The sequence below is a fragment of the Mycobacterium haemophilum DSM 44634 genome (genome assembly GCF_000340435.2).
Lineage (GTDB): Bacteria > Actinomycetota > Actinomycetes > Mycobacteriales > Mycobacteriaceae > Mycobacterium > Mycobacterium haemophilum.
Genome location: NZ_CP011883.2, coordinates 115,019 through 172,689, shown reverse-complemented (window position 1 = coordinate 172,689; position 57,671 = coordinate 115,019). Strand labels below are relative to the sequence as shown.

Below are 57,671 nucleotides of genomic sequence, written 5' to 3'. Positions count from 1 at the left end.
CGATCGCCGAGTTTTAACCGGATCTGCCGGCTCGAGTCCAAGCCGAGAAGAAGGTTGACGACCTCGACACTGCAGCTACCGTGACGACACGCCGAGAAGGTCCACGCCACTTACAGTTTCGATGCTTGAAAGATCGCCATGGCCCACGTGCGACCATTGCTTCGCAGGAGCCCTGCAGCAGTGACTTCGGTTTAAATCTCGCGACGATAACGGCGGCTACGAAATGTAGCGAACGATGCTTTCGGCCACACACGCCGGCTTGACCGACCCGGCGATCTCGACGGTGGTCGACACGATCGCCTGCACGATGCCGTTGCCGAGGTCTTCGACTCCGACCAACGAACTCTGGCCACGCACCTGAGAGCCGACCGGCACCGGTGCTGGGAAGCGGACTTTGTTGAGGCCGTAGTTGATTGCAAGCTTGACACCGTTGACGGTGTACATCTGGTGCTGCAGCCGCGGCAGCAGCGCCAGGGTCAGGTAGCCATGGGCGATAGTGCCACCGAACGGACCTGCTGCCGCCCGTTCCGGGTCGACGTGGATCCATTGGTGATCGCCGGTCGCATCGGCAAACCGGTCGACATCATCCTGAGTGATGGTCACCCAGTCGCTCTGTCCGACCGCCTCACCCACAGCGGCAGTAAGGTCGGCAACTGACTCGAAGATCCGCATGGGTCTCTCCTCTGCTCGGGTAAGCATAGAACTCGTGAGGCTGCTGCTGATTGCCGATACCCATGTTCCGCAACGCGCACTCGACCTGCCCGCGCAGGTATGGGACGAGGTCGCAGCGGCCGATGTCGTCGTTCACGCCGGCGACTGGGTAGCGCCCGAATTACTCGACAAGCTGGAATCCAAGGCCGCTCGGCTGGCCGCGTGCTGGGGAAATAACGATGGTCCCGAACTGCGGTCACGGCTGCCGGAACGAGCGGACGTGACGTTGGCGGGCGTGCATTTCACGGTTGTGCACGAGACCGGTCCTGCGGCCGGCCGCGATGCCCGGATGTCGCGACTGTATCCGGACAGCCAGGTCTTGGTGTTCGGGCATAGTCACATCCCGTGGGATACCACGACGACGACCGGTCTGCGGCTGCTGAATCCGGGCTCGCCAACAGATCGTCGCCGGCAGCCGTTTTGCAGCTACATGACCGCGACCGTCGACAACGGGGCATTGACGGACGTAGTTGTCCACCCCCTGGAAAGGTAGCTCGCGTAGGGTTCGTTGCGGCGCGGCTCACCGAATCACAGTCTGAGCTATACCACTTTTGACGTCACCAACATCGTTCTGATAGCCAATCGTGACGTGAACGTAACGAGGCCGGGCTGACTCTTGATCGTTAGCCAACCGCGACAATCAGCTCCGGCCGCGACAGCCGAATTCGGCCGTGTCCCTATGTTTCACTCGCCCAGAACAGATTCGACCGCATCACGCGGCAGATGGAAGTTGGGATGAGTAGAAGCCATGAAGTTCTTGCAGCAGATACGAAAGTTGCTTGGCCCAGCGGCAAAGTTGCCGCGCCGGCTGACTATCGCAGCTTTAGGGACTGCCTTGTTGTCCGGTCTTGTCGGTGCCGTCGGCGGCACGGCGACCGCGGGAGCGTTCTCTAAGCCGGGTCTTCCAGTGGAATATCTGCAGGTGCCATCACCGTCGATGGGCCGCGACATCAAGGTCCAGTTCCAAGGCGGCGGCCAGCACGCGGTCTACCTGCTCGATGGGCTCCGGGCCCAAGATGACTACAGCGGTTGGGACATCAACACCCCGGCCTTCGAGGAGTACTACCAGTCCGGCTTATCGGTGATCATGCCGGTCGGCGGCCAGTCCAGCTTCTACAGCAACTGGTACCAACCGTCGCAGGGCAACGGTCAGAACTACACCTACAAATGGGAAACGTTCTTAACCCAGGAGATGCCTTCCTGGCTGCAAGCCAACAAGAACGTGTCACCGACCGGTAATGCGGCGGTTGGCCTGTCGATGTCGGGCAGCTCCGCACTGATCCTGGCCGCGTACTACCCGCAGCAGTTCCCCTACGCCGCCTCATTGTCGGGCTTCCTCAACCCGTCCGAGGGCTGGTGGCCGACAATGATCGGCTTGGCGATGAACGACTCGGGCGGCTACAACGCCAACAGCATGTGGGGCCCGTCCACTGACCCGGCATGGAAGCGCAACGACCCGATGGTGCAGATTCCACGGCTGGTCGCCAACAACACTCGGATCTGGGTGTACTGCGGTAACGGCGCACCAGGTGACCTCGGCGGCGACAGCATACCGGCGAAGTTCTTGGAAGGCCTCACGCTGCGCACCAACGAAACCTTCCAGAACACCTACGCGGCCTCGGGCGGACGCAACGGGGTGTTCAACTTCCCGCCCAATGGGACACACTCATGGCCGTACTGGGATCAACAGCTGGTTGCCATGAAGCCCGACATCCAGCAGGTGCTCAACGGCAGCAACAACAATGCCTGACACCGCCTAACCCGCAAGAGCCAGCATCGGCAGCAGCGCAACGGCCAGCGCTGCTGCCGATGCTGTGTGGTTTGCAGGGCTGATTCAGCAACCAGGACGCTCAGGACAACAGAGCGCGGCGATCAGAGTGGAAGTAGGTATAGCCGGTCGTCAACGCGCACACGACAGCCGCGACCGCCAACATTTGGGTTCCGCTGACGAGCACACTGATAGCGCCGCCCAACGCGGCGCCCAACACAAAGCTGGCGAACAACAGAAAATAGCCGAGCCAGTCCGTCACTTTCCCGCCGGCGATGTGGCGTTCGATGCCCTGGCCCATCTTGACCAGCGTGCCGGTCACATAGCTAATCGGGATCGACACCTCGCCATCTTTGACATATGACGTGTTCAGCGCGCCAATACCGAAAACCACCAGCAGAATTGGCGTGAAATCGAGTTGGCTTTGATTCCATCGGCCCACCAGGATGTCACACCCGGTGGCGGCCATCAGGCTGAAAGTAGTCAGCACGGTCGGGCCGTGCGGATGCGCCACCCAGAAGTAGCGCCTACACAGTGACGCAGTTATCACGCCGGCGACGAAGCACAGCAACAGCAGCGCCGCGGTGACCGACAGCACCATGTCGCCCCGGAAGCATCCCAGCACCGCGCGTTGGGCATTCCCGGTCATAAAGGTCACAAAGTATCCTGCTGAGTGCGTAAATGCAGTCGCACCGAGTATGCCGGCCAACCCTGCTAGCACCCACGACAACCGTGCCTCGCTGTCGAAAACCTCACGATCCACACGTACATGGTTTCAGATGCGCGCGGTGCTCGCAGCGCGCAACCACCCCAGTAAAGCGCAACGAAGAGGCCCAGCGAACACCCTAGGCAGCGGTGAGACGGGCGATGGATCGCAGTGGGATTGGCAGCCATCCGGGCCGGTGACGGGCTTCATACCCGGCTTCATAGACCGCCTTGTCGAGCTCGTAGGCGACCAGCAGCTGCGCCGAATCTCGGGGATCAATCCCCGACGCGGCGGCGTAGCCGTCGCAGAACGCGGTGCGATTGCGTTCGACCCATTCCCGAGCGCGGGCGGCCCGCTGCTTATCGTCGGCGTTGTCCACGAGTGGCCCGTAGGCAGCGTACTCGAAGGAACGCAACATGCCGGCCACGTCGCGTAACGGCGAATCCGGCGCCCGCCGCTCGTCTAATGGCTGGCCCGGCTCACCCTCAAAGTCAATCAGCAGCCAGGTCTCCGGGGTACGCAGCACCTGCCCTAAGTGCAGATCACCGTGCACCCGTTGCACGGTGATCGTCTCATTCGCGAGCTTTTGGAATCGCTCTTCGATCGGTGCCGCGTACTGCCCGAGTTCAGGAACCGCCGCCACAGTCGACGACAACCGTGCCAATACGTTGTCTACTGGGAAGGTGACCTGCGCCGTCCCCAAGCATTCGGCCAGGGTGGCGTGCACGGATGCAACGGCCTCTCCCAGTCGGTAGGACTCGCCGGCGAAGTCGCCGCCGACCTCGTAGGCATACAAGTCGCCCTCCGCGAACAAGTCGCGAACGCTGGCGGTAGCCATTGCCCAGCCATCGGCGGCGTTGGCCTCATACTCGGTCACCATGCCCAACGGGCAGGCCGTAGCAGCGGCGCCCTTTGGCGCGGCAATCTCGTAGGTGCCGAGCAGTCGGGCCACGTGCGGGTTGCCGGCGCGGCCCAACACCCGGTTTAGTTCAATGTCGGGGTTGACACCGCTGCTGACCCGACGGAACACCTTGAAGATGGCGCCCCGATCGAAGATCACGCTGGTGTTGGATTGCTCGGCATCTGAAATTCGAGGTGATGCGTCCAGCGGTAGCTCAACGTCGGGTTCTCTGGCAAACGTCACTTCGGCATCCGACGAGCTGCGGGCGGCGGACGAGGCGATCAGCGACAGCAGAAATTGGGGGGCGGCAAGGTCATACAGCGCGTCAAAGCCCGTGCGATCGTCGGCGGCGCCGATAGTTGCTACGGTGCTGTACTCGGTGACCGGCGCGGAATCCCACTCCACGATCACCTGATAGCGCTCTGACGAACCGTCACTGTAGTCGGCGTCCACCAACACCAAGTCGAGGTCGTCTCGAAGCGAGACGATTACCGCAGGCTCAGCGGCGGAAAGCTCGCGACTGCGTCCGGCGTACCAACGTTGCTGTGGCAGCCACTCAAACCAAGGCAGCTTGGCTGGCAGAGTCATTGGCGCCGCTCTCCCCCTCGCCGCTTCGCGGCTGGGAGGTACCCCCACCTCATCGCTTCGCTCTGCATCGTCGCTGGCGGTATTCATTGGCGCCGCTCTCCCCCTCGCCGCTTCGCGGCTGGGAGGTACCCCCACCTCATCGCTTCGCTCTGCATCGTCGCTGGCGCGGGTCATGCGTTCTCCTCATGTTCGGACAACTGGAACCAATAGAATCCGTGTCCCGGCAGCGTCAGCAGATACGGCAGGTGGCCGATGCGCGGAAACTCCACCTGCCCGGTCAGCTCGACCGGCGTGTAGCCGTTCCAATACTGCAGGTTCAGTTCGATGGGCTGTGGGAACCGCGATAAGTTGTTGACGCATAGCACCGTGTCGCCATGACCAGCTGTTTGGCGTATGAAAGCCAATACTGACGGGTTCGAGCCACCTAACTCCTGGAAAGTCCCAATGGCAAAGGCGTCGTGCCGTCGGCGAACCGCCAGCATGGTGCGAGTGAAGTTGAGCAGCGACGTGGAGGTGTCGCGTTGCGCCTCTACGTTGACAGCCTGGTAGCCGTAGACCGGATCCTGGCTGGGCGGCAGATACAGCCGGCCCGGGTTAGCCGTAGAGAAACCGGCATTGCGGTCCGGTGTCCACTGCATCGGGATACGCACCCCGTCGCGATCTCCCAACCAGATCACGTCGCCCATACCGATCTCATCGCCGTAGTACAGGACCGGGGAGCCGGGCAACGACAGCAGTAACGCGGTGAACAGCTCGATTTGGTTACGGTCGTTGTCCAGCAGTGGCGCCAGCCGGCGCCGGATTCCGACATTCGCCTTCATCCGTGGATCCTTGGCGTACTCGGCATACATATAGTCGCGTTCTTCATCGGTGACCATTTCCAGCGTCAACTCGTCGTGGTTGCGCAGGAAAATCCCCCACTGAGCCATCTCCGGGATCGGCGGTGTCTGGGCAATGATCTCCGAGATCGGGAACCGCGACTCCCGGCGCACCGCCATGAAGATGCGCGGCATCAGCGGGAAGTGAAACGCCATGTGGCATTCGTCGCCCCCGGTGCTGGCGTCGCCGAAGTACGCGACCACGTCTCCTGGCCACTGATTGGCTTCGGCTAGCAACACCCGTCCCGGAAATTCGTCGTCGATCACTTTGCGGACGCGCTTGAGGAAAGCGTGCGTCTCAGGCAAGTTCTCGCAATTGGTGCCCTCACGCTCGAAGAGGTAGGGCACCGCGTCTAGCCGAAACCCGTCGATACCCAGGCCAAGCCAAAAGCGGAGAACGTCGATCATCGCCTCTTGCACGCCCACGTTGTCGTAGTTCAGATCCGGCTGGTGGGAGAAGAACCGATGCCAATAGAACTGGCGGCGGACCGGGTCGAACGTCCAGTTCGACTCTTCGCTGTCGACGAAGATGACTCGGGCTTCAGTGTATTTCTCGCTGGTGTCGCTCCACACGTAGTAGTCGCCGTATGGCCCGTCAGGATCGCGGCGAGACTCCTGAAACCATGGATGCGATTCAGAGGTGTGGTTCATCACCAGATCGGTGATGACCCGGATACCCCGCCGGTGCGCGGCGTCCACCAACGCGACGAAATCGTCGACGGTCCCGAACTCGGGCAGCACCTTGTAGAAGTCTCGGATGTCATAGCCGCCATCACGCAGCGGCGAGTCGTAGAACGGCGGCAGCCAGATGCAGTCGATGCCGAGCCATTGCAGGTAATCCAGGCGGTCTATGAGTCCCCGCAGATCTCCACAACCGTCGGCACTAGCGTCGTAGAACGCCCGGACCAACACCTCGTAGAAGACAGCGTGCTTGAACCAGGTCGGGTCGGCGGGCAGTACGGCGGCGTTACCGAAGTCCTCGACACTCGGATGCTCGACCACACCCCCTTCGACGTGACTGCCCCCCGCGGGATCGTGCTCACCAGCCTCAACGGGATGGACTGCGTCGTTCATCAAACCCACGATGCCACGGGTACCCGAGGCGGTACACCGGGAATCAGGCCTGAGATCAGATACCACTCCACACGAATTGGCTGGCCGGCGGCCAACATCCGACCGGATATCAGGCTGGAGGTCCTTCCGCCAACGTCACATTCGCGGTGCGGTCACCGCCTCCCGCAGCGCGATAGTTCACCGCGACGGTGTCGCCGGGGTGATGCGGCACGAGGACATCCGACATCGCGGTGGCCCCGTTGACGGGGACGCCGTCGACCGAGGTGATGACGTCACCCACGGAGATCCCGGCCGCTCCGGCGGGACCGGTTTCGACCACACGCGCAACCCGTGCCCCGTCGCCGTTGTTGTCGACAACGCCCAAGCCGAGGAAGGCCGTCGGGCCGATGTGCACGGTATTCGACCCGGCCCCGGACCGGATGGCGCCGACGACCGCCATCGCCCGACCGATCGGAATGGCGAAGCCCTGCCCGCCCGACATCTTGTAGTTGTCGGTAGCAGCAGTGTTCATGCCGACCACCTGACCGCCACTGTTGACGACGGGCCCACCCGAGTCGCCGGGCTTGATCGGGGCGTCGACCTGGATCAGCCCGGACAACGTCTCTTGGGCGCCGGTCAGAGCCTCAGACGCTTGGACGGTCTGGTTAAGTGCGACGACACGACCCGGCAGCACGCTGGGTGCTCCACCCTGGCCACCCGTGTTGCCCAGCGCCACGATCGGTTCGCCGATCACCACATCGCCACCGATAACGGCGGTGGGCAGGTTGCTCGCGCCACGAAGCTGCAGCACCGCCACGTCCTCGGTGCGGTCGTAGCCGACCACGTTGACGCCGTAGGTTTTGCCGTTCCCGACATCGAACGCCTTGATATCGGTAGCACCCGCGATCACGTGATTATTGGTCAGCACGGCACCGTTGGGGTCGATAACGATTCCCGTTCCGGCTCCCACCGCGCTGTTGTACCCGAATTTGGTGCTGATGTTGACCACCTGCGGCGCAACCATCGCGCCGGGATCGAGCGGCAGGGGTGGCCGGTCGCTGAACCGGTCGAGCGCCAGAGTGGACGGCCCAGACGACGGTGTGGCGGACGCCGGCGCCGCGGCCAGGCCCAGGCCCAGCGCCAGCGCGGCCAGCACGCTGACCAACCTTGACCACCAGAGTGAACGGTGGGACCGTTTGCTCATCCCGTAACCTCCTGCATCCAGCTAAGAACCAGAATTGTCCCAGCCTTTGGGTCTGGGCGGCACGACTTTGTGTACATCAAGCTAATGCAGATTGCTATCAGCGACACATTTGGGATATTGCTCCGGCCGCCGAGGGGACGCTTCCGGACCGCCAAGGTCGCTGTCAGACGACTAGCGCGGCCCTAAGCTGACACGGTGCGGGAATTCGACCCGAAGGTCCGGCTCACACAGTCCCCGGTAGCACGACTGGCCACCGTCACACCCGAGGGCATGCCGCATCTGGTGCCAGTCGTCTTCGCAGTCAGCCAGGACGTCATATATACCGCCGTCGATGCGAAGCCGAAGACAACACCGCGGCTGCGGCGCCTGACCAACATCGAGAACAATCCACAAGTCAGCCTGCTCGTCGACCACTACACCGACGATTGGACGCAGTTGTGGTGGGTCCGCGTCGACGGTGTCGCCACGATCCACCCAGACGGCACGGTGATGCATACCGCATACCGGCTGCTTCGCGCCAAATACGCTCAGTACCAATCGATTCCGTTGAACGGGCCGGTAATTGCGGTTGTCGCGCGCCGCTGGTCCAGCTGGCACGCCTAAGCAGACCCGATTCGACACGGGCGGCCGGTGTCATGACCCAACCCATTTGCACCCGACTGTCGGCCTTGTGTTGCGCGGCCGTTGGGGGAAAAGTTGCTTACTGCGTCGTGTGAGCCGGGACACACCCCGCTCGTGGGGCGCTAGCGACCCAGGAGAACCGGAGGGAAATCATGGCGGAAAGAGTGAATGCGTCCCGGGGCGTAGGAGCCGCTCCCACCGCAGACAGCCCCGGCAACGTTCGCAATGTGGTTCTGGTCGGGCCGTCCGGAGCAGGTAAGACCACCCTGGTCGAGGCCCTCCTGGTCGCGGCCGGCGTGTTGTCCAGACCGGGCACCGTGGTGGACGGCAGCACGGTCTGCGACTACGACGAAGCCGAGATCCGGCAGCAACGGTCAGTGGGCGTTGCCCTGGCCTCTCTGCTATACGACGGCATCAAGGTCAACCTCGTCGACACTCCCGGATACGCCGATTTTGTGGGCGAGCTGCGGGCCGGGTTACGAGCCGCGGACTGCGCGCTGTTCGTCATCGCGGCAAACGAGGGCGTCGACGAACCGACCAAGTCGCTCTGGGCAGAATGCAGCCAGGTCGGGATGCCCCGCGCCGTGGCAATCACCAAGCTCGACCACGCCCGGGCGAATTACTCCGAGGCACTGTCCGCCGCACAAAACGCATTCGGCGACAAGGTTTTACCGCTTTACCTGCCGACCGGGGACGGCCTGATCGGATTGTTGTCACAGACCCGCTATCAGTACACCGGCGGCAGCCGAACAACGCACGTCCCCGACCGGTCGGACGCCGATCGGATCGAGCAAGCGCGCGGCACCTTGATTGAAGGAATCATCGAGGAATCCGAGGATGAGTCGCTGATGGAACGCTATCTCGGCGGCGAGACGATTGACGAGTCGGTGCTCATCGACGACCTCGAAAGAGCCGTTGCCCGAGGTTCGTTCTTCCCGGTGATCCCGGTGTGTAGTAACACCGGTGTCGGCACGTGCGAATTGCTCGAAATCGCCACCCGCGGATTCCCATCTCCGATGGAACATCGGATACCAGAAGTCTTCACGCCGCAGGGCGCTCCACACGCCGAGCTGGCCTGTGACGCTAATGCGCCGTTGCTTGCAGAGGTGGTGAAGACGACGTCAGACCCCTACGTCGGCAGGGTCAGCCTGGTCCGGGTGTTCTCCGGGACCATCAGGCCCGACACGACGGTTCATGTGTCGGGCCATTTTGCGTCGTTTTTCTCCGGACCCAACGGCGCGACTACCACGCACCCCGACCATGACGAGGATGAACGTGTCGGGGTCCTGTCATTTCCACTCGGCAAGCAGCAGCGCCCCGCATCCGCGGTGGTGGCGGGCGACATCTGCGCGATCGGCAAACTGAGCCGAGCCGAAACCGGCGACACGCTCTCCGACAAGTCCGAGCCCTTGGTGCTGAAACCCTGGACAATGCCTGAACCACTGCTGCCGGTCGCCATTGCCGCGCACGCCAAGACCGACGAAGACAAGCTGTCGGTCGGGCTGGGGCGGTTGGCCGCCGAAGATCCGACACTGCGGATCGAACAGAATCAGGAGACGCACCAGGTCGTGCTGTGGTGCATGGGCGAAGCACACGCCGGGGTCGTACTCGACGCGCTAGCCAACCGCTACGGCGTCACCGTGGACACGGTGGAACTCCGGGTGCCGCTGCGGGAAACCTTCAGCGGCAAAGCGAAAGGCCATGGCCGCCACATCAAGCAATCCGGCGGCCACGGCCAGTACGGGGTGTGCGATATCGAAGTAGAGCCGCTGCCGGAAGGCGCCGGGTTTGAGTTCCTCGACAAAGTGGTAGGCGGGACGGTGCCACGACAATTCATCCCCAGCGTGGAAAAGGGTATCCGCGCTCAGATGGAAAAAGGAGTGCAGGCCGGCTATCCGGTGGTCGATGTCCGGGTCACTCTGCTCGACGGCAAGGCCCACAGCGTCGACTCTTCGGACTTCGCGTTCCAGATGGCGGGAGCGTTGGCATTACGTGAGGCGGCAGCTGCGACGAAGGTGACCTTGCTCGAACCGATCGACGAGATCTCGGTGCTGGTACCCGATGATTTCGTCGGCGCGGTGATGGGTGACCTGTCGAGTCGTCGCGGCCGGGTGCTCGGCACCGATACCGCCGGTCAGGAACGCACGGTAGTAAAAGCCGAGGTCCCTCAGATCGAGCTGACCCGGTACGCAATCGATTTACGCTCACTCGCGCACGGCGCTGCGTCATTCACCCGCTCGTTTGCCCGCTATGAACCTATGCCCGAATCCGCGGCAGCCCGGGTGAAGACCACGGAGTAGCCGCTAGTTTAGAAGCCTTATGTCGACGGTTAACGGACTTCCCGCCCACATACTGCTCAACCATTTCGTCGTCGTCTTGGGTCCGCTGACAGCGATTTTGGCGATCCTCTGCGCGCTGTGGCCCGCAGCGCGGCGGCGACTGATCTGGCTGGTTCTGGTACTTGCCGTGGGCACCCTTATCTTGACCCCGCTGACCACCGGCGCGGGTCTGTGGTTAGAACCCCGGGTCGGGCCGTCCGTCACGCTGCGGATACACAAAGAACTCGGCGAAACCTTGATCTACGTCCTCGCGGCGCTGGCGGCCGCCGTCGCTTTGCTAGCCGCTGTCCATATTCGCCAGACGAGCGGACGAACAGTGAAATTCGCCCTGCACGGCGCGATCGGAGTGCTGGTGATCGCCGCCGCGGTGGCCACGCTGGTCCAGACCTACCGCATCGGCGATTCGGGTGCGCGGGCCGCATGGGGAAACGTGGCTTCGAACGTGACTGGGTCCGCGCAATCTCACCCCCGATGGGCGAACTGTTCGGCCACAGCGCGGCGGTCGAGCGAACCTTTGGCCGTATGCGGCAGCGCACTGGCCTCCTGAAAGCTGGTGGGCACTTCGAAGGCCGCCAACCGATCACGGCAGAACACCGCAAGCTCGGCCGGGGTCGGCGCAATGGACTCACGAGGAACGATCACTGCGGCCACTGTCTCCCCGTACATCTTGTCCGGATCACCAAAGACCGCCACCTCCAAAACGTTGGGATGACTGGCCAACACTCCCTCGACGCGCTCCGGTGAGATCTTCTCGCCGCCGCGGTTTATGAGTTCCTTGATCCGGCCCCGGATCCTCAGGTCACCGGTCGCCGACAGTGACCCCAGATCACCGGTACGCAGCCATCCGCGGGTGAAGTTCGCGGCGGTTATCGCCGGGTCACCCAGATACCCACGCACCACGGTAGGACCACGCAACCAGACCTCCCCGACGGCATCTGGAGGGAGGGGTTGGCCGTCGGACCCGACGATGCGGATCTGGGCGCCAGTCGACTGACCGACGAGACCGTCTGTTGCAGCAGAGTTTTCGCCTTGGCCGAGCAGCTCGATACCCGTAGTGGTCACCTGGTGGGTGGCCTCGGTCATGCCGAAAGCACATACCACCGGCACTGAGAACTCTTCACGCAGTGCTTGCGCCGTTTCCGCAGTAAGGGGCGCGCTGCAACTGCGAATAAAGCGGAGTGTGGCTCGTTTGCTCCGGGAAGATTGAGTAGCGGCGAGCTCCAACAGGATCCGGTGGATCGTCGGCACCGCCGTGTACCACGTGGCCGCAACGGCGTCGATGTCGTCCCAGAATGTGTGCGCCGAGAACCGCCCGCGAGCAGGCAGCAACACCGCACCTCCAGATGTCAGGGTCGACAGCAAGGCAGCAATTAGCCCGTGACCGTGGTAAAGCGGCATCACCGCGACGGTCGCATCCTGCGGACCGAGCTGGTATGCGGCGATGATGGCACGAACTGAACTGGCGATATTTCCGTCGGTCCACGGGACCATTTTCGGCAGACCCGTTGTTCCGCCGGTGAACATGATCATGGCGTCGTCATGCCGGAGTCCGTCGGGCGTCGAAGTGACCGGATTCGGTGTCACAGCGGCGTCCAAGTGGACCGACAGGCTGCCTTCTGGAGCGCCTGTGGCGCGGCCGTCGGAAACCGCGATCGGCCAGCAGCGCATCGTCGCTTCTCGTTGGTCGCCAACGCCCTCAGGGTCAAGACTGTCCACCAGTGCCACTCGCACGCCCGCTACTTGGCTCCGGATGCACTGCTCGTGGATGGGTAGAGACGGATCTAACGGCACCACGATCAAGCCGGCTCGCGACGCCGCCAGTAGGCCGACAACGAATTCGGTGTTGCTAGCCGCGCGCAGCGCGACCCGATCGCCAGGCAGCAGACCACCCTGCGTCAGCTGACCGGCCAAATCATCGACCAGTCCGAGCAAGTCTCGATAGCTCACCGCTATGCGATCGGCGGTCACGACAAGCGCCGGCGCGTCCGGATTCCGGATTGCCGCCGCCTGGACCAAGTCGGCGATGCGCGGGCTCGCGAATTGGCCAGTCAGCCCCGCATCGATCTGTTCAACCGGAGCTCCGCTGCTGGTAATCGACTCTGATTTCATCGCTGCGCTCCTTCCGCCTTCTCCCGATATGAACAGCGCTCCTCTGCAAACCATGCCGCGCGGCTCATCACGCGTCCAATAACCATCCGCTAACGCTTGATAATGAGCACCTATTGAAGCGGCATAATACGCCCACGACCAGGGAGGATGATCTGCCGATAGACAGCATGAATCGCCGCATAGCGGCTTGGTCTTGGACAGCGGCGAGGCGTCGGATCATTGTGATTACAAGAGTTCGCCGCGGAGCGCCTACCGCCCGCCCAGACGCACACGATGGAGTCGGCACATGACCACACTTTCGGCAGCTGGCAGCGAAGCGGCGGCAAGATCAGAAAGCGCGCGGTTGACCGACGGCTTCCACCTCGTTGTGGAGGCGCTCAAGGTCAATGACATCGAGACGATCTACGGGGTGGTCGGTATCCCGATCACCGACCTCGCGCGCATCGCGCAAGCGTCCGGAATCCGCTACATCGGCTTCCGGCAGGAGACCTCCGCCGGCAACGCCGCTGCCGCCGCTGGATTCCTTACCCGACGTCCCGGCGTGTGTCTAACGGTGTCGGCACCCGGCTTCCTCAACGGCCTAGTCGCACTGGCAAACGCCACGACGAATTGCTTTCCGATGATCCAGATCTCGGGTTCAAGCAATCGAACGCTGGTGGATCTGCAGCAAGGAGACTACGGTGAGCTCGACCAGCTCAACGCTGCAAGGCCTTTCGCGAAGGCGGCGTACCGGATCAACCGGGTGCAGGACATTGGACGCGGCGTGGCACGCGCCATTCGCACCGCAGTCTCCGGCCGTCCGGGCGGCGTCTACCTCGATATCCCCGGTGATGTGCTGGGCCAGGCCATGGAGGCCGCGGCCGCAGCCGACACAATTTGGCGGGTCGTCGACCCCGCGCCCCGCCAGCTGCCGGCGCCGGAGGCAGTCGACCGCGCTCTGGACCTACTCGCGCAGGCGCAGCGGCCGCTGATCGTGCTCGGCAAAGGCGCAGCATACGCACAGGCAGACAACGTGATTCGGGACTTTGTCGAGACCACCAGAATTCCGTTCCTACCGATGTCGATGGCCAAAGGACTACTGCCCGACTCGCACCCACAGTCCGCTGCCGCCGCGCGCTCGCTGGCCATCGCGCGCGCAGATACGGTCTTGTTGGTCGGCGCCCGGCTGAACTGGCTTCTCGGCCATGGCGAGTCGCCGCAATGGTCAGCCGATGCCAAATTTGTTCAGGTCGATATCGCGGCGTCGGAGTTCGACAGCAACCGGCCGATCGCGGCGCCGCTGGCCGGCGATGTTGGTTCGGTGATGTCGGCGCTACTCAACGGTGCGGCCACGCGTCGGATCGTCGCACCCGCGGACTGGACCAACGAGCTGGCCGATCGCAAAGCAACCAACGACGCCGCGATGCGCCGGCGACTGGCCGACAATCCGCATCCAATGCGCTTCTACAACGCGCTCGGCGCCATTCGCTCTGTGCTGCAGGATAACCCGGATGTCTATGTGGTCAACGAGGGCGCCAATACGCTCGACCTGGCCCGCAACGTCATCGAGATGGATGCGCCCCGGCACCGGCTCGACACAGGGACCTGGGGCGTGATGGGCATCGGTATGGGCTACGCCATCGCCGCCGCGGTCGAGACCGGCAAGCCGGTTGTCGCTATCGAAGGCGACAGCGCATTTGGCTTTTCCGGCATGGAAATCGAGACCATCTGCCGCTACCGATTGCCGGTCACCGTAGTCATCCTCAACAATGGTGGCGTCTACCGCGGCGACGAGGTCTCCTCGGCCTGTGGTACCGATCCCGCACCCACCGTGCTCAACGCCCGCGCACGGCACGAATTAATCGCAGAAGCCTTTGGCGGCAAGGGATATCACGTCGTAACACCCGCCGAGCTGCGGTCGGCACTCACCGCAGCGATCGCATCGAACGCGCCATCGATCATTGACTGCGAGCTCGACCCAGCCGCGGGGGTGGAAAGCGGACACCTGGCAAGCCTCAACCCCACGAGTGCCGCAACACCGGTCAGCGCCGACGCGTGATTCCCGCTAACTGAGCTTCAAAGAACTCGTTCAACGCAAGCTGCTTCGCAGATGCGGCGAGCGCGCGGGCTACCGGGGAACCTGGCCCGGCGGAGTTGGTGGCGAGCGCGACGTCGGCTTTCAGGACAGGGTCGACCATTTCGACCGCGCGGATCTCTGCGCCCATCGGCGTCGTCCACAGCCAGGTGTGCGGAACGATGCACGCCCAGTTGCCGGTGGCCACCTGGGCGAATAACGAAGCGACAGAGTCGGTCTCGACTTGCGGGGTGACGGTGATGGCGTGGCCCGCAAAGGCCCGATCAATCAGCTGGCGGTCTCGCATGTCGGGTGTGAGTAACGCCAGCGGCAGCTGCGAGGCATCCGGCCACGTCAACGTCGCCGCCCCAGGCGGCAACATATCCGCCGGCGATACCAACACGTAGTGCTCATGGTAAAGCGGCACCAGGTCCACCTCGTGGGTGTCGTCGGGCGCGGAGTGCACGATGACGGCATCAAGCTCAAAGTCGCCCAGCCGTCGGTGCAGCTCGGTGACAGGCAGTCGGGAACGGATCTGCACTTTTACCAATGGGTGCTCCGAACAAAAGGCCGACAGCACCAGGGACGCCGTCGTCGAGGCGGTGGGCACCGTGCCTAGTCGAAGCGTCCCAGTGATCCCGGACCGCACCGCGTCCACCTCGGCCTTGAATGCATCGTGCTCGGCGAGAATCCGCTTGGCCCACACGACCAGGCGCTCCCCCTCGGGCGTTAGGCCCTCAAAGCTGTGTCCCCGGTTGATCAGCGTGACGTTCAACTCACGTTCGAGTTTGGCGATCGCGGATGATAGCGCGGGTTGCGAAACGTAGCACCTCTCGGCCGCTCTGGCGAAGTGCCGCTCCTGGGCGACCGCGACGAAGTACTCCAGTTGACGGAAGAGCACCCGCACCTCCTCCCTTTTGGATACCGATCCCGCTGAGGCTAGCGCGTCGCTACCGGCCCAGCCAATCTACCCACTCGAAGCAACCGCAAACGGGTCTGCTGACAACTAGGCGGTAGCTCGATGTCGGCGGACAGTTGGCGACGTTGAAACTACGAATACTGATGTGTTGCCGCTACTTTCACCATACGGACGGTGAAGGTCGGCCAAGTTCGGAGTTCCGCGACCTGTCGCAGGCCACTGACCAGAAGCAATTTGTGGCCCAGTTCAACAACATTGGGCAATGACTCGGCGGCAAGCCATGAGCCGGTATTGTCCGGCGCGCCGATCCACGCAATGTGCGCATCAACCGCACCTCATGCCGGGACCGCGCGCAAGCGGCTACCGGGCAAATTCGTCAGCATTTGCTAAAACCCGTATTGGGTAGACGGCAATTAGAATACCGTTGTGTGGATCGCACCATCTCGAAGGGCGGACGCCATGCGCCGAGCGGTTCGTTATCTATTTGTTATGGCCGTGATCACCCTGATGGCCGTGGCAGGATCGGGCAGCCCCAGCGTGGCCGCGGTCCCTACACCAAAGCCGACTCCTGAGGTTGCTTTGGTGCTGCCGGCTAATGGCGCGGTGGTGGGTGTGGCGCACCCGGTGGTGGTGGCATTCACCGCGCCGGTGACCGACCGCGCCGCCACCGAGCGGTCAATTCGCGTCTCATCGCCGAGCAACATGGCCGGCCACTTCGAGTGGCTCGATGGCAATGTCGTGCAGTGGGTTCCAACCAAGTATTGGCCCGCCCACACTCATGTATCGGTCGGTGTTCAGGCGCTGACGACGGGCTTCGAAACCGGTGACGCGTTGCTCGGCGTTGCCAGCCTGTCCGCGCACACCTTCACTGTCAGTAGAAACGGAGAGGTCCTCCGCACCATGCCGGCGTCTATGGGTAAGCCCACCCGGCCGACGCCGATCGGTAAGTTCACCGCATTGTCGAAGGAGCGCACCGTCGTGATGGACTCGCGGACCATCGGTATCCCGCTCAGTTCGCCCGAAGGGTATTTGATCACCGCCCAGTACGCGGTTCGCGTTACCTGGAGCGGCGTCTATGTGCACTCAGCCCCATGGTCGGTGAACTCGCAGGGCTACGCCAACGTCAGTCATGGATGTATAAACCTAAGCCCGGACAACGCCGCGTGGTACTTCAACACCGTTAACGTTGGCGACCCCATCGAAGTGGTGGGATAGCGGGCAGTTACGAAGCCAAAATTGCTGTGGAAAAAAGATATTTCACATCTATCGCCGTCTTTGATCGACAAGTACGTTTACGGATCTGCGGCTACCTGGCCTGGTTAGCCCGCGACCATGCGCACCGCGCGGCGTTCACCTCTGGCCTGCCGGCGAGAACCGGACACTCGGACCTAGAACTCGCCGCAGTTGGGTGTGGTGGGTAGGCCGTTGAATCGGTCGGCGATCCACTGCATAGCACGCTCGCCGTCCACCCAGGCAGTAAGCACGTGGTTGATTGAGGTCTTGTTGAGAAACGGCGGCTCCTCGTTGGTCCAGAACTGGACATCCGCACCCTGAGCGCACCAATCACGTCCAAGTTGGTTGGCTGGCGTCCACGGCACCAGCGGGTCGTAGCGATTGCTGTCGATGAATACCGGTGCGTTTGGCTTATAGCGCCCGATCCGCTGCATGTCGAACAGGGTCTTGAACGGCTCCTCATCGATAAGTTTGTCGATATCGCCGTTGAAGTAGCCGGCAAGATGCCGGAACTGGAACTTGAACAGCGTTTCACCGACGCACTGGTGGCGGGTCTTGGCCAGTAGGTCTTCCCCGCGCGGCGTCAACTGAGCGTGAATCGCGTCCGCCCACTCCGGGTAGGCATAAATCGCTCCGTTGAGCAAATAGCCGGTCACGCCGACCAGGGCGTTGCCGTCTATATAGGGCAACATTTCGGCCAGGTTGGCGGGCGGAGCACCAGAATAGGTGCCCACCACGTTCAGATCCGGGGCGTAGACCGACGCGAGTTCGGCCGCGGAGGCCGCGGCACCGCCGCCTTGTGAATACCCCCAAAACCCGACGGGGCCGTGCGGGTCCAGCGACGTCCCAGGTAGCCGCTGGGCGGCGCGAGCGGCATCGAGCATCGCCTGCCCTTCGGCCAGCCGGTTCACATAGGTATGCACACCCGGGGTCCCCAGCCCGTCATAGTCGGTCATGACGATGGCGAAACCGCGGGCCACCATCGTCGCGACGAACGTCTCTTCGTAGTTGACCATGAAGTCCAGCCCGGACGACCAATGGATGCCCTGGCTGAACATCCGCGACGGTGCGCACTGGTCGCCCTGACCCTGGGTGCCCGGGCCGTAGCTGAGCAGCGGGCGTGGCCCCTTCCCGGGCCGGGGGCTATCCGGCTCCAAGTACGTGCCGGTTACCGCGACCGGCCGGCCGCGGGCGTCGGTGCTGCGGTACATGATGCGGGTAGCGGTAGCCAGGATGGCACCCAGCTGTCCGGACGGCTCGAGCACGAGCCGCATTGGCTCGGTTCGGATCAAATCGCCGGGCTGACCGGGTGGCAGCGGGTCGGGCGGAGTGTAGAACTCCTCGAATTGACTTTGGTCACCCTCGGAATCGAAATTGCCTTCGGCGTGTGCCGGCGGCGAATATCTCACGAAAATTGTTGTAGCACAAATTAAGCTGAGTACAACTGCAACAATCTGACGTGAGGACACCCGAAGCATGGTCGGGAGACTATCAAGGCCGTCACCGCTTAGCGAATTGAGCCGGACAGGAAAGCCCCCCGTTGACTGGGCAACTTACGTGCTGCCGAATTCCAGATTAACCCGCAATAACTGACAACACCGTCACCGCTTGCGAATTGCTGACGCAGTATCGGAAATCATACGTCACCACCTATGCTGTTGTGCGCCAAGGCATAAGCGTCGATTCACCGGTAATGGGTCGCGATGACCCGGCGAAGCCGCCATCCGCGTTGGCGCGGTGCATGAGATATTTCCCGCCACGTTTCCGTCCGGCGAGGGCAGCGACCTTACCGGCGTAGTGACCGCCGTGAGGCCCGACGTCACCGAGTTCGCCGTCGGCGACGAGGTCCTGGGGTTCGCCGTCCGCCGCTCCAGCCACGCCACTCACACCGCTGTTCCGGTGGGGCAGTTGATTCGCAAACTTCCCCAATTGAGTTGGGAGGTAGCGGGTTCGCTGTACGTTGTCGGTGCGACGGCGTATACGGCCGTCCGTGCGGTCGTGCCCCAACCGGGTGAGGCGGTCGCTGTTTCGGCGGCTGCGGGAGGCGGCGCCGAACGGAATCGACGCATTCATCGACTTGTTCGGCCCCGACTATGTTCAGTTCGCCGTGGATCTCGGTGTAGCTTCGGAACGGATCGATACCATCATCGCTTTCCAGAAGGCCGGCGAAGTTGGCGCCAAGACCGAGGGCAGTGCCGAGGCGTCGACACCTGAAGTGCTCGCCGAAATCGCCTACCTGGTCGCCACCGGCGCGATCGAGTTCGACATCGCCGCGACCTTTCCGCTCGACCAGATCGTCGATGCGTTCGAGGAACTCGAGCGGCGACACACGCACGGCAAAATCGTGTTGCTGCCACAGGTCGGCAGTTAGCCGATGCCGGCCTGGACAACTTTGACCACGACCAACACGCAGGCCAGCACCAGATAGCCGCGCAGCGTCAACAGCCCGGCCCGGCGCACCGGCGACATGACCGGCCGATCCAAGGTCGCTAAGGCGGGCATGGTCCAGTTTGCGCGACGCTCATCACACAACGCCCTTCTTTCAGCGCGCGTCAGTTTCGGTAGCGCATCGAACTCCGCTTGTTCGGAACCCGGTCGGCTGGGCTGCTGCGCGATGCCCCCCGCGCCGCGTCGCTCGGCTAACCAGCCGACCGCAACGACGGCGGTAGCCCCGACCACGCCAAGCGCAGCGCCGACACCAAGACCACTCACCAGGGTCGCGGTCGACAAGTTGGGGAAGAATGTCACCACGGTCAACATCAGCGACAGCACCACCAGCGACCACACGATCGTCCACGCCAAGACATTCTGGCGAACGGTGTTCACCCACGGACCCAGCACCGGGCGGTCATTGCACAGCAGCACCAAAAAGACAGTTGCCGAAGGCAGCAGAACACCGGCGAGAGCCTGCACACCTTGGGTGATGAGACCGAGGATGTGATCGGGGCTGAACGCGACCGCAGCCGATATCCCAAGAAGCGCTGCATAGCTGCCGTAAAACAGCGGGGCCTCGGTAATCTTCCAATGCAGCGAATGTGGCTTACCCAGAGCGTCACCGAGTGCATAAGTGGTGGCCAGCCCGACGACGTTGGCACCGATCAACGACGCGTCCAACAAGATGATCGCGAACAATACACCGATCGGGTGCCCGACGTGGTTGGACAGGTGGGATGCTGCCGCTCCCGCGTCAGTGAAGTTGCCAGCGTCGGCGGTACCTGCCAGCCCGAAAGCGGTGGCCGACATCAGGGCGATCGCCCCCGCCATGACGCCGACGATGCCGATGACCAGATCGGCTCGGCCGTAGCGCATCCAGCGTGGCGTGATGCGCTTGTCAACAACATTGGACTGTTGAAAGAACAACTGCCAGGGCGCCACCGTGGTGCCCACAATCGCCATGATGACTAACAGCACAACAGAGGTCGGGGAATTAGGTTCGCCGGGCAATGACGGCATCAGTCCGTGCAGGCTTGGGCCCAGGGCGGGATGCACCGACAACACCAGCGGGATGACAGCGACGTTCACCGCAATCAGCATGAACATCACCTGCTCCCAACGACGGAATGAGCCGCCGGCGACCACCGCGAATAACAGCACTGCGGCGGCGGGTATAGCGATCGTCTTCGGGCAGCCCAGAAAGCCGAGTGCCAGTGACACACCAATGAATTCGGTGACGATTGTCAACGCGTTGAGAATCAACAGGTCACCGACGCTGAACGCACCCCAGAACTTACCGAACCGCTCGAAAATCAGCCGCGCATGTCCAACCCTGGTGACCGCACCCAACCGGAGCACCATCTCCTGGTTCACATACAGCACCGGGATCAGCAGCACCAACGTCCACAACAGGTTCATCCCATAGTTCTGTCCGGCCTGTGCGTAGGTCGCGACACCACCGGCATCGTTGTCGCCGATCATCGCAATCAGTCCCGGACCGGTGATGACCATCAGCAGTCGCAGTTGTTGCCAACGACTGCGGCCCGCATGGGTGGCGTCCCGCCCGATGCGGCCAAACGCGCCAACGATGTCACCGACATGCGCGGAATCCAGCACCGCCGAACCGGAAGCGTCGGGTGTTACCCGTGATGTCGCAGGGCTTTTGACGCACACGGAAGCGTCACTAGTGGTCGGCGGGACCGCGACGGCACTGATTGCGTCAGTGGAGATGGAAGTCATTGGATTCTCGCTATCTCGACGGGCTCGTGCTCAAAAGGGTTGGGCGACAGGGCATGCCCCGTAGCGGGCAGCGCGCGCCGCTGGGTGGGTCGTAGCGGGATGAATCCCGGTGGTTCTCCGCACTGACCGACGGATAACCGCCCAGCTAGCCGGCGATTACCGAAATCGGCATCCGCGCTAGATACCGGTCGGTCCGCTCCTGCGGAGTCGGGAGGCGCCGGACGCCCCGGCTCTTGGTTCGCAGCCGACCGGCGCGCAGTATCGACCATCCGGCCACCGTCGTAGCACCGGTAACACGTTGTGCAACAACAAAGATCATGATCGTTCTCCTACCAGCAACCCAATCGGTAGGTGGCATTCAGCGCGTCATGCACAACGGCTTTCACAGCGTCAAAACGCATCCAGGTATGTGCTGCAAACCCGCGCATACCGATAGATGCATACAGAACGTCCGAGAAAGCTCAGGCGACAGAAGGAACGCCGGGACCGGATCGGGACAAGACAGTTTTCGCATACGGACTGTCACTCGGACTCATCTCGCCCTCACCTCCTCACGGCCGGGACACACGCGGGTGCCGACATAGTCACCTGTACGGAAGAGGCAGAAACGTTCAGCAGCGGGCCGCCGAACACACCCCTCTCGTCGGAGCTTTGGCACTGCACGACGTATCTGGACCAACGTCCAGAAGCCACTTGGGCTCAACCCTTGGGTCCGGGAAGAGCTGTCCTGACCCGAGGCGTCTCTCGACGTTCGGGGTCAGTGGCCTATATCCATACAGACGCCTCACCTACCGAGGTGCTTGCAGTCCATGCTTACACCCGCTACCCACTGCTCGTCAAACGCCTTTTACAGAGGCCTACCCTCGAGACCATGGTCACCACTTTGCAAGACCCCCGGGTCGCGGCGACGCTCGACCGAGACGAAAAGTCAAACGTCGCTGTTTCGTGAGAAGGTTGGTGAACTCGAGTGGCTGATGACGGGCGCACTATGTACGTAACCCCGACAACGGCTACGTGAGCACCGATTTCGCCGGCCAACATCGCGACAGCATGAAATTCAGTTGCCGCACCAGCGATTTACGGCTACCGCAAAGACTCTTCTAGCCACGGCGTCAACCATTTAACACCTTCCGGGGTGAGGTGGACACCGTCGCTGCGCACCTTAATGCCGTCGACCTTAGCGGTGTAAACGCCGTCCGGGCACAACTTTTTGTTCAGATCGAGGATCTGTACGTTCGGATGTTGACTAACTGTATTGCGCAACATGGTGTTCCACTGATTCACCCGATCCGGCTGATCCTCCGGATACAACCGACCATCCGGCTTTTCACCGCCGCGGCTGTAGGGCACCGTGGCAACGACCACTCGAACACCGGTGGAACCCACAATATTCAGTGCTTGCTGCAGCTCTGCATTGAGATACGCGTCGAAGGTTGGATCGCCGATGTGGGTCCATTGTCCTTCGTTGACGCGGTCTACCGTCTCCCAACGACCAATGATCAGCAGTGCGACGTCTGGACGGTCCTTGTTGATCTGCGTCGACCATCTGCTGGGCCAGTTGTCACATTCAGGTCTCTGCTCCAGGGTTTGGCCAATATACCGATATGGTGTGCCGCGCACCAGGCTGCAGCCGATGACGGTGTGGTCGATAAAGGCGAATCCGGGCGTCGGCGGAAGGTAATGCATCCAGGTCCACCCAATCGAGTCGCCGAATACCGAAACGGTGAACGGCTGGTTGGGGTCCCGCGGACCTGGACGATTCGCTCCCGGCGGCGACGGCGATACGGCCGCGACCGCCGACACTCCCGGCGGCAGACCAATCTCACGCAAGCCCGGTCCGGTTCCCACCGGAACCACCCACATCGTCGCCGCAGCAGCACTAGCCACAGTGGCCGCAGCCAACGGCAATAGCGGCACTCGTACCGGTCGCCAGCGGCGGATGGGTTGTTCGATCAACCACCAGGATGCTGCCGCCACTGCCACTGTCGCGGCGCACCGAGCGGCGAACAGTGGGACTCCGGACCATCCGGTGCGCTCGCCGTTGAGCGCCAAGAAGATTGGCCAGTGCCACAAGTAAACGCCGTACGAAATGGTGCCCAGCCACACCAGCGGGCGCAACGCAAGGATGCGGGCCACCGCTCCGCGCTGCTCCAATGTCACCGGCGCGATCACAACGACGGCCGCAATTGCGACCCCGATCAGCAGCCCGTGGCGGAAGTCAGCGGCACCGCCCGTTGCATAGTGAGTCGCCGCCGCCAACCCTGCCAGACCGAGGACCGGTAGGAGCCGAGCGATCCGGCGCCCCCACCGAGTCCTAATCAAGCACCAGCCACGGTTTAGCGACGGCCAATCCCGAACCAGCAGAGCCGACGCTGCGGCGCCGACCAGCAACGCTTGCGCACGGGTATCGGTGCCGAAATAGATTCGGTCGCGCGTCGCGTCACAAACAAGGGCGACGGCGATTGCGGCAGAAGCCAGCGCCCCCAACGAGGCGAGCACAAAGGCAGCCAATCGCACTCCACCGATGGTCGCGTGGCTGCAACGCCGCCTGGCCCTCGCGGCTAACAGTAGGGTTACCGCGATCAGCAGCAGCGGCCAGACAAAGTAGTACTGCTCCTCCACCCCAAGCGACCAGGCGTGCTGCAGAGGCGAGGGTGGCGCACCTTGCGTGAAATAGTCGGCCTTCTGGACCACGAAGCGCCAGTTCGCTACCCACAAAAACGCGGCGATCGCATCGTTCCGTAATCCGGTGAGCGCTTGGTACGGAAGAAGTTCGCGGGCCACGCCTACGGTGAGCACCATCAACACCAAAGCCGGCAGTAGCCGGCGCGCACGCCGAATCCAGAAGCCGGTCAGGTCAATACGCCCCGTGCGTCGCAGCTCGTCAAGCAGCAGCGACGTAATCAGGAATCCGCTGAGGACAAAAAAGAGGTCGACGCCAATGAATCCACCACTCAGGCCGGGGATGCCGCCATGCTGGGTGAGCACCAGCGCAACCGCTATCGCGCGAAGCCCATCCAAGGCTGGAATGCCGTTGCGCCGCTCCGGTTGGTCCCAAATCGCCAGCCGACCAGCACGCCGCACAGGAGCAACCCATCGAGGCCGCTCAGCAGAATAAGCCGGCGCGGGATGAGTCCCGCCCGGCTCAATGTTCGCGGTTAGTGCGCCCTGGCCACCAAGGCGTCCGGCGCCATAGTTGCTGCCGATACGTCGCTGCTCCTCCTGTTGATCCCCGCAAAGCTTAGATGCGACGCCAGCAGATACCGGCGAAGACACGCCACGGTTTCCCCATGCCAGGCTTCCTATCTGGGGTTCTGCTATCTCGGGCCAGCCGGATCCACATCGACGGCCTGATCTCTCGCATCAGCGTGTTCTTTAAGCAACGCGAGGTTGACACCGGCGCCGCAGTGCACCGCGGCAGCTAACGCAAGCGAAGAGCCTTGTCCGGCAAGGACTCCCGCATCGTTGGCTGGTCACGCTCACTGAAAAACGCAGACTAGCCGGGCCGCGCCCCAGTTCAGCCGTCAGATTCCGCCTCAACTGAGGGTGTTCCCTGTCTCGTCGAGTTGACTTACTGTGTTTTCGTGGAGTCACACGGAACCCCAGAGTTGGTGCCCGTCGAAGCATTGCACTCTGGTGACCCGATCACCGATGTCAATGGCGACGGTGAACGGTACATAGTTCTCGAATCGAAAACCGTCAGCGATAGCTGCGTCGTTCTCGAGCTCGAGTCCAGAGTGGACCATCGACTGCAGGTGATCGAGAAGTCTTTCCCCGCTGGGTACCACGTTGGCAGGTCAAACCACCGATACTTGTAAGCCAGCCTTCGTAGGCCGAATTGCGGGTCGCTTTAGCGTCTGTTTAGCGGCGCGGCGGTCGCGGGTCGCTGGGATCGTTAGGATCGGGCTCACCAAACCATCGTGACGGCGTGTGTTCGCCATATTCGTCGTGCCAATTCCACCACTCGTACGGCGCGGTCCGCGGGTAGCCCTCGGGCGAGTCCTCCCACTGCTCCTGGCGCCCTAGCGCCGTCATGTCCAGGAAGCTCCAGGTGTTGCCCAGTACCTCATCGCCGCGGTTGTTGATGAAGTAGGTACGAAACACCCGGGCGCCGTCGCGGATGAATGCATTGGTCCCGTGCCATTCAGCTACGCCGAAGTCGGCGTCGAAGCTGTCGGTGATGGTATACCACGGCATCTTCCAGCCCATCCGCGCTTTCAGGCGCTCGATGTCGGATTGCGGCGCCCGCGAGGCGAACACCAGCGTGGTATCGCGAGCGTTTAGGTGGGCAAGGTGACCCACATGATCGGCAATCATCGAGCAGCCACGGCAGGCATGGTTGGGCCAGCCATCCACGCCGGGTTCGAAGAAGGCGCGGTAAACGATCAGCTGACGACGGCCGCCGAACAGGTCCGGCAGGCTCACGATGCCCTGCGGCCCGTCGAACTCGTATTCCTGGTCGATGGCCAGCCATGGCATCCGCCGGCGCAGGGCCGCCAACGCGTCCCGGGCCCGGGTCAGTTCCTTCTCCTTGACCAGCAGTTGCTGATGCGCGGCCGCCCACTCACGAGCCGACACAATCGGAGGTGCGTTCATTGCCTTGTCCACCTTTCAGTAGCTTGCCAACGGCGACAGGCCGGCGGCTGTCAATAGGTATGCACTGTGGTCGTGGAGCTCGCCGGCGGCGAGCCCCACGACCGACCGACCAACTTGCTCCGCGCTGAGCGCGGGTCCGCCAGCCTGCACGAACGTCTCAACGTCAACACCTTGCCGCTTGGCATAGGCGGCAATGGCTTTGGCGCCCAGATCAGTGGCGGGAGTCAGTTGCGGGAGCACGGACACGAAGCCGATCCCCAGCCCGACCCGCTCTGCTTCGCTGGCCGCGTAGCTGGTGATGAATCGGACGGTAGCTTTAGCCCTGGCGTAGCGCATGGCGGGTCCAGTGAAACGCCTGCGCGACATCCACATTCCAGTTCTGGCTGAAGCTCTCCCAGCTCTGGTCTGGTAGCGGAGTCAATTGCGGGGTGGCCCCGGCACACAAAACCAGTGTGCGCGGCCGATACTCGTCGAGTAGCCGGACAGCCATCGCCGGATCGGCGGCGTCGCCGGCTGCCGCGGTAAATCCGTCGCCTAGCTCGTCGCGTAGCGCGGCAAGATCGGTATCGGTACGCGCGACACCGATGACATGGGCGCCGGCGGTCAACAACGCCGCGACGATGGCGCGGCCGAATCCACGACTCGCGCCTGTCACGATCGCCGTCGTGCCGACGAGATGATTGGCGTGGGTTTTCACGGGCTGCTTCACGATCCTTCTCGCTTTCGGCGTCAACTGCTTGGAGCCGTCGAACGGCTCTCGCTCGCATTAATTCCGATACGGTGCGGCGCCCGAATTCATCGCTACTGACCGATGAATTTCTGCCCTCGAATGTCTCTGTACTGGTGTAGCGTTTCGGACCCCGCGCCACGGACAGGGAACCCAGATAGGAGAACGACCGTGCCGGCTCAGCAGGATTTCATCGAGCGGGCGGCGCCGTTTCGTAGCGAGTTGATCGCGCACTGTTACCGCATGCTCGGTTCGGTGCACGACGCCGAGGACCTTGTCCAGGAGACCTACCTGCGCGGCTGGCGTGGCTACCCGGAGTTCGAGGAACGCGCGGCGCTGCGGACCTGGCTGTATCGGATCGCGACGACCGCGTGCCTGCGGGCGCTAGAACACCGAGCCCGCCGGGTACTGCCCGCCGGGCTAGGCCCACCGGCTGCAGCCTCGGTCGACCCGGATGCCAGTCTCGACGGCAATGGCGGCACCCATCGGTGGCTAGAACCGATCCCCGACGCCTTGCTGCGAGAGACCCCAGAGACGGCCTTCGCCGTCCGGCAAAGTGTGCGTCTGGCTGTGATGACGGCCCTGCACGAGCTGCCGGCGCGGCAGCGAGCCGTGTTGATCCTGCGCGACGTCGTACAGTTCAGCGCCGCCGAAGTTGCCGAGCTCCTAGAAACCACGCCCACCGCGGTCAACAGCTCGTTGCAGCGGGCCCGCGCCCGCCTCGCCGAGGTCTCCGCCACCGAGGAAGACGCGGTCGAGCCCGACTGGGACAATCCGGCCGAACGGCGTGCATTGCTGGACCGCTACTGTGCGGCGTTTGAAAACGCGGATATGGCCGCCCTTACCAAGCTGCTGCAAGCCGACGTCAAACTCGAAATGCCGCCGCTGCCGGTGTGGTTCACCGGTCGAGACACTGTGCTGCGCTTCCTTTCCGCCCGTGCTTTCGCCAAGCGGGGCGACGTGGCGCTGATCCCGACCGCTGCAAACGCACAGCCCGCTGTTGCCGAATACCGCCGCAGCGCCGGCAGCTCCGACCACGTCATGCGGGCCCATTCCATTCACGTCCTCACTCCCGGCACCGCTGCCCTCACCGTCTTTCTCGATCCGGCGCTGTTTAGCGCGTTCGGTTTGCCGTTGAGCCGGTGAGGCTCCTCACGGTGCGGCGATTACCCCCTCGTAGCTCAGCGAAAGCCCAGCACCTACGCAGCCACCGATGTTGCTTGCTCGCCTATCTATGGGCCTGTCGGTAGACATGTCGGGGAGACGCCAGCAGGATTAGGCGCGGTAGCGACGTTTGACGGGTCTTGAAGGGTTTGACGGGTTTTAAAGGGGCTTGAAGGGGTTTGAAGGGGCTTGAAGGGTAAGGAATGAAGATTCCGCAGGTGACCGACCTGGTGGGCAGTGTGGTCGGTGGCGTGACCGGTGGAGCAGCGCAGGTGGTGCGGGCCGGGGCGCATGCGGCGGCTGGGGCTGCCGACACAGTGCAGATGCTGGCCAGCCCGGTCGTCGAGTTCGCTGGCCCGCTGGTGCAGTCGGTGGCTCAATCCACCGGCCGAGCGCTCGGGTCGGGCCATTCGTCGAATTCGCCGAATGGCTCCGCCAACCGGGTCGAGCCGCCGGTGCGCTGGCACAGCGGCGAGCGTGTGCACCTGGACCTGGATCCGCTGCTGTCGTTCCCCCGCTGGCACGAGCATGCAGCGGTCGTCGAGGAGCCGGTTCGCCGGATTCCGGGCGTGGCCAAGGCCCATGTCGAGGGCTCATTGGGCCGGTTAGTAATCGAACTCGACAAGGACGCGGATAGCGACGTTGTCTTGGGCAGGGTGCGTGACGTGGTTGTTGCCCTGGCCGCCGACTTAGCTTTGACCGGGCCGGGGTCGGCACCCAAGGTGGCGCCATTTGCCGACCCGGGTAACCCGCTGGCAATTCTGGTGCCGCTAACCGCCGCAGCAATGGACCTTGTCGCGTTGAGTGCCGCAGTTACCGGCTGGGTCGCCCGACTGCCCGCCGCGCCGCAAACTACCCGGGCCGCGGCAGCTCTGGTCAATCATCAACCGCGCATGGTGTCACTGCTGGAGTCACGATTGGGTCGAGTGGGCACCGATATTGCACTCAGCGCTACCACAGCGGCGGCGAACGGGCTGACCCAAGCGGTCGGCACACCGCTGCTGGATCTGGCGCAACGTGGCCTGCAGCTCTCCGAGGCGGCGGCTCACCGACGGGTGTGGCGAGACCGAGAGCCTCAACTGGCCTCACTCAAGCGGCCGCAAGCGCCGGTGGTCCCCGTGATCTCGTCGGCCGGAGCGAAATCGCATGCCCCGCGCCACAACTGGGCAGCCGCGGCGGCGGGTGAGGCGTCGCACGTCGTGGTCGGCGGATCAATCGACGCAGCAATCGACACCGCAAAAGGGTCCATGAAAGGACCTGTGGAGAGCTATGTCGATTCGGCGGCCAACGGTTCGTTGATTGCCGCGGCGAGCGCTTTGCTCGCCGGCGGTGGCACCGAAGACGCGGCCGGCGCGATCCTGGCCGGGGTGCCAAGAGCGGCGCATATGGGCCGGCAAGCGTTCGCGGCGATACTGGGTCGCGGGCTGGCCAACGCCGGGCAACTGGTGCTCGATCCAGGCGCGCTGCGCCGCCTGGACCGGGTGAAGGTGGTCGTCATCGACGGCGCCGCATTGCGTGGTGATCACCGCGCGGTGTTGCTTGCCCGGGGAAATGCGCCCGGCTGGGACGACGACCGCGTCTATGAGGTTGCCGACGCGCTGCTGCACGGTGAGCGGGCACCCGAGCCCGACCCCGACGAGTTGCCGGCCACTGGCGCGCGGCTGAGATGGGTGCCACTGCAGGGGCCGTCGGCAACGCCCGCCCAGGGCCGTGAGCACGCAGACTTGGTGGTCGATGGCGAGTGCGTCGGCGGTGTCGACGTCGGCTGGGAGGTCGACCCCTATGCGATCCCGCTGCTGCAGACCGCGCACCGAACTGGAGCGCGAGTGGTCTTGCGTCATGTAGCTGGCACCGAAGATCTTTCCGCCAGCGTCGGCGCGACGCATCCGCCAGGTACCCCGCTGCTGAAGTTGGTACGTGAGCTGCGCACCGATCGTGGGCCGGTGTTGCTGATCACCGCCGTGCACCGGGACTTCGCATCGACCGATACGCTGGCCGCACTTGCCATCGCCGACGTCGGGGTCGCCCTCGACGATCCCCATGCGGCTACACCGTGGACCGCGGACATCATCACCGGCACCGATTTGGCTGCGGCAGTGCGGATCCTGTCGGCGCTGCCCGTGGCCCGGTCGGCCAGTGTATCGTCGGTGCACCTTGCTCAGGGCGGCACCACCCTGGCCGGGCTGCTGCTGATCACCGGGGGCGCTGGCAGCAAAGCCGCTAGCCCAATTACCTTGCGGCGCTGGTTTAGTCCGGTCAATGCGGCCGCAGCGACCGCATTGGTGACCGGCGCCGTCTCGGCCAACAAGGTGCTTCGGCTGCCGGATCCCACCCCGCAACCGCTGACCGCCTGGCACGCGCTGGACCCCGAGATCGTTTACTCGCGACTGGCAGGCGGCGCACGACCGTTGGCCGTCGAGCCTGGTACCCCGGATTGGCGACGCCGTCTCGACGACTTGTCCTACACCAGGGCGTTGTCGCCGCTGCGTAAACCCGCAACCAACCTGGCTCGGCTGGCGGCCGCGACCCGGCATGAGCTCGCCGACCCGCTGACTCCCATCCTGGCCGTCGGGGCAGCTGCGTCAGCGATTGTTGGCAGCAATGTCGACGCCCTTTTGGTCGCGGGCGTGATGACCGTCAACGCGATTACCGGTGGCGTGCAACGGTTGCGGGCCGAGGCGGCTGCCGCCGAGCTGTTCGCCGAGCAGGACCAGTTGGTGCGCCGCGTCGTTGTCCCGGCGGTGGCGACGACGCGGCGTCGATTGGAGGCGGCACAGCACGCCACCCGGACGGTCACGGTGTCCGCCAAGTCGCTGCGGCCCGGCGATGTGATCGACCTGGCCGCGCCGGAAGTGGTGCCGGCGGATGCCCGCGTGTTAGTGGCCGAGGACCTCGAAGTCGATGAGTCGTTGCTCACCGGGGAGTCGTTGCCAGTGGACAAGCGAGTGGACCCCGTCGCCGTCAACGACGCCGATCGGGCCAGCATGCTGTTCGAAGGCAGCGCGATCGTGGCAGGACGTGCCCGCGCGATCGTGGTGGCCACCGGGGTCGGCACCGCCGCGCACCGCGCGATCTCGGCGGTCGCCGATGTGGAAACGTCGGCCGGAGTGCAAGCACGGCTGCGGGAGCTGACCAGCAAGGTCCTTCCGCTGACGCTGGCCGGTGGCGCCGCGGTGACGGGTTTGGCTTTGCTGCGCCGCGCATCACTGCGTCAAGCAGTCGCCGATGGTGTCGCAATCGCCGTGGCCGCCGTCCCGGAAGGCCTGCCCTTGGTGGCCACCCTCTCCCAGCTCGCCGCGGCCCAGCGTTTGACGGCGAGGGGTGCGCTGGTCCGCTCGCCCCGCACTATCGAAGCCCTGGGCCGCGTCGACACTATATGTTTCGACAAGACCGGCACGCTCACCGAGAATCGGCTGCGCGTCGTCTGCGCGGTGCCGAGCACGAGTAGGCCACACGATCCGCTTCCCGACACCACCGATCCGCGCTCTGCTGCGGTGCTGCGGGACGCCGCGCGGGCGTCCACCCAACCGCACGACGGGCAGGGCCACGCGCACGCCACCGACGAGGCGATCCTCACGGCAGCGAGTTCGCTTAACGGCCATACCGATTCGGACTGGACGCTGCTCGCCGAGGTACCGTTCGAGTCCAGCCGCGGCTACGCTGCGGCAATCGGAACCACCGGCAATGGTAAGGCGCCGATGCTGATGCTCAAGGGTGCTCCGGAAAAGATCCTGCCGCGTTGCCGGTTCGCCGATCCGGAAGCCGACGTTTCGCATGCCGAGTCCTTGGTGCACAACCTCGCCAAGCAAGGCCTACGCGTTCTGGCTGTGGCGCAACGCTTCTGGGACCACGACACCACCGACGATGACGACACCGATGCCGAAGCCGTTGACGCTGCCGCGCATGACCTCGAGCTGATCGGCTATATCGGACTAGCGGACACCGCACGGCCATCCTCACGTCCGTTGATCGAAGCGTTGGTGGACGCCAAACGCAACGTCGTGCTGATCACCGGCGACCACCCCATCACCGCACGGGCCATCGCCGGCCAGTTGGGCCTGCCACCGGATGCGCGGGTAGTGACCGGCGCCGAACTTATCGGCCTCGACGAGGACGCATGCGCCAAACTTGCCGCTGACGTACAGGTCTTCGCCCGGGTCAGCCCGGAACAAAAGGTGCAGATTGTGGCGGCGTTGCAGCGCTGCGGGCGAGTGACGGCGATGGTCGGTGACGGCGCCAACGACGCCGCCGCCATCCGGATGGCCGACGTGGGCATCGGGGTGAGCGGTCGCGGTTCTTCAGCCGCCCGCGGCGCCGCCGACATCGTCTTGACCGACGACGATCTGGGTGTATTGCTCGATGCCCTGGTCGAAGGCCGCAGCATGTGGGCGGGCGTGCGTGACGCGGTCACGATTCTGGTCGGCGGCAATGTCGGCGAAGTTGTCTTTACCATCATCGGGACGGCGTTCGGCGCTGGACGAGCGCCGGTGGGGACCCGTCAACTGCTGTTGGTGAACCTACTCACCGATATGTTCCCCGCGCTGGCGGTCGCCGTTACCTCGCAATACGAAGAACCCGACGAGGACGAATATCAAACCGACGACGAAGCGCGACGAACACACCAACGCGAGGTACTGACCGGGCCTACACCCTCGCTCGACGCGCCGCTGATGCGCCAGATCGTCAGCCGCGGCGTGGTCACGGCCGCCGGCGCAACCGCGGCCTGGGCCATCGGACGCTGGACGCCAGGAACCGAACGACGAACGGCAACAATGGGATTGACCGCATTGGTGACGACGCAGCTGGCGCAGACCCTGCTCGCACGACGCCACAGCCCGCTCGTCGTGGCAACCGCCCTGGGCAGCGCGGGTGTCTTAATCGGCATCATTCAAACCCCGGTGATCAGCCAGTTTTTCGGGTGCACACCGCTTGGTCCGGTCGCCTGGTCAGGCGTGATTACTGCCACGGCAGGAGCCACCGCAGTCTCGGTACTGGCACCCCAGTGGTTAAACAAAGCTGTCGGTATCGTGCAACCCGATCAAGAGTGAGTATTCGACCCGCTTAGTTGGTCAACTCCGTGCGCAGCACCTTGCCGGCGGGATTGCGCGGAATGCTATCGACAAGGCGAATATCTCTGGGCTGTTCAAAGCGAGACACCTTGCCCTTCAAGTACTCCCGTATCTCCAGCTCGTCGATGACGCTCTGCGGCCGTAGCACGATAAACGCGGCCAGTCGTTGCCCGAACTGCTCGTCGGGGACACCGACGACCGCGTTCTCGGCGATGCCGGGGTGCTCGGCGAGCGCGTTTTCCAGCGCACGCGGATAAATGTTCTCGCCCGCCGACACGATCATGTCGTCCTCGCGGCCGACGATGTATAGCCTGCCCGAATTGTCGAAATAGCCTATGTCGCCGGTGCCGATCATCTGGTCAATGACGGCTTTGGCTTCTCCCACGACCGAGCCGGCTGTGCAGCCCTGGGATGTCAGTTCACCGCCGACGAAGATGCGTCCGGTCACGTGCGGCCCGACGGGCCTGTCGCTGCTGTCGAAGATGCGTACCGGGCATCCCGCGACCGGCCTCCCCACGGTTTCCGGGGCATGCCGTAGTTCGGCCGGTGTCGCCAGCGCGCCGATGCCGACTTCGGTTGAGCCGTAGGCGTTGTAGAGGATGTCGCCGTAAGCATCCATAAACCGACGCGCCAAGCTGGGATCGAGCCGGTCGCCGCTGGACAGCACCACCCGCAGGGACGGCACGGGGTTGCGGGCTCGCACCGGTCGGGGCAGGTCGAGGATGCGCGCCAGCATGATCGGGACCACGCTCATGGCGTCGGCGCGCTGCAACGACGCCTGCGCGAGTGTGGCTTCGGCGTCGAAGCGCCGATGGGTCAACACCGTGCCACCCAGGCCGACGGTCAGCATCAGCATGCCGAGTCCAAACCCGTGAAACATCGGCACCGCCACCGCGATTCGCGATCCGACCCGCAGCCGGGTGCGCTCGAGAATTGTCACGCCGACGCCCACGCCCGAGTACATTCGGGGCATGCGTGGCACTCCCTTGGGTGTTCCCGTCGTGCCCGAGGTAAGCAGGACGACTCGTCCCGACGGCGCGACCTTGGGCCGCTTGACGCCCTGTTGGGTGTTTACGGTTGCCGGGTCAATCACCGTGATGTACTCGTCGATCCCGCGTATCTGTTCGGCAAATTCCAAGTCGGCGAACATGGTTCCGATCTGGTGCGTACTCAACGCGCCCGCAAGCGCATCGGCGCGAAATTCGGTGTTCACCAGCACCACGTCGGAACCCACCAGGGCGGCGGCAAAAACCGCCGCAACAAAATTGCGTCCATTGCGGCACATGATCCCCACCGGCTGGCCCGTTCCAACACCATCGCAGACCAGCTCGCGGGCCAGCGATTCGGTCTTCGACTGCAGCTCGCGGTAGGGCAGCGCGCCGTCGTCGTCGATGACCGCGGTGCGTTCCGGCCAGCGAGCCGCCGCAATGGCCAGCAGGGTGTACAGATTTGTGCCGCCTCGACACACCGCGCGGACCAGCCGCGGCACGGCGGTCGGGGCGGGCAGACCAAGCAATCCGGAGTGCAGCAATGCCCGGGCCGCGGTAGTGACCACGCTGTCGGTCAACATGGTCATTACGAGTCCTTTCGCGCGCTGCCGAGGTCGGCGAAAAACCGGCGGTGCCACAGCCGGGCCGCGCGATCGGCGGGCCCGGCCAGCAGCACCGAGGCCAACTCGGTCGGCCGCACCCAGGGCGGTTCGTTCGTACGGGGCCGCTCGATGATCGCTTTGGCGATCGCGTCGGCCGCCTCATCGGGATACAAGCCCGGCAGTCGGCGCAGGATCGGCGTCGGCTCGATCATCCGGGTACGGACCAAGGCGAAGTAGACCGACGTGACATCCACGCCGTCGGCGTGCAGTTCCGGTGCCACGCTGCGTAGCCAGCGATCAAAAGCCCCTTTGGAGGCCTGGTAGGCGCCCCACTGTGGGCCGGGCGCCAGGCGCACGGCGACGCTTGAAATGTTCACGATGTGCCCGCCGCCGTTCTTGCGCATAGCCGGTAACACACCGAGCAGCAGCCAAATCGGCCCCAGGTAATTGATATCGATGGTGCGTCGAAAATCATGGGCACGGTCGTACTGGTGATGCAGGGACCGGCGCAACGATTTACCGGCGTTGTTGATGAGGATGTCCAGCGGGCCATGGGCCTCGGTGATCTGCTTGGACAGCCTGTTGACGGCGGCTTCCTCGGTCAGATCGGTCGGGTAGGCGAACGCTCGTCCGCCACCCGCGTTGATCGAGGCAGCAAGGTCGAAGAGCCGGTCCGCCGAGCGGGCAACTACCAGCACGGTCGCTCCTGCCGCGGCCAGCTTGCGGGCGGTCGCCTCGCCAATTCCATACGACGCGCCAGTCACCAGCACGGTCTTGCCGGAAACGGCCCTGCGCAACTTATCGGGATCCGATACCCGCGCTGGGTTAACCAAGGTATCGGTGGCTGTCCTCAAGGCTTGCGCTATCACGTGCGTCTGCTTTCGGTACTCCTCGATTCGTAAACTACCGCGTCAGTCTCTGATGAAGCCCTTGGTGCGCATGAGAGCGTCAGCCAGGAACCCGTCGTGCGGGATGTCCGGTGCTGCGTAGCAGGTTGAGTGGTGGCCGCTGTAAACGTTGCTGATCGTCGGTTCGGCGAGTAGGTCGTCGATTAGCTGTTCCTCGCCGGTGATCGCGGTGACGACCAACGAACGCCGCAACGGTTCTAGACCAACACTGCGCGACCACGGCGATATCCACACACACGGGAATGGCAACTCGACGTTGAGCTTGTCGACCAGCGTGGCCGAATCGGGCTCGGCCATCAGATGCACGGCTGGGCGCAACGCAGCACAGCCGTCACTTAGCGGGGCGACGACCTGATCGGCACCGAGCAGCGCCGTCGTTCCCGCGGCATTGATAGCCAGGTAGCCCGCCAGGGCGCGCGCCGCGTCGATGGGTTGGGTGGGCAGTATCGCTCGCTCATCGTGCGCCGGCAGCGGCTCAATCCGAGCCAGCCGCTCGACGATTGCCGCGGCCAACGGGGCCGGGTCTCCTTCGTAGAGCACCGCGGTGGTGTTGACGCACGCCATTCCGCCTAGGCTGGCGATTGAGTCGACGATGATGTCGATGTAGTCGCGCCAATCCCGGTCGGCGCTGATCAGGATCTTCGCGCGTCCTGGCCCGTTCACCAGCACGCGTGGATCGTTCGCGTATTTGTCCACAACGTCCTGACCTCCGTACACCATGGCGAGGTCGGCCAACCGAATGATCTCGTCTGCCCCGCGATGATCGGTGGGCAGATAGACCACGTCTTCGGGACGAAACCCCGCTTGGCGCAGAGCGTTGACCAGGCGGTGGGCGGTCAGCGGCTCGCGGCACGACGGGCGCACCGCCACCCGATATCCCAGCGCGAGCGCCTGGGGCCACAGACCGTGAATGCCCGGACCGTTTCCAGCGGCCTGCACCGCCAACACTTCCCCGCGCCGCGTCCACACCGCGCCGCAGTTGCGGGTGTTCTCCTCGCGCCAGTCGAACGCCGCGCCGGTCGGCCGAGCCGGCCGCACCGCATCGAATGCCGCTGCAACGGCGCGCACCACGCTGTTGGCACCGGCGCGGGTCACCGCGATCGGTAATCCCGAAATCCGGCTGGCCAATTCGACATAGGTGTCGAAGTCCAGTTCCGCGATGACCGCGGACTCGAAGGCATCGGCCGCGCTGGTCAACGCCGCTTCGCGCTGTGCGACCGGAAGCGGTCTGATCTTGCGTTGCGCACTGATGCTGCGCGAAACATATAGCAACGGTACTATGCTCAACGCGGCGACCGGCTCACCGGCGGTACTCATGACGACTTCGCGATTGCGGGTCCGGTATTCTCCGCCGGGGCCGAGTGCATCTAGGCACACCAGATCAGTTGCAACAATTGATTGTTGGCGTACAACGGAATTCATGTTCAGTACACACCTTCGATGACGGGCTCGCCCTCGAAGGAAGGCACCGACCGTACCTCACTCACCGAATCGCTGAATTGCCTTGCGGGCCCAAGCATCCGGACCGCCTTATCGCGCTCCAGGTTGTTCGGAATGAACATTCCCTTGCTGATGTGGTTCATCACCACCTGGCCAACCTGGCCGTATGGCACTTGTTCTCCGGTGTCGGGATCCACCACCCAGAACACCACGTAGGGTGTCCGCGGGTCGAAAACGAACGAGTCATCGTCGGTAGTTCGGGTGACCGCTTGCGAAAGAACCATGGTGCTCCCGAACGCCATGGTGATCGTGATGGTCGGGAAGATGTTGCGCAGCACGTCGAGCGTGTCGGTATCTACATGCGCGCCGCTGAGCAGCAGGTAGCGAATCTTCTTGTTTACCAAGTCCACTACTTGGTCGTTGCGTGCAATTGCCTCAAGCAGCGGCGGGGTGGTGTGCAAATTCGCGACATTCTGGGTCTGCAGAATGAACACTGCCTGCTCGATCACGTGGTCGATGTATGCCGCCACGTCCACGGCAGCGTTACGGGCGGCGAGCTTCTTAACCCAGCGGGGATCTATGTCGATCGGATGGAACACCGAGCCAAGCCGTTCGGAAACCAGGCGTGAGAAATAGCCGACACCGTGCGGGCCGCTGGGCATCAAACACAAGAAGCCCTGACCTGCCAGAAAACCACCCGCGGCGAAGTCCTCGGTTTGCCACTGGACCACTTGCGCAATCCAATCCGGCATTTGCACAGTGCGTTTCGGAGCGCCCGTGGTGCCACCGGATTCGAATACCTGCGGCAACGGCGCTCGAGATCCTGCGGAGCCCGGGAATTCGTAGCCGCGTGGAATGAGATCTTCGACCGGCACACGTCGCAATTCATGCACGAGGTTGGGAAATAAGCGCAGATCGGTGAATACCTTAACGTCGGTCAGCGGGTCGAAGTGCAGCGTCTGCGCGGTGCGCAACCAGAACCGGCAACCGGTGTCCTCGCCGAAGTGCCAGGCGATCGCGGTGCGCAAGTAGGCCTCGGGGTCGTCAACTGGCACCGATCTCGGGACGTCCAACAGCGAAAAATCGATATCGGCCATGCCACCGATCCTGTCCGATACCGGTGAACGTTCGCCCATTCGACGGCAAATTCTTTGCACAGCGCGGTTTCAGCAAGGAGCTAATGCCCTGCGATGGATTTCGGCGCGGATCGGCCGCGCAGCTGCGGCGCGGCCTGGGCGGGTGTTGCGGCGACCGTGCGTACCATCTGGCGAAGCCAGCTGTGGCAGGGATCGTCGTCGACGCGCGGATGCCACACCGCATAGAAGTGCAAGTCGCCCAATTCACGGGGCGCGCCGAGTACCCGGGTACGACTCGAGTCGGCGTATTGGGCAGCTAGTCGAGCCGGAACGGTTAGGACCAGTTCGGTACCGGGCAAAATGCTGGTCCCCAAGACGTGGTATGGCATCACGACAGCGATGCGGCGCGCAGTGCCGCATGCCTCGAGCACCCGGTCAACCCCCGGTTGGCCAATGTCGATGCTGAGATGCGGCCAGCGCAAATACTGCGACAATGACACCGATGCGCGTCGCGCGAGCGGGTGCTCCGCGGCCACCACGCAGACGAACCGATCAGTGAAAAGGTGTTGGCCGCGGTATCGCTCGGGCGCCGGGCGCCCGTAGACGATCAGGTCGACCGTGCCGGCGTCGAGCTTGTCGAATGCACGCACGTCCAGCGGTTCACAGGTGACCGTCGAGTTTGGTGCTTGCCGCAGGATTTGCCGAACCAGCGCAGGGCCAAACGTTGAGACGGTGTAGTCGCTGACCGCCAGACGAAACGATTGGGCCACGGTGGCTGGGTCGAAAGTTTCGGTGTCGAACAGCTGGTTCAAACCGGTCACGACCGTCGTCAACTGGGCACGGATGCGCTCGGCACGTGGCGTCAGCGAATAGCCGTCGGGTCCGCGCACCAATAGCTCGTCGCCGAAGTGGCGACGCAGCCGCTGCAGAGCTCGACTCACTGCGGGCTGGCTCAGGCGAAGTCGGTCGGCCGCGCGGGACACGTGGCGCTCCTCCAGTAGCACCGCCAGCGGCGGCAGCAGATTCAGATCGACTCGGTCAATATGCGTCGAATACATATAAGTCATAATAATTATGCATTTTGCAAATAGGTGGATGGGGAGCACAGTCGAAGGCGACGGCATTAGCGACGACAAGAAGGAAGACCAATGCGTTACATCGCCTTGGAGGAAGCGTTTTTCATTCCTGAGTTGGCCCACCTGCAACCCACGTCGGAACCTCAGCGCATGATGCGGAGGTTCAAGCCCGAATACACGGAGCGATTTGAACGCCAGCTGCCCGACTTCACCGAATACCGGCTGCCGGAGATGGACAACGCCGGTATCGACATCCAGGTGTTGTCCCTAACCGTGCCCGGTCTACAGGTCGACATCGATGCCGAGCAAGCCCGCCACAACGCGTGCTTCGCTAATGACTATCTGGCGAAGGTCATCGGCGAACACCCGGAGCGGTTCCGCGGTTTTGCCGCTTTGCCTTTGCAAGACCCCGCCGCCGCCGCGGCGGAGCTGGAACGCGCCGTCACCCAGCATGGGTTGTGTGGGGCACTGGTCAACGACTGCGTGACCGGTCCGGGCGGCCGCTACCTGGACGCGCCTGAATACGACGAGCTGTGGTCGGCAGCGGAATCCCTTGGCGTGCCACTGTATCTGCACCCCGGGGCGCCACCGGCCGATCACTGGCGTGTCCTCGATGGGCGTCCGGAGCTGTACGGAGCGACATGGAGTTGGGCGGCGGAAGTCGGCGGGCATGCGCTGCGGATCCTGTTCAGTGGCGTGTTCGACCGCCATCCCGGCGCGACGATGATTTTGGGACATATGGGCGAGTTCTTGCCGTTTCAGCGCAGCCGATTGGACTCGCGCTACGCGGCCTCAGCGGCGACCACGCCATTGAAGCGCGTTCCGTCGGCCTACCTCGGCACCAACATCGTGTTCACCAACAGCGGGGTGTTCTCGCCCGCGGTGATGCTCGGTGCGGTGTTGGAAGTCGGCGCCGACGCGGTGATGTTCTCCGTCGACTACCCCTACGAGTCCTGCTACGACGCGGTCCAGGGATTCGAACGGACCACACTTAGCGCCGGCGACCGCGAGAAGATCGCCCACGGCAACGCCGAACGGGTGCTGCGCATCTGAAGTACTCGAGTCTGAATTGCCGTTAGATGGCTGCTTCGGGATCATCGTGTGCCACCTGTCGGCGTTGGTGAACTAGCCTGAATCCGTGGCTGGGCTTTCTGGGGCTCCGCGGACCCGGTACGCCAGTTGCGGCGATACCGACATCGCTTATCAGGTCTTTGGCGATGGCCCGGTCGACCTGCTCGTGTTACCCGGGCCATTAGTCCCGATCGACTGCGTCGACATGGAGCCCTCGATGTACCGGTTTCATCGACGCCTGGCGTCCTTCTGCCGGGTGGTCCGGTTCGACCAACGCGGGATTGGCCTGTCGTCGCGGGTTGCCTCGCTGGACGTGATCGGGCCGAAGTCGTGGGCGCAGGACGCACTCGCGGTGCTGGACGCAGTGGGATGCGAGCGGGCGACGATTTTCGCCCCCGGTTTCACGTCGTTGGCCGGACTCGTTCTTGCTGCCGATTACCCGCAGCGGGTGAGCAGTTTGGTGATGGTCAATGGCGCGGCGCGCACGCTGCGGGCGCCCGATTACCCCATCGGCGCCGCGCTGAGCAGCGCCGATCCATTTACCACGGTCGGGATCGAGCCGGATGCCGTCGAGCAGGGCTTCGACGTGCTGCGCATCATCGCTCCCTCAATTGCGGATGACCACGCGTTCCGCTCCTGGTGGGATATGGCCGGCAATCGAGCCGCGTCCCCCAGCATGGCGCGCGCCTTCATCACCAAGATTCGGGAGGCCGACGTTCGCGACACACTGGAACGCATCGCCGTGCCGACGCTGATTTTGCATCGCGACAACCCGGGATTCAGCCCGGTCGCTCATGCGCACTACCTCGCCGAGCACATCGCCGGATCACACTTTGTCGAGTTATCCGGCGAAGACGCCCTGTACTGGGTCGGCGACACCGGGCCGATGCTGGACGAGATCGAAGAATTCATTACCGGCGTACGGGGCGGTTCCGAGGCCGAGCGCCTGCTCACCACAATCGTGTTCACCGACATTGTCGGCTCCACCGAGCGCGCGGCAACGCTCGGCGACGACCGGTGGCGCGACCTGCTGGACAACCACGACACCATCGTGCGCCACGAACTGCAGCGGTTCGGCGGTCGTGAAGTCAACACCGCCGGCGACGGCTTCGTCGCGACGTTCAGCAGCCCAAGCGCCGCGCTTGCCTGCGCCGACGCCATCGTCGACGCGGTTCGGGTCCTGAGCATCGAGGTGCGGGTGGGGATTCACGCCGGTGAGGTCGAGGTCCGCGGCGCCGACATCGCCGGCATGGCGGTGCACATTGCTGCCCGCGTTGCCGCACTGGCCGGTACCAGCGAAGTGCTGGTGTCTTCGACGCTGCGCGATATCGTCACCGGCTCACGACACAGGTTCGCCGACCGCGGCGAAAGTCCACTCAAGGGAGTGCCGGGGCGGTGGCGCCTGCATGCCCTGGTACGCGAACACGCGGCCGTCAGGCGGTAGCGGGCCGGCGATTCCGAACTATCGAGGCCCGCTCGGGTTGGGCGTAGGCTGCCAAACTGGGATCTTCGGTCGAAAGGAAGTGGGCATGACCCGCGCCAGCGACGATGCAGAGCGAAGCGATGAGGAGGAGCGGCGCGCCAATGAATACCGCCAGCGACGATGCAGAGCGAAGCGATGAGGTGGGGGTACCTCCCAGCCGCGAAGCGGCGAGGGGGAGAGCGGCGCGCATGACCGACGTACACACATCGCTGCCGCCCGCCTTGCGCCGAGCCCTGGATCTCCTCGCTGAGCCGCCCGCGGATCCGGACGTCAGCAAGGGCTACCTCGACTTGCTCGGCCCCATCGAGAACGACGCAGTCCCGAAAAACACCGGTGCGATCCAAGCCGCGTGGGCCTCGCCAATCGGATCGATGCTTTACGACAATGCCCAAGCCATTTCGCGCCGGCTGATCACCGCGTGGCAGCACCCCGCCGAGTGGCTGAACATCCCGTCAGGCGGAACGGCACTGGACGTCGGCTCGGGTCCCGGCAGTATCACGGCGTCACTGGCACGCGCCGCCGGCCCGGATGGACTGGCGTTAGGCGTTGATATTTCCGAGCCGATGCTCACCCGCGCCGTCCGCGCTGAATCAGGACCACAAGTCGGCTTCATCCGGGCGGACGCACAACGACTTCCGTTGCGCGACAACACCGTCGACGCGGTCGTTTCGATCGCCGTGCTGCAGCTGGTTCCCGACCCGGCAGCCGCCTTGGCCGAAATGGCGCGAGTGCTGCGGCCCGGTGGAGGGCTGGCTGTGATGGTTCCCACTGCCGGGAGGACTGCCCGGTTTTGGCGGATGCTGCCCAACATCGGGGCCCACGTGTTCGACGACGACGAAATCGGTGACATCCTGGAGAGCAACGGGTTCGCCAGCGTGAGAGTCAAGAATGTCGGCACCTTTCAGTGGGTCCGCGGCAAGCGGTGAGTCGCGGCGGACTTTAGGCGCGCTTCATGGCTGGGTGGCTGCGGGTCAGCAGCGGCAACAGCAGCTGGGCTGGCGCGGCTCGGACGACTGCCGAAGCGACCCGGTTAACCCGGCCGGGAATCACGACGGCTTTACCGGCTGCCAAACCGTCGATGCCAGCCTGGGCCACTTGGTCAGCGGGAACCCACATGACCCGCGGCAAGCTGTTTTCGGCTTCCTCTTTGGTGAACCCGGCCGCGTCGCTGAAGCCGGTGTCCACCGGCCCGGGACACAGCGCGGTCGCGGTGACCCCGGTGCCACGCAGCTCGCCGCGCAGGCTGTAGGTGTAGGACAACACGAACGCCTTAGCGGCGCCGTAGGCCGCTTGGCCGGGCAGCGGCCCGAACGCGGCCATCGACGCCACGTTCAGCACGGCGCCTCGACGGCGGTCGACCATTCCCGGCATGAACCGACTGCACAGCTCGACCACCGCGGCTACATCCACCTCGACCAGGTTAAGTTCTTGTTCGGGAACCGATTTCGCGACAAGTCCCAGCGTCGAGAGCCCCGCGTTGTTAATCAGGATGTCGGGAACCAAGCCGAGCGCGGCAATCCGGTCGGGCAGGCCGGCTCGAGCCGTCCGGTCTGACAGATCGGCGGGCATAGGGTGCGCTTGTGGGCCCAATCGTCCGGCAAGCTGTTCGAGGCGGTCAGTGTTACGGGCGACCAGCACAACCTGATAGCCACACCGGGAAAGTATCCCGGCAAATTCCGCACCGATGCCCGAGGAGGCGCCAGTCACAATGGCGGCGCGGTCGTTTCCCGATGGTGGAAGAGCCATAGGGTGACCGTACCCGGACCGCGGCAGCGGCACCGTGGCGGATCTAGTTCGCTCCCATTAGCCTTCGCTGGCTTGCGCGAGCAACGCGAGACGGTCTAGCGACTCGCGCAGATTCTCGGCCGTCGTCGCACGAGCCCTGGCCAAACGAGTGCTGTCGGTCAGTGCCGTCCAGTCGTACGTGTGAGTCACCGTGGTGAGTGCGGCGTTCACCGGCTTGAGTTCCCAGCGCCAGAGGTGGCCGGGCGGCTGCTTTCCGCGTTCTGCTGGGCGCCAAGCAATCTGGCTGCCTTCGATGAATTCCACTACGTGGTTCTCCCGGACCACACCACCGGTCAACGTCATCAGGAAGACGTCGCCGACCTGGCGGACGCGTTGCCCGGGCGCAGCCGAGGCGAGGTTATTGTTGCCGTCCCAGCTTGGCTGACGGGACGGGTCGGCGATCAGGTCGAAAATTCGCTGCGCGCTAGCCGAGATCACGCGGGTGGCACTCACCACACGTTCAGAGCGTCCGGATTCCATATCGGTCATATCGCAATCCAAACACGTTGTATCGGCGAAGCACAGGCAGCAGTCGCCGCATGACCCGGGCCGAACCAGCTGCGACCTCTTCGACAAACGTGTTGAAGTCCAGCCCAGAATCAGCGCCGCCGGATCGGACAGCGCACGGATCACCAGCCAGGGGATGGCAAACAATTTCGCAGATCTAGGCCAGCGCACCACCCTCCATTTCGATGGCAAGGCCGCCAAAGTCGTTGTGCAGCAGGGTTCGGGTGCATAGGAAGGACAACATCCTCGAGACAGTGTTTGACGCGGTCTATCAACTCGGAGTCGACCGGGTAGCCGAGTCGTTCGATCGGGTTGATGACGGGACATAATCCGGGCTGGTAGGGCGGCAAACGAGAATGTCACCGATGCGCAGGTCGGGGTCCAGACCGCCGGCAACACCGGTGAAAATCGGTTGCACGGCAACGGAATCTGTCAGCGAGCAACGTTGCGACCAGTTCCGTGTTAACCTTGCCCATGCCGGTCGACGCCAGCACGACTGTTCAGCGGAATACCGCGTCGACGCTGGGTGCGCGGTCACTCGACGGCCCCATCAACAGCGCTCAACACCCTTACGCATGAGGTGCGGGTTAGTGTCGAGCTGGCGCGGCTTGCCTTTCAGGATATTGAGTAGCGCATCATACGTGTGCGCCTTAATCGAGGCGACGAAATCAAAATTGATAGCGCTCTGGCCGATCCAGATCTGCATTGTTACCACAGCTATGGCCCTTCGTCAGTTGGGTCTGCGAATCGCCTGATCGAATTTCACCGTGACACTTTTACAAACGGGACGCGTTGGAGTAAACAGCATGGAAAACCGTATTGTGACGTGCGCCACAGCCCGAGGCGGCGCACCTAGCTCGTTACGCGATCTGCGCCGTCACGTCTACCATCGCAACCTCGTGTCCTGCAGCGCACCGAATTCGTGGAGCGACCGGCGCCCCACACCCGTCATGACACCTGCATTGATGTTTCGGGCGGTGCCGCAAGCGGCCGCCGATAACGCTAATGAGATGGATGGCATGAAGCCGGCACCGGGACGAACAGGCAACGACCACTTGGACAACGTGCTTGGGAGCGCTTAACCATTTGTGGACCGTGACCAGGCGAGAATCCGCTGCGCATCGGTGACATCGGCATGCGGAAAAACCGTTCCAGCGTCGGGTATTTCGGGATACGCGACGACGGTAGACAACAGCGTCGCCGCCGCGATATCGGGGCGACGAACCGGTTTGCCAGGACCGTAATGCGGCGGAAACGTCGGAAACCTTTTGTTGAAACAACGTCGCCGCACCATCAATTGAAGAATTGGTTGCACGCGCGACGGACAGAGGTAGGCGTGGCTCTGGACTTTGGTGGACCCGTTAGCGACACCGTGAAGACTGCCTGCCCATTTCAGTGTCGGCTGCGACATAGCGCTGCAGTGGACGACCCCGCCAATGACCAAGGGCCGGCACGCTACCACGTCGAGTGGGCGGGCTTTCCTGTCGACCTGGGCTTGGTGTTCTCCCCGCAGCAATGCGACAGGGTTTATGTGCAGCACCTGCTGCGTCAGAGCGCGACGCAACTTTGGCGATCGTCGCCCAACGGCGCACAGCGATGCGACTGTGACATCGAGTTCGAATATGGACTCTTCGATCCGAACGCGACCAGGCCCATATCCTGTCGCTAACGCCGGCAGTGCAGTGTAGTCAGACCTTGACGACGTCGACCAGGTCGTCGAGGCCGGCGAAGTCATCGATGTTGCGGGTGTAGAGCCGGGCCGAATGGGCGTGGGCGGTGGCCGCGATCAGCAGGTCCATCGATCGTGCTCGCGGCTGACGTCCCGCGTCGACGACGGCTGCCGCCAGCTGACCATAGCTAGCTGCCACGGCGTCATCCAGGGGCAGCGCATCGAATATGCGCTGAAGCGCCAGCAGACGTCGGAGCCGCTCGGCACGCACCTTTCGTTGCTTCGCGACTAGAACACCAAAGTTAAGTTCCGCCAATGTGATTGCGCTTATGCCCAACTCGCCTTCGAGGGGCGCGATGTCCGTCGCGATGACCACGCTGGTGTCGAGAATCGCCCTCACTCCGTCGTCCACGGGTCGCGTACGTCATCTGCGATTGCCCCGCGGTCGGCATCCCAGGCAGGATCTGCGGGACCAGCAAACAGTTCGGCCAGCTCGGCCCACTGTCTCCAGATTCGAGAGGCCGCAGGCACCAGCCGCGCTCCCGGTCGGCCGGCCACGGTGACGGTGATTTCCTCACCTTCTTCGACGCGCCGAACAAGGTCGGAGGCGTTCTGACGCAGCTCGCGCAATCCAACAACTGCCACGTTAACGACTGTAGCACATGTGCTACAGTCGTGTTCAGACGCCGGTCGTGGTCGCAACGTTAGCCCGCGTGCAGTTTCGAGGAGTCAGGTGCTGGTCGCGGCGCGTTGGATATCGAGCAGCTGTTCACCGCGTCGCTCTTCGTCGTACGCCTTGCGACCACCTCGCAAACCAAACAACCGTTTCGAGATCAGCAGGTAGACCACGGCCGCCAGGTTAATCGTGAGAGTCACCACGCGAGTCATCGTGATGCCCTTGGCCAGATCATGGATCTCCAACGGCAGGAAGACCGAGGTGGCCACCACCGCGAAATACTCGCCCCAGCGTTTTAGCAACCACAAGCCGACGCCTTCGACAACTTCCAGCGCCGCATAGCCGGCCAGCATCAGGGTCAACATTGCCAAGGTGGACGGTTTGGTGGCCAGCGCCTTTTCCAGCTCATGCACCACCGTCATCTGATCGACCTTGAATCCAGCGGCGCGGAAGATCGGCAGATCACGCTCGAGGGTGGCTTGGATGGCCCCCCGCGCGCCGCGAAACTTCCACACCGCATACGCTGCCAGCCCAATCGCGATGGCCCGAAACAAACGCTCGACAGCGAGCATACGGATTATGATCGCCTGGCGTAACGCCTTGCCACGCATGATCATCGGCGCGCATTCCGAGCGGCCGCGGCCGTGTGGCTCGCCGAGGATGAACTCTGCGCACCGCAAGCAGCGCCACACTTCACCCAGCCCGGTGTTGCCGCTGAGCCCGTCAGCGAGTGCCGCGTCGTCCGGCTGGTAAGTGACGTGTCCGGCCAGCGCGCAGGTGACTAGTTCCCATCGGTTGCTGCCGCGGTCTTTGCGCATGGCCGATCATTCAATGCGGGCAGCCCACCACGCAAGAGGACGCGCACACCGCCGAAGCACCGGACGTCAAAACCGATGCCAGCTACGCTCGGCGAGCCACGAGCGCGAATGAGGCGGCGGCTCAGCCGATGGTGGACTCCCGGTTTGATGATCCCCGCACCAGGATCCCATATGAGTTCGACGGATATGGTCAGCGAGAAGCGTTGTGCACCTGCGCTAAACGCCGTTCGTGATCGACGGCGCAAGTATGCGTTTAATGGCCCGCTTTCCTACTGCCAGCACCGGCGGTGCGGAGTGGTATCCCTCAGCGATCGTGCCGGGCCGACCAAAATCGTCGCACCTAGTTGCCGACACACACTCGACCAGGATAGGGGTGCAGCTCGCACGGACCGGTGCACGGCTCCTCACCTGATCAGTCTGGTTGGGCGTGGCATCATCACACACTCGTCGATCAACCCGCATCGGCATAGTTCAGCATCACAGCTTCATCCTCGCCCCCATACTGCATGTACAGGTCGTCGAGCTCCGCGATGTCCTGGTCAAATAAACCGATCGAGTTGATCGCCAGCAGCGCCCGCTTCTCAGCACGGTTGGTGGCGATCGTCTTGGGAGGCACCACGCTTCGGTACGCACTCTCGTAGGCGTCCGCGAGCTCCTTGGCTTGGTCACGGATTGCCCAGATCGCGTCAGTCATGGCATTCCAGCCACTCTTGAAATTTTTTGACCCTCGCAGCCACCTGTACCGCCGACGGACCTGACCATAACTCTTGCAACTGCCGGAGCTCTCGCGCACATGAGCGAGCCAGCTGATCCCACTTGGAGAACACCCACTGCCACTGCTGGAAGGCGCTATACATCGGCTGAGAACCGGGCCGGCATACATGTTGCCGGAGATTTCCTCCGGTGAGAAGCCCCTGAGTTGCATCTGTTTGCCCGCTGTCCTTCCGGTTCGTAACGATGATGGCCCCTCGTTGAATTAAAGGCCTTGACGTTGTTGGCCTCGGCAGTCGAATAGTTAGTCACCGCCGCCTCAGCGATGACCTGCCTAACAAACCCGTAGCCATAGCACGAGGATGATCAACTATCGATTATTTGCGCTGTCAACACCGCACCACATTGGTGGTGCACAACAACTTCACTGCACACAGTTACGCAACGGACCCAATAGCTCCACACAAACTGGCGCAATTCAACGTATGTATAAGATACACAGACGGTCGCCTTGGGGCCCCCGTATCACCGTCTCAGGAAGTGATGTGGTGAAGTGAACCAGGTGTGGTGCACGCCTAGCTGTGTGCAGGTAGCCGGTAGCTAGGCTGTGACAGCGGATACACGTGGCCTTGCCCGAGCCTAATCATGGCCTGACACAGCGCATTATCAAATGAATCGCCGAAGGCCCGGCCGACGACCAGCCCCGCCGAATCAGCGACCTAAGCCTCTGCAGCACGTGGCATCGGCTGGACCAACCCGGTGTTGCTGGCGATCGGCGGCGGCTGCAGCCACGGAGTAGTCAACTTCCGCAACGCACTGAACAACCTAACCCTATACCTCGCCATCGCCCCGCCGTCGTAGTCCCAGTAGAGCGCATATGTCGACTCGAGTGCTGCGATCGCCGGATTGTTTTGCCCGAGCTCGTTGTCGTTGCTCAGCGCCAACACCTCAGCACGGTTAGCATCGATCACGTCCAGAGGAACCATCTCGTTTTGTGCATCGCAAAAAGCCCCCAAGATATGCTGAATCTCGTTCCCGACATTATTGATATGCTTACCGAAATCCATCAGCCACTCCTGAAACGGCTTGGCCGCATTAATCGCCTGCTTCGCCACCTCACCCGACCACTCTTCCGTCAGGCAGTTGAGCATGTGGTCGAACGACCGCTTGAGGTCTAGCATCTCCTGACCCAACATCCACCACTCCTTGGCGGCGCGCGCCATCGAGGAAGGGCCGGGGCCGTTTAACATATTGTGGGAGTTGATTTCCGGCGGCAGCCCTTCGAAATGCGGCATGTTCGTTCGTTGTTCCTTTCCTGCTTGTATCGACTGTTATGAGTGGTAGCTCAAGGCCGTGATGTTGTCGGACTCGGCGGTCGCATACTTAGCGGCACCGGCGTCCAACACGAGTGCACCGGGCTGATGAACTATCGATTGTTTGCGCTGTCGACCGCCCACATTGATGAAGCGCAACGACTTCACTGGCACGGTTATGCGACAGACCCTAGCGGTCCAATGCGCGCAAAACTACTGCAAATACGAGCTATTCAAGATGTACACCATCGCCTGATTAGGCCTCTGGGTATCCCTCCTAAGTTGCAGTGCGGGTATGGTATCAGAAATTTTCGGTGTCTGTGGCCCGGGATGCCAGGGTGGGGCTTGGCGACGTCAACGATGATGTGTCATGCTCTGTGCTCCGGAGGCTATGGCACATACGATCCGGCAGAGCGCAATTGACAACATCGAGATCGCAGTGCCGCTCGACCGCGACGGTAGCTTTGAACAGCAGATCATCCAAGAATCTGATCCGTGGTACTGGACTTGGCCTTTCGCGGGTGGGCGAGTAGCTGGGCTGTGCTGGCGGACATGCCGGGCCTTGTCAACTCCGATCATGTTCTGACACAGCGCGTTATCGAATGCATCGCCGACAATCCCTGCCCACGATCAGCTGCCGCCAGCTCGCGCACAATCTGCTCAGCCATAGCCTCGCCGCAAGCCAATGCGCACCTCGCCGAAGCGTCGGGCGTCAAAACCGATGCCGGCCGCGTGGGCGTAAGGCGCTGCGACTTGCCACACCGAGCAAGCCGGCGAGCTCGGCGATGGGGATCTCGTCCAGCTGTGCGACCGCAGCGATGATGTCGGCGCGCAGTGCTGCGTCGCAGAAGGGCTCGGCAAGCCAGTGGAACTTGTCCACGACACGTTCCCATGACATCGGCCTGGTGGGTGATCCCTCGTAATCGGACTCTTCGCAGAAGAATTTCCGCCCGTCGCGGGTAGTCACGTGCACACGGGCCGCCGTGCGCCTCGGATAATCCGCCGTCAGGTCGGCTGCGGGCTTGACATCCACCCGCGCCAACAGGTCTTGCACATCGCCGCGCCGAACACCTTCGGTCTCCAGCTGTTCGGGTCCAACGGCGCCGTCCAGTAACGCAACCGCACTCAAGCACTTAAGGTTGTAGTCGGCCTGTTCCTTGGTCGATGGGTGTTCCTTGTCTCCGTATGCGCCTCCGCCCGCGATGTCGTAAGCGCCCTGGAAGACCTCGAGGGTCACCCGGGCAACATCATCGCCGCGCAAGCCGTTGTCTGTGCGGATTGTCAACGCGGCGTCAATGATGGCCTGCCCATGGATAAGTGAGCAGTACTGCTTAAGGTAAGTCTGTTCGACCGCGGTGAGATTTCGGTCGGAAGTGCGGAAATCAATTGGTTGTTCCAAGAGTTGAACCAAACCGTGCGGGCCTTCGAAAAGCGATTTAGGTCCGGTGATTCCGCGGCCAGTCAACATCGTGGTGTAGACCGCGCGCATACCGGTGATGGCAGGCGAGATGCCTTTCCAGTTCGAAACCGGTTCGGCGTGCAGGGCGGCGAGCGACACGTTGTCAACCGCGGACGCCGCGATCGCGTTCGCGGTCCGCTCGGCGTCGAGCCCAAGCAGCTTGACGGCCCCTGCCGCCACTGACATCGCCAGCTGCAGAGCGTGATTGAGCCCGCGCGCCATGACGGGGACCTGGGCGCTAAACCTGCACTGGACCTCGTAGGCGATCGCGAGGGCGAGCAGAAAGTCCGCTCCGCTGGCATTGACGTGTTCGGCCACCGCCAGCACCGCGCCGAAGTTGTCGGCCGGGTGACACAGGCCTCCCGCCGTCAGATAGGTGTCGAGCAAGTCGGGGTAACGGACCAGCACCGCGTTGAAAAGCGCTGCCTGATCCACCGAAGCGCGTCCGCCACCAACGAGCGTCGCCGTGGCGCGGCTGCTGAATTGCCCGAACTTCTTACAGTGATGGCGAACATTCGAGGCCGTTGAGCGGTTTATCTGGTGCGCACCAAGTAATCAGGACGCGGCCGTAGCACAACCGACGGACGCGGGCGCCAGGAAGTAGCGAGCGAACGTGGATGCGTAGCTGCCGCAGTGTTTCCGACGGCGGCCACTTGATGGGTGCGGTGTGCTCCCACTTGCCCCTAACGCGATTGACGATCATGCATGCCAGCCCGGTTGTCAGGTGCCATAAACCGTTACGAAACGACGGCTTGACGAAGGTGACCACGGCCAATGTTCCGCCCGGGCTCACCAACTCAGCGAGCCGTCGCAACGCGGCGCGAGTGTCCTCGAGGTGGTGCAGCGCGGCGTTCGAAACGACAGCGTCGAACGCGTCGACACCGGGGACCCTGGGCAGGTCGGCCGTCATGATGTCGCCCTGTACCCACCGGATCGGCACTTTGGCGAACCGGGCCTGCGCGCGTTGCAGGACGGGCGCGTCGACGTCGAGCGCGGTGACGTCGGGTATCCGCCGCGCCAGGCGCGCTGCAAGAAACCCGTCACCGCACCCAACGTCGAGAACACGCCGGGCGCCAGGCGGAACTTTGGAGTCCAGCAGCGCGTCGTAGTGGATATTGATATTCCACGGTTGTTGCGCCCGGGGGCCACGCCCTCTTGTCATGAGGCTGTCATGAGGCAGACCACGCCTCAAACATATCCCGCAATCACGATCTGCTGCATGCCCAAACGCCACCACTTTCCTCAAGTAAGGTTTGCCACAATTTCAAATCAACATTGTCCAAATTTTTGACATTGTATGTCCTGCCTAGCAATACCACGCCCTCATAGTCTGTCACTTTGTCCAACCGTAACGTTGCTATGGCGGAGGTGGAGCGAATAGATTTGGGCATGCTGTACATCCCGGCCACGAGCCGACATAGCCACCGATGATCCCCGCCCGTCGATAGCACGATGCTCGCCTTCGACAGAGCCACTGTCCCCGTCGCGACAACGTCAGGCCCACGTTGGCCCACCCTAACCCGGTTGGCGCTGATTACCGCGGCGTTGATCGCTCCACCGGTGGTAATACGGATTGTCGGCCGGCATGCGGATCCAGTCGCCGCACTCCTGATCTACGGGGCCGCTGTGGTGTCGGCAAGTGTCCTGCTGGCATGGGCCGCCGAGGCAGCGCAGATCGAAGTGTCCGGCGACCTCGCCATCGCGGTACTCGCGTTAGTCGCAGCCGTGCCCAAATGCGCCGTCGACCTGTACTGCGTGTGTGCGTCTGGCCACCGTCCGAATTACGCCCAATACGGCGCAGCCACTATGACTGGGTATAACCGGCTGCTGATGGGCTTGGGCTGGCCGATCGTGGTGTTGATCAGCGTGGTCGTGGCGCGCAAGGTCGGCGTTGGTAAGTGCACCGGTTTGGCGCTGGAACACGCTAACCGCGTCGAACTCGGGTTCCTGCTGACCGCCGGTGTGGTCGCATTCGTAATACCAGCAAGTGGTCAAATCCACCTGGTGCTGGAGTTGGCGCTGCTGGCCTAGTTCGGCTTCTACCTTTACAAGATCAGCCGCGGCGACGTCGAAGAGCCCGACCTGATCGGGACCGCGGCCGCGCTCGGCGAGCCGCTCGACCGCAGTCGCGGCATTGTGGTTACCGGTCTGTTCGCCGCCTCCAGTGCGGTGATTGTGCTGTACACCAAGCCATTCGCCGACATCTTAGTCACCGCCGGGATCGAACTGGGCATCGACGGGTATCTCCTGGTGCAATGGCTTACGCCGCCGGCCCTCTGAAGCGCCTGGGTTCATCATCGCGATCATCGTCACCACCCGCGGCATGGGCACCGCGATTGCCCGGCGGCTGGGTGCCGGCAGAACTGTGTTGTTGGCCGATAACAATGACGCAGCGCAGCTGGATCTTCTCAGCCCGCAAACGATCACGTATCTCGGTATTGCGTACTCAATCACGAAGCAAGCCAACCACATTCGAGTCTACTCCGCCAGCGCATATCGGGGTCGTCAGGGCACCCGCATCAACTCGATCAGTCCCGGTGTCGTCGCTACGCCCATGGGCCGGCAGGAACTTGCCTCCCCGGGTTGGTGATGGCATGCGAGCCATGGTCGCCGCCGCTGCGGCTAGGAGACTGGGAACGGTCGGTGCTCGCGTCGCCTCGGCCGCGGTGGCGGCGTACTCACCGGGCTGCCGCCTCCGACAGCGACTCAATCACGGTGGCACTTCATCAACTTGTTCTAATGAATAAGACGTTGTGCGGCATCGTATTTGGCTCTTCATGAAATCAACGATGCTTATGCCGATCCGGCCCGCAGCGGCGCAGTCGCGATAACGCGCACCGATCGTTGCACGCAGCGCCTGCAGGGTGGCCGCCGTGCTGGTGATCGGCCGCCAGCGGCGGCCCCATGCGCGACCATCCCGAAAGCGCCAGCTCACGTCCGGGGACGTGTTGGCCGGATACGGCCAGGTCGACAGCTATTCCCTCACCACGACGACAAGCGATGAGCCTGCCGAGACGACGCATGCCGAACTACTTAGCCTAGGCACGCCTGTCAGGCGCTAATCCTGACCGGTTCGACCAGTGCGCGCGGTCCAGCGCTAGCGCTATGTCTCTCCTCACACTTACGTTCCGCCGTTACGGCCCATGGCGTGAAACAGCTCGCATAACATGCCACTAGAAAGGAGCGAACGCCATGTCACCTGGACGGCGCCCGCGCAGGTTCGGGTACGCGGTCGGCGCGACTTTGATCGCGACCGGCGGGATCGTTGCGATCAGCTTGGTCGCTGTCTTTCTGTTCCAGGTCACGAGCAAAGTACCCACCCGCGACCACGCCTTCGGCAACAACCAAGCGACGACGGTGCACGTGAACGCCGGTGGGTCGAAATCGATCTACACCAATTTCGCGTCGCATGCCAATATCCGCTGCACCGTCCGCGGCGACCATGCGCAACGCATCTTCCCGGCGGGAGAAGACTTCGGCTTCATCCCCACCTCGCTGTGGCGCGCTCGGCTTTTCTTCAAGGTCAAAGACAGTGGCAACTATACGATCAGATGCTCCGGGCCGCCCGACGTCTATTACGGCGTAGGTGACTATGTAGGAGTTGACCAGTTTATCGGCCTATATTGGGGTATCGGCGCGGGCGTCGCACTAGCCGCCGTCGGCGTCGCCACCTTGATCATCAGCACCGTACGCCGTGCCTAAGCCCGCTCGCTGGTGCCGTGCCGGTGCAGTGCACCGAGGCCGCGGCCGCCGTCTTTGGCGGGCGGCCATTGAGTGATCATCCAACGGATGACCCCTGAGCTATCGACAATCACGACCGTCGGCATTGGCGCCGCGTGCGTTGCCGGATCGGATCGACGACCAACAAGCTTGTGAGATCATCTGCCCAGTGGGAGAACATGATCCACGAAAGCCTGGTGGCTATTGCCGCACCCGGCAAGTTGAGCCGAAGGAACGGGCATCAACCAGATCGCGCTGGCAACCGCTCGACGACGATGCGCGTCCCGACCTAGCGCTGACCCACTAGGTGTCGGGCGTGGTCGCCCGGGACGCCGTCGACACCCCGGCTGGACACATCAGCTACGGTCCGGCGTAGCGATCACGAAGCTTGGCCAGCGTGGCCTCGATACCCGCCGCGTTGGCCTTCGGGGCCCCTATCCGCTCGTAGTACTTGAGCCGGTTTTTGAGCGCACCGGCATCGTGATAGTCGAACGTCTCGGTTACCCGGGTCAATGTCGGCGATAACGACTCAAATTCCCACCGCCACCTGTGGCCTACCGGATGGCGCCACTCCACTAATTCGTTTGGTTTGACAGCGGTCACCGTACTGGTGATCCGGTAGGGCATGCCATACATTTTCATTTTCGTCGAAAACTTCGATCCCACAACCAAGTTGGCAGGTACCTTAATGTTGCCACCCACCGTTCCAGACCCGTCCAATTCGTGGTGGCGCCGAGGATCGGCCACCATCGCATAGAGCTCGGCCGCTGGCGCGGCCACTTCGACAGACCGGCTGACCCGCCCTGGTCCCGCATCGACAACGGTGACAGTCATGATGTCTTTATCCTTTGTTGCGTCCGACAGCGCCACGTCGAGGCTACGCTTCGCCGAGTTGTCGGTAGTGACGCCGCCGACCAGACCAGTAACGCTGGCGACGGCGTTGACAGCTATACCTGCCAGGGGTATAGCTGCTTATCTGTTAGATATACCCCCAGCAGGGGTACTAGAGAAGGGAACGCTATGGCCACTAGTGAATACCGAGTCAGCGGGATGAGCTGCGGGCATTGCGAGACGGCCATTCAGCGCGAAGTAGGCCACATTCCCGGGGTCCACAGCGTGGAGGTGAGCGCACGGACGGGCCGGCTCATCGTCGCCAGTTCTGTGCCGATCGAGGAAGCCACGGTGCTGGACGCGGTCAACGAAGCCGGCTTTACGGCGGTCGTGGTTGCCTGACGACGGCCGACGGCCCAGGTTTGCACCAGGATCGCAGATCTTGTGCCCGGCGTAACCGCCTGCCCTACCGCAAACTTCCAGATGCACATCGGCACAGTTGGTCGTCGCTATTCGGCCCGGGACACCAGTACACCAGTAAGGAACGCACATACCCGAGATGACCGCCTCTCCGGCCGCGATGAGCCCTATCGAGCTCGAGATCACCGGAATGACCTGTGCCTCGTGCGCGACGCGTATCGAAAAGAAACTGAACAAGCTCGACCGAGTCACTGCGAGTGTCAACTATGCGACCGAAAAGGCCACCGTCACAGTCCCTTCCGACTATGACCCGCAGACGCTGATCGGCGAAGTCGAAAAGACCGGCTACACCGCGTCCCTCCCGCAACACCATCAGAATCCCATGCCGGAACATGCGATAGAAACGGCGACAGAGAACGCCTGGGCCTGCGGCCGGTGCTGCTGACCGTCGCACAGCGCTTGCAATCCGAGAGCAAGGTGGTGGCCATGGTCGGCGACGGCGTGAATGACGCCGCTGCTCTGGCCACAGCTGATCTCGGGCTGGCCATGGGCACTGGCGCCGACGTCGCAATCGAAGCCGTCGACCTTACCTTGGTGCGCGAAGATTTACGGGCTGCCGCAGACGCGATCCAACTCGCCCGCCGGACGCTGGCCGACCGCCCGGAGCGCAATACGATGACCTGACCGGAGCAGCGATCGTATTGCTGTTCCGGCGGCTTTGCGCGAAGTCCGGGGCGGTGCTGGTATGGGATAGTTGGTCCTGTTGCGCACCCACCTGACCCCGCGCAGCCATCGGATTTAGCGAAAGCCACGACTGTTGCGTCTCTTTACCGAACAACTGTCCTTGCTGCACGGTTGGTTGCCTGCGGCAGTACAAGGTTCCGCTCTGTTCATGGTGATCAACGCGATGGAATGGACCAGGCGGCGCTGGCTGAAGCGGACACTGCCGTTGGCGCTAGTCGTCGCGGCCGCCGTAACGGCGCTGGCGTACTGGTACATCACCTCGATCGGGGTTGCCGGCGACCCAGCACCAACGTCGCTGTGGCTGTGGATAGCTTTAAGTGGGCTCGCTGCGGCCGTGCTGTTGCTGGGCTGGCCAGGTGCCCGCTGGTGGCGCCGCGGGCTGGCGATGCTGTCGGTACCGCTGTGCGCACTGTGCGCGGCCTTGGCCTTGAACCTGTGGGTCGGTTACTTCCCCACGGTGCACACCGCATGGAATCAGCTGACGGCCGGGCCCTTACCTGACCAGATCGATCGGCTGCGTGTCACCGAGATGCAGATCGCCGGGACCAAGCCGACCAAGGGCGTCGTGGTGCCGGTGAACGTTAGCGCCACCGCGTCCGGTTTTCCCCACCGCCAGGAACTGGTGTATCTGCCCCCGGCATGGTTCAACAGCAATCCGCCGCCGCGACTGCCGACGGTCATGATGATCAGTTCTGCCTTTAACACTCCCGCGGACTGGCTGCGTGCTGGGGGTGGTTTCGACACCATCGACAACTTCGCGGCCCGCCATCACGGCTTCGCCCCGGCGCTGGTGTTCGTTGACCCCACCGGCTCGTTCGACAACGACACTGAGTGCGTCAACGGGACCCGCGGTAATGCCGCCGACCATCTAACGAAAGATGTTGTGCCATTCATGGTCTCGAATTTCGGGGTAAGCGCTGACCGGGCCAACTGGGGTATCGCCGGCTGGTCGATGGGCGGTACTTGCGCCGTCAACTTGACCGTCATGCATCCAGATATGTTCAGCGCGTTCGTGGACATCGCCGGCGACCTGCGTCCCAATACGGGCACCAAAGAGCAAACCATCGCCGGGCTGTTCGGTGGCGACTCCGCCGCCTGGGCTGCCTTCGACCCGATCACGGTCATGACTCGGCACGGTCACTACAGCGGGGTGTCGGGATGGTTCGACGTCCCCGCAGCGACTAGCCCACGCAGCCTTGCCCAGGCGGCCAACCCCGCCGGTAGTAGTCCCACCATCGACCCCGCCGCCAACCCCGAAGGCCAAGACGCCGCCGCCCACACGCTGTGCGGCGTCGCCGTGGCCAATGGGATCGATTGCGCGGTAGTGACCCAGCCCGGTAGACACGACTGGCCATTTGCCGCCCAGGCGTTTGCTGCGTCACTCCCCTGGCTGGCTGCGACGCTGGGGACCCCCGATGCCGAGCCCGTGCAGCTGCCGGCACGCAGCTCCGGGGTGCCTGAGTAATCGAGGCCGCCGGATGACGTGCAGTTCGACAGCTGTTGGGTGATCCCCTTGCTCGGACTGCGGGCACCAGGGCCCCTGCCGACGGTGGGGCTAGGC

At 63.3% G+C, this 57,671-nt stretch carries 47 protein-coding genes, 8 pseudogenes and 1 riboswitch (1 of these 56 cut by a window edge); of the genes and pseudogenes, 24 read left to right on the top strand and 31 right to left on the bottom strand.

All coding sequences use genetic code 11. From position 1 onward, the window contains the following. A protein-coding gene (locus B586_RS00815) for an acyl-CoA dehydrogenase family protein (protein ID WP_047314518.1) crosses the window boundary here: on the top strand, positions 1–17 show its final stretch. Its footprint begins 1,285 nt before the window's first position; only the last 17 of its 1,302 coding nucleotides appear in the window; the start codon falls outside the window, past its left edge; it ends in the stop codon at positions 15–17. A 199-nt stretch (positions 18–216) separates the two neighbouring features. Here B586_RS00815 and B586_RS00810 read toward each other — a convergent pair whose 3' ends face one another. Continuing rightward, on the bottom strand, positions 217–672 hold the full coding sequence (locus tag B586_RS00810) for a MaoC family dehydratase (protein WP_054878969.1): 456 nt from the start codon (positions 670–672) through the stop codon (positions 217–219). A gap of 34 nt (positions 673–706) precedes the next feature. Here B586_RS00810 and B586_RS00805 point away from each other — a divergent pair, with 34 nt between their 5' ends. Beyond that, positions 707–1,204 (top strand): metallophosphoesterase family protein, encoded by a 498-nt coding sequence (locus tag B586_RS00805; protein ID WP_054878970.1) that lies wholly within the window; start codon positions 707–709, stop codon positions 1,202–1,204. A 255-nt stretch (positions 1,205–1,459) separates the two neighbouring features. After that, complete coding sequence (ag85C, locus tag B586_RS00800; protein WP_047314521.1) at positions 1,460–2,461, top strand: diacylglycerol acyltransferase/mycolyltransferase Ag85C; 1,002 nt, start codon at positions 1,460–1,462, stop codon at positions 2,459–2,461. A 100-nt stretch (positions 2,462–2,561) separates the two neighbouring features. Here the strand turns inward: ag85C and B586_RS00795 are convergent, their stop codons facing one another. From B586_RS00795 to B586_RS00780, 4 genes are all read right to left on the bottom strand, one after another. After that, positions 2,562–3,242 (bottom strand): YoaK family protein, encoded by a 681-nt coding sequence (locus B586_RS00795; protein ID WP_054878971.1) that lies wholly within the window; start codon positions 3,240–3,242, stop codon positions 2,562–2,564. 82 nt (positions 3,243–3,324) lie between these two features. Next, positions 3,325–4,674: a maltokinase N-terminal cap-like domain-containing protein gene (locus B586_RS00790; RefSeq protein WP_047314523.1), complete on the bottom strand. Its 1,350-nt coding sequence runs from the start codon at positions 4,672–4,674 to the stop codon at positions 3,325–3,327. A 170-nt stretch (positions 4,675–4,844) separates the two neighbouring features. Continuing rightward, positions 4,845–6,626 carry a maltose alpha-D-glucosyltransferase gene (treS, locus tag B586_RS00785; protein WP_054878972.1) on the bottom strand — a complete coding sequence of 594 codons (1,782 nt, stop codon included), beginning with the start codon at positions 6,624–6,626 and terminating at the stop codon, positions 4,845–4,847. 109 nt (positions 6,627–6,735) lie between these two features. Next, positions 6,736–7,809 (bottom strand): S1C family serine protease, encoded by a 1,074-nt coding sequence (locus B586_RS00780; protein ID WP_047314525.1) that lies wholly within the window; start codon positions 7,807–7,809, stop codon positions 6,736–6,738. A gap of 195 nt (positions 7,810–8,004) precedes the next feature. On the opposite strand from B586_RS00780, the gene B586_RS00775 reads away from it, so the two are divergent. The 3 genes and pseudogenes from B586_RS00775 to B586_RS19705 all read left to right on the top strand — a co-directional run. Then, a complete protein-coding gene (locus B586_RS00775; protein WP_054878973.1) occupies positions 8,005–8,412 on the top strand; it encodes a TIGR03668 family PPOX class F420-dependent oxidoreductase in 408 nt (135 codons plus the stop codon). Positions 8,413–8,582: 170 nt separating this feature from the next. After that, positions 8,583–10,730 carry an elongation factor G-like protein EF-G2 gene (locus B586_RS00770; RefSeq protein ID WP_054878974.1) on the top strand — a complete coding sequence of 716 codons (2,148 nt, stop codon included), beginning with the start codon at positions 8,583–8,585 and terminating at the stop codon, positions 10,728–10,730. A 19-nt stretch (positions 10,731–10,749) separates the two neighbouring features. Next, positions 10,750–11,208 (top strand): annotated as a pseudogene (locus B586_RS19705) (DUF2231 domain-containing protein); the annotation flags it as partial. Between the two features lie 23 nt (positions 11,209–11,231). Here the strand turns inward: B586_RS19705 and B586_RS00765 are convergent. Next, positions 11,232–12,878, bottom strand: coding sequence for a FadD7 family fatty acid--CoA ligase (locus B586_RS00765; RefSeq protein WP_047314529.1), 1,647 nt, complete (start codon positions 12,876–12,878; stop codon positions 11,232–11,234). 286 nt (positions 12,879–13,164) lie between these two features. Between B586_RS00765 and oxc the strand changes: the two genes are divergently transcribed. Beyond that, complete coding sequence (gene oxc / locus B586_RS00760) at positions 13,165–14,916, top strand: oxalyl-CoA decarboxylase (RefSeq protein ID WP_054878976.1); 1,752 nt, start codon at positions 13,165–13,167, stop codon at positions 14,914–14,916. Here oxc and B586_RS00755 read toward each other — a convergent pair. Next, positions 14,900–15,832 (bottom strand): LysR family transcriptional regulator, encoded by a 933-nt coding sequence (locus B586_RS00755; RefSeq protein WP_047314590.1) that lies wholly within the window; start codon positions 15,830–15,832, stop codon positions 14,900–14,902. The two genes, oxc and B586_RS00755, sit on opposite strands and share 17 nt — an antisense overlap. 477 nt (positions 15,833–16,309) lie before the next feature. On the opposite strand from B586_RS00755, the gene B586_RS00750 reads away from it, so the two are divergent. Beyond that, positions 16,310–17,065: a L,D-transpeptidase gene (locus B586_RS00750; RefSeq protein WP_054878977.1), complete on the top strand. Its 756-nt coding sequence runs from the start codon at positions 16,310–16,312 to the stop codon at positions 17,063–17,065. 173 nt (positions 17,066–17,238) lie between these two features. Here B586_RS00750 and B586_RS00745 read toward each other — a convergent pair whose 3' ends face one another. Then, positions 17,239–18,561 (bottom strand): lipase family protein, encoded by a 1,323-nt coding sequence (locus B586_RS00745; RefSeq protein WP_054878978.1) that lies wholly within the window; start codon positions 18,559–18,561, stop codon positions 17,239–17,241. Positions 18,562–18,790: 229 nt separating this feature from the next. Here B586_RS00745 and B586_RS19700 point away from each other — a divergent pair. Then, a pseudogene (locus B586_RS19700) lies at positions 18,791–19,454 on the top strand (zinc-binding dehydrogenase); the annotation flags it as partial. Here the strand turns inward: B586_RS19700 and B586_RS00730 are convergent. The 3 genes from B586_RS00730 to B586_RS00725 form a co-directional block, all read right to left on the bottom strand. Next, complete coding sequence (locus B586_RS00730; RefSeq protein ID WP_054878981.1) at positions 19,451–21,256, bottom strand: NRAMP family divalent metal transporter; 1,806 nt, start codon at positions 21,254–21,256, stop codon at positions 19,451–19,453. The pseudogene B586_RS19700 and the gene B586_RS00730 overlap by 4 nt on opposite strands. Positions 21,257–21,401: 145 nt before the next feature. Continuing rightward, complete coding sequence (locus B586_RS19695) at positions 21,402–21,575, bottom strand: hypothetical protein (RefSeq protein WP_156406678.1); 174 nt, start codon at positions 21,573–21,575, stop codon at positions 21,402–21,404. 309 nt (positions 21,576–21,884) lie between these two features. Beyond that, a riboswitch (M-box (ykoK) riboswitch) is annotated at positions 21,885–22,059 on the bottom strand. Between the two features lie 280 nt (positions 22,060–22,339). Continuing rightward, a complete protein-coding gene (locus B586_RS00725; RefSeq protein ID WP_054878982.1) occupies positions 22,340–24,340 on the bottom strand; it encodes an acyltransferase family protein in 2,001 nt (666 codons plus the stop codon). 206 nt (positions 24,341–24,546) lie between these two features. On the opposite strand from B586_RS00725, the gene B586_RS22375 reads away from it, so the two are divergent. Both B586_RS22375 and B586_RS19690 read left to right on the top strand, forming a co-directional pair. Continuing rightward, entirely contained in the window at positions 24,547–24,681 is a 135-nt protein-coding gene (locus tag B586_RS22375) for a hypothetical protein (protein WP_257720470.1), read from the top strand. 159 nt (positions 24,682–24,840) lie between these two features. Next, the gene (locus B586_RS19690) at positions 24,841–25,074 is read left to right on the top strand and encodes a hypothetical protein (protein ID WP_197079913.1); all 234 of its coding nucleotides are present in this window, start codon (positions 24,841–24,843) and stop codon (positions 25,072–25,074) included. A gap of 43 nt (positions 25,075–25,117) precedes the next feature. On the opposite strand, the gene B586_RS00710 is transcribed toward B586_RS19690, so the two are convergent. Together B586_RS00710 and B586_RS00705 are read right to left on the bottom strand one after the other, a co-directional pair. Continuing rightward, the gene (locus B586_RS00710; protein WP_054878983.1) at positions 25,118–25,852 is read right to left on the bottom strand and encodes a DUF899 domain-containing protein; all 735 of its coding nucleotides are present in this window, start codon (positions 25,850–25,852) and stop codon (positions 25,118–25,120) included. A gap of 15 nt (positions 25,853–25,867) precedes the next feature. Continuing rightward, positions 25,868–26,561 (bottom strand): annotated as a pseudogene (locus tag B586_RS00705) (SDR family NAD(P)-dependent oxidoreductase). A gap of 126 nt (positions 26,562–26,687) precedes the next feature. Here B586_RS00705 and B586_RS00700 point away from each other — a divergent pair. Further along, complete coding sequence (locus tag B586_RS00700) at positions 26,688–27,725, top strand: sigma-70 family RNA polymerase sigma factor (protein ID WP_418001144.1); 1,038 nt, start codon at positions 26,688–26,690, stop codon at positions 27,723–27,725. A 221-nt stretch (positions 27,726–27,946) separates the two neighbouring features. Then, complete coding sequence (locus B586_RS00695) at positions 27,947–32,791, top strand: cation-translocating P-type ATPase (RefSeq protein WP_054878985.1); 4,845 nt, start codon at positions 27,947–27,949, stop codon at positions 32,789–32,791. 13 nt (positions 32,792–32,804) lie between these two features. Here B586_RS00695 and B586_RS00690 read toward each other — a convergent pair whose 3' ends face one another. From B586_RS00690 to B586_RS00670, 5 genes are all read right to left on the bottom strand, one after another. Further along, on the bottom strand, positions 32,805–34,382 hold the full coding sequence (locus B586_RS00690) for an AMP-binding protein (RefSeq protein WP_054880787.1): 1,578 nt from the start codon (positions 34,380–34,382) through the stop codon (positions 32,805–32,807). A 5-nt stretch (positions 34,383–34,387) separates the two neighbouring features. Then, positions 34,388–35,272 (bottom strand): SDR family NAD(P)-dependent oxidoreductase, encoded by an 885-nt coding sequence (locus tag B586_RS00685; protein WP_156166409.1) that lies wholly within the window; start codon positions 35,270–35,272, stop codon positions 34,388–34,390. 42 nt (positions 35,273–35,314) lie between these two features. Next, positions 35,315–36,691, bottom strand: coding sequence for an aldehyde dehydrogenase family protein (locus tag B586_RS00680; RefSeq protein WP_054880788.1), 1,377 nt, complete (start codon positions 36,689–36,691; stop codon positions 35,315–35,317). Between the two features lie 44 nt (positions 36,692–36,735). After that, positions 36,736–37,848, bottom strand: coding sequence for an acyl-CoA synthetase family protein (locus B586_RS00675; protein WP_047314594.1), 1,113 nt, complete (start codon positions 37,846–37,848; stop codon positions 36,736–36,738). A gap of 80 nt (positions 37,849–37,928) precedes the next feature. Beyond that, positions 37,929–38,885, bottom strand: a complete 957-nt coding sequence (locus B586_RS00670; RefSeq protein ID WP_054878986.1) for a LysR family transcriptional regulator — start codon at positions 38,883–38,885, stop codon at positions 37,929–37,931. Between the two features lie 90 nt (positions 38,886–38,975). On the opposite strand from B586_RS00670, the gene B586_RS00665 reads away from it, so the two are divergent. The 4 genes and pseudogenes from B586_RS00665 to B586_RS00655 all read left to right on the top strand — a co-directional run bounded on the left by B586_RS00665 (position 38,976) and on the right by B586_RS00655 (position 42,383). Then, positions 38,976–39,956 (top strand): amidohydrolase family protein, encoded by a 981-nt coding sequence (locus B586_RS00665; RefSeq protein ID WP_054878987.1) that lies wholly within the window; start codon positions 38,976–38,978, stop codon positions 39,954–39,956. 85 nt (positions 39,957–40,041) lie between these two features. Then, on the top strand, positions 40,042–41,418 hold the full coding sequence (locus tag B586_RS00660; protein ID WP_054878988.1) for an adenylate/guanylate cyclase domain-containing protein: 1,377 nt from the start codon (positions 40,042–40,044) through the stop codon (positions 41,416–41,418). A gap of 104 nt (positions 41,419–41,522) precedes the next feature. Continuing rightward, positions 41,523–41,631 (top strand): annotated as a pseudogene (locus tag B586_RS20625) (sirohydrochlorin chelatase); the annotation flags it as partial. A gap of 14 nt (positions 41,632–41,645) precedes the next feature. Then, complete coding sequence (locus tag B586_RS00655; RefSeq protein WP_054878989.1) at positions 41,646–42,383, top strand: methyltransferase domain-containing protein; 738 nt, start codon at positions 41,646–41,648, stop codon at positions 42,381–42,383. A gap of 13 nt (positions 42,384–42,396) precedes the next feature. Here B586_RS00655 and B586_RS00650 read toward each other — a convergent pair whose 3' ends face one another. The 12 genes and pseudogenes from B586_RS00650 to B586_RS00595 all read right to left on the bottom strand — a co-directional run bounded on the left by B586_RS00650 (position 42,397) and on the right by B586_RS00595 (position 51,557). Beyond that, positions 42,397–43,203 carry an SDR family NAD(P)-dependent oxidoreductase gene (locus B586_RS00650; protein ID WP_054878990.1) on the bottom strand — a complete coding sequence of 269 codons (807 nt, stop codon included), beginning with the start codon at positions 43,201–43,203 and terminating at the stop codon, positions 42,397–42,399. Positions 43,204–43,260: 57 nt separating this feature from the next. Next, positions 43,261–43,731: an SRPBCC family protein gene (locus B586_RS00645; protein WP_047314545.1), complete on the bottom strand. Its 471-nt coding sequence runs from the start codon at positions 43,729–43,731 to the stop codon at positions 43,261–43,263. Continuing rightward, positions 43,703–44,246 (bottom strand): annotated as a pseudogene (locus tag B586_RS21710) (5'-methylthioadenosine/S-adenosylhomocysteine nucleosidase); the annotation flags it as partial. The pseudogene B586_RS21710 and the gene B586_RS00645, both read right to left, overlap by 29 nt. 53 nt (positions 44,247–44,299) lie before the next feature. Beyond that, entirely contained in the window at positions 44,300–44,455 is a 156-nt protein-coding gene (locus B586_RS20620; RefSeq protein ID WP_156166412.1) for a hypothetical protein, read from the bottom strand. Positions 44,456–45,437: 982 nt separating this feature from the next. Beyond that, on the bottom strand, positions 45,438–45,830 hold the full coding sequence (locus tag B586_RS00630) for a type II toxin-antitoxin system VapC family toxin (RefSeq protein WP_236971337.1): 393 nt from the start codon (positions 45,828–45,830) through the stop codon (positions 45,438–45,440). Further along, positions 45,815–46,063, bottom strand: coding sequence for a type II toxin-antitoxin system Phd/YefM family antitoxin (locus B586_RS00625; RefSeq protein ID WP_054878991.1), 249 nt, complete (start codon positions 46,061–46,063; stop codon positions 45,815–45,817). Before B586_RS00625 ends, B586_RS00630 begins: the two co-directional genes overlap by 16 nt. Before the next feature lie 84 nt (positions 46,064–46,147). Next, complete coding sequence (locus tag B586_RS00620) at positions 46,148–46,912, bottom strand: DUF2127 domain-containing protein (protein ID WP_054878992.1); 765 nt, start codon at positions 46,910–46,912, stop codon at positions 46,148–46,150. Positions 46,913–47,363: 451 nt separating this feature from the next. Further along, the gene (locus B586_RS22370) at positions 47,364–47,606 is read right to left on the bottom strand and encodes a PPE domain-containing protein (RefSeq protein ID WP_054878993.1); all 243 of its coding nucleotides are present in this window, start codon (positions 47,604–47,606) and stop codon (positions 47,364–47,366) included. After that, on the bottom strand, positions 47,599–47,871 hold the full coding sequence (locus B586_RS22650) for a PPE domain-containing protein (RefSeq protein WP_368859903.1): 273 nt from the start codon (positions 47,869–47,871) through the stop codon (positions 47,599–47,601). The genes B586_RS22370 and B586_RS22650 overlap by 8 nt, the downstream gene beginning before the upstream one ends. Positions 47,872–48,342: 471 nt before the next feature. Further along, a complete protein-coding gene (locus B586_RS00610) occupies positions 48,343–48,918 on the bottom strand; it encodes a PPE family protein (RefSeq protein ID WP_054878994.1) in 576 nt (191 codons plus the stop codon). A gap of 730 nt (positions 48,919–49,648) precedes the next feature. Next, positions 49,649–50,932 carry an MmgE/PrpD family protein gene (locus B586_RS00600; protein ID WP_082607462.1) on the bottom strand — a complete coding sequence of 428 codons (1,284 nt, stop codon included), beginning with the start codon at positions 50,930–50,932 and terminating at the stop codon, positions 49,649–49,651. Further along, on the bottom strand, positions 50,892–51,557 hold the full coding sequence (locus tag B586_RS00595; RefSeq protein ID WP_047314549.1) for a class I SAM-dependent methyltransferase: 666 nt from the start codon (positions 51,555–51,557) through the stop codon (positions 50,892–50,894). The genes B586_RS00600 and B586_RS00595 overlap by 41 nt, the downstream gene beginning before the upstream one ends. A gap of 290 nt (positions 51,558–51,847) precedes the next feature. On the opposite strand from B586_RS00595, the pseudogene B586_RS21700 reads away from it, so the two are divergent. From B586_RS21700 to B586_RS00575, 3 genes and pseudogenes are all read left to right on the top strand, one after another. Further along, a pseudogene (locus B586_RS21700) lies at positions 51,848–52,730 on the top strand (sodium:proton exchanger); the annotation flags it as partial. Further along, positions 52,719–52,985, top strand: a complete 267-nt coding sequence (locus B586_RS00585; protein WP_052915661.1) for a Rossmann-fold NAD(P)-binding domain-containing protein — start codon at positions 52,719–52,721, stop codon at positions 52,983–52,985. The pseudogene B586_RS21700 and the gene B586_RS00585, both read left to right, overlap by 12 nt. A gap of 602 nt (positions 52,986–53,587) precedes the next feature. Beyond that, positions 53,588–54,097 carry a hypothetical protein gene (locus B586_RS00575; RefSeq protein WP_054878998.1) on the top strand — a complete coding sequence of 170 codons (510 nt, stop codon included), beginning with the start codon at positions 53,588–53,590 and terminating at the stop codon, positions 54,095–54,097. Positions 54,098–54,475: 378 nt separating this feature from the next. Here B586_RS00575 and B586_RS00565 read toward each other — a convergent pair whose 3' ends face one another. Continuing rightward, positions 54,476–54,949 (bottom strand): SRPBCC family protein, encoded by a 474-nt coding sequence (locus B586_RS00565; RefSeq protein WP_054880790.1) that lies wholly within the window; start codon positions 54,947–54,949, stop codon positions 54,476–54,478. A gap of 186 nt (positions 54,950–55,135) precedes the next feature. Between B586_RS00565 and B586_RS00560 the strand changes: the two genes are divergently transcribed. From B586_RS00560 to B586_RS00545, 4 genes and pseudogenes are all read left to right on the top strand, one after another. Then, complete coding sequence (locus tag B586_RS00560; protein ID WP_047314552.1) at positions 55,136–55,348, top strand: heavy-metal-associated domain-containing protein; 213 nt, start codon at positions 55,136–55,138, stop codon at positions 55,346–55,348. A gap of 157 nt (positions 55,349–55,505) precedes the next feature. Then, positions 55,506–55,733: pseudogene (locus B586_RS00555) on the top strand (cation transporter); the annotation flags it as partial. Positions 55,734–55,813: 80 nt separating this feature from the next. Then, a pseudogene (locus tag B586_RS00550) lies at positions 55,814–56,020 on the top strand (HAD hydrolase family protein); the annotation flags it as partial. A gap of 163 nt (positions 56,021–56,183) precedes the next feature. Then, positions 56,184–57,575, top strand: a complete 1,392-nt coding sequence (locus tag B586_RS00545; RefSeq protein ID WP_054879002.1) for an alpha/beta hydrolase — start codon at positions 56,184–56,186, stop codon at positions 57,573–57,575. Positions 57,576–57,671: the final 96 nt, after the last annotated feature.

Excerpts from the sequence above, each read along its gene's own strand:
- B586_RS00750 (WP_054878977.1), top strand. The coding sequence starts at position 16,310 with ATGCGCCGAGCGGTTCGTTATCTATTTGTTATGGCCGTGATCACCCTG.
- B586_RS22375 (WP_257720470.1), top strand. The coding sequence starts at position 24,547 with ATGCCAGGCTTCCTATCTGGGGTTCTGCTATCTCGGGCCAGCCGGATC.
- B586_RS20620 (WP_156166412.1), bottom strand. The coding sequence starts at position 44,455 with ATGCAGATCTGGATCGGCCAGAGCGCTATCAATTTTGATTTCGTCGCC.
- B586_RS00560 (WP_047314552.1), top strand. The coding sequence starts at position 55,136 with ATGGCCACTAGTGAATACCGAGTCAGCGGGATGAGCTGCGGGCATTGC.
- B586_RS00730 (WP_054878981.1), bottom strand. The coding sequence starts at position 21,256 with ATGACTTCCATCTCCACTGACGCAATCAGTGCCGTCGCGGTCCCGCCG.
- B586_RS00650 (WP_054878990.1), bottom strand. The coding sequence starts at position 43,203 with ATGGCTCTTCCACCATCGGGAAACGACCGCGCCGCCATTGTGACTGGC.
- B586_RS00595 (WP_047314549.1), bottom strand. The coding sequence starts at position 51,557 with ATGACAAGAGGGCGTGGCCCCCGGGCGCAACAACCGTGGAATATCAAT.
- B586_RS00645 (WP_047314545.1), bottom strand. The coding sequence starts at position 43,731 with ATGACCGATATGGAATCCGGACGCTCTGAACGTGTGGTGAGTGCCACC.
- B586_RS00780 (WP_047314525.1), bottom strand. The coding sequence starts at position 7,809 with ATGAGCAAACGGTCCCACCGTTCACTCTGGTGGTCAAGGTTGGTCAGC.
- B586_RS00585 (WP_052915661.1), top strand. The coding sequence starts at position 52,719 with ATGGGCACCGCGATTGCCCGGCGGCTGGGTGCCGGCAGAACTGTGTTG.
- B586_RS00575 (WP_054878998.1), top strand. The coding sequence starts at position 53,588 with ATGTCACCTGGACGGCGCCCGCGCAGGTTCGGGTACGCGGTCGGCGCG.
- B586_RS00665 (WP_054878987.1), top strand. The coding sequence starts at position 38,976 with ATGCGTTACATCGCCTTGGAGGAAGCGTTTTTCATTCCTGAGTTGGCC.
- B586_RS00710 (WP_054878983.1), bottom strand. The coding sequence starts at position 25,852 with ATGAACGCACCTCCGATTGTGTCGGCTCGTGAGTGGGCGGCCGCGCAT.
- B586_RS00810 (WP_054878969.1), bottom strand. The coding sequence starts at position 672 with ATGCGGATCTTCGAGTCAGTTGCCGACCTTACTGCCGCTGTGGGTGAG.
- B586_RS00610 (WP_054878994.1), bottom strand. The coding sequence starts at position 48,918 with ATGCCGCATTTCGAAGGGCTGCCGCCGGAAATCAACTCCCACAATATG.
- B586_RS00620 (WP_054878992.1), bottom strand. The coding sequence starts at position 46,912 with ATGCGCAAAGACCGCGGCAGCAACCGATGGGAACTAGTCACCTGCGCG.
- B586_RS00765 (WP_047314529.1), bottom strand. The coding sequence starts at position 12,878 with ATGAAATCAGAGTCGATTACCAGCAGCGGAGCTCCGGTTGAACAGATC.
- B586_RS00790 (WP_047314523.1), bottom strand. The coding sequence starts at position 4,674 with ATGACTCTGCCAGCCAAGCTGCCTTGGTTTGAGTGGCTGCCACAGCAA.
- B586_RS22370 (WP_054878993.1), bottom strand. The coding sequence starts at position 47,606 with ATGACTGACGCGATCTGGGCAATCCGTGACCAAGCCAAGGAGCTCGCG.
- oxc (WP_054878976.1), top strand. The coding sequence starts at position 13,165 with ATGACCACACTTTCGGCAGCTGGCAGCGAAGCGGCGGCAAGATCAGAA.
- B586_RS00690 (WP_054880787.1), bottom strand. The coding sequence starts at position 34,382 with ATGTTGACCGACAGCGTGGTCACTACCGCGGCCCGGGCATTGCTGCAC.
- B586_RS00655 (WP_054878989.1), top strand. The coding sequence starts at position 41,646 with ATGACCGACGTACACACATCGCTGCCGCCCGCCTTGCGCCGAGCCCTG.
- B586_RS19695 (WP_156406678.1), bottom strand. The coding sequence starts at position 21,575 with ATGATCTTTGTTGTTGCACAACGTGTTACCGGTGCTACGACGGTGGCC.
- ag85C (WP_047314521.1), top strand. The coding sequence starts at position 1,460 with ATGAAGTTCTTGCAGCAGATACGAAAGTTGCTTGGCCCAGCGGCAAAG.
- treS (WP_054878972.1), bottom strand. The coding sequence starts at position 6,626 with ATGAACGACGCAGTCCATCCCGTTGAGGCTGGTGAGCACGATCCCGCG.
- B586_RS00675 (WP_047314594.1), bottom strand. The coding sequence starts at position 37,848 with ATGGCCGATATCGATTTTTCGCTGTTGGACGTCCCGAGATCGGTGCCA.
- B586_RS00745 (WP_054878978.1), bottom strand. The coding sequence starts at position 18,561 with ATGCTTCGGGTGTCCTCACGTCAGATTGTTGCAGTTGTACTCAGCTTA.
- B586_RS00695 (WP_054878985.1), top strand. The coding sequence starts at position 27,947 with ATGAAGATTCCGCAGGTGACCGACCTGGTGGGCAGTGTGGTCGGTGGC.
- B586_RS00565 (WP_054880790.1), bottom strand. The coding sequence starts at position 54,949 with ATGACTGTCACCGTTGTCGATGCGGGACCAGGGCGGGTCAGCCGGTCT.
- B586_RS00770 (WP_054878974.1), top strand. The coding sequence starts at position 8,583 with ATGGCGGAAAGAGTGAATGCGTCCCGGGGCGTAGGAGCCGCTCCCACC.
- B586_RS00670 (WP_054878986.1), bottom strand. The coding sequence starts at position 38,885 with ATGTATTCGACGCATATTGACCGAGTCGATCTGAATCTGCTGCCGCCG.